We start from the raw sequence: 55683 nt of genomic DNA on the forward strand, positions 1-55683 counted from the left end.
GGACCGAGCCGGTCCGGGTGCTCAGCAGCAGGGGCGCTTGCCGTGGTTCGCGCCGTGCTTCCTGCGCTGCTTCTTCCTGCGACGCCGTTTGGACGACATGGCCACTCCTCTCGGTGCGGTGTCCCCGTTCCACGCTGGCACAGCAGCACGGGCCCGGCACCTGCGCGCCCGGTTGCGGGGCTCCCACGGCGGGGTTTGAGTGGTGGGACGCCGCGCGCATCGTCGCAAGCGCCGCGGGCGTCGAGGAGGAGACCATGGCCGGTGAGGCGGAGCCGATCAGCGCGAAGGCGCGCGAGGCGATCGAGCGGGATCTGGTCCAGCTGCGCGCGGAGCGGGCCGCCGTCGCCGGGACCCTGCACGACACCGACTCCACCGGAGACCGGGCCGACCAGGCCGACGAGCTCCAGCGAGCGGAGGAGCTGTCCCGGCTCGACGACCGCATCGAGGCGCTGACGCTGCGGCTGAAGCAGGCCACCATCGCCGGTCCGCCCGACGCCGACGTGGTGGGCGTCGGCAGCACGGTCTCCGTGCGGTTCGCCGACGGCACGGTCGAGCGGGTCGAGATCGGGGAGGTCGCCGAGGAGCTGGACCGGACGCTGGTCACGGCCGACAGCCCGCTCGGCCGCGCCCTGCTCGGACGCCGGGCGGGCGACGTCGTGGAGTACGACACCCCGCAGGGCCCGGCCGAGGCGACCGTCGTCTCCCTCGGTTGAACCGAACGGTCGCACAACTGAACACCGGGCGTCCTCTAGACTGCGCAGCAAAGTTGATCGACTGTCAACGCGAGGGGTGGGCGACGGATGTCCGAGGTGGACCGGGGGGCGGGCGGCAGAGCCGACGCGGGCGACGGCGACGGGAGCACCGGCGGCCACGGGGGCTTCGACCCGAACGTGCCGAGCACCGCGCGCATCTACGACTACCTCATCGGGGGCAAGGACAACTTCGCCGCCGACCGTGCCGCGGCCGAGCACCTGCTGACCGCCCAGCCGACCGCGCGGACCATCGCACAGGCCAACCGGCGCTTCCTGGTGCGGGCCGTGGGGCTGCTGGCCCAGAGCGGCATCCGCCAGTACATCGACATCGGCGCGGGCATCCCCACCAGCCCGAACGTCCACGAGATCGTGCGTGAGCACCAGCCGGACGCCCGCATCGTCTACGTCGACAACGACCCGGTCGTGCTCGCCCACACCCGCGCCCTGCGTGCCGAGACGGGCGTGTCCGCGCTCGACGCCGACCTGCGCCGGCCACAGGAGATCCTGGACCGCGTGGAGGCGGCCGGGACGATCGACTTCTCGCAGCCCGTCGGCCTGCTGCTCATCTCGGTGATGCACTTCGTGCGCCGTGAGGAGGACCCGGCCGCGATGATCCGCGCCTACACCGAGCGCCTGGCTCCGGGCAGCCACCTCGCCCTGTCGATCGCCAGTGCCGGCCGGCTCTCCCAGGACGAGATCGAGAAGGCCGAGGCGATCTACGCCCACGCCTCCTCCCCGCTGGTGCTGCACTCGCCCGCCGCGGTCGCGGACTGGCTCGCGCCCTACACCCTGCTGGAGCCCGGTCTGGTCTCCTACTACAAGTGGCGTGCGGACGAGAACGAGCCCGACGACACCGGCGCCCCGATCGCCGCAGTCGCGCGGATCGGCTGACGCAGCCCCGACGCAGACGTGCGGGCCGGCCCCGAAGGGCCGGCCCGCACGGTCGTTCACGGGAGGGGATCAGCGCACGTCGTAGCGGTCCAGGTCCATGACCTTGGCCCAGGCGGCGACGAAGTCCGCGACGAACTTCTCCTTGGCGTCGTCACCCGCGTAGACCTCGGCGACCGCCCGCAGCTCCGAGTTGGAGCCGAAGACCAGGTCGGCGCGGGTGCCGGTCCACTTGACCTGGCCGGAGGCGTCGCGGCCCTCGAAGGTGCCGGCATCGGCCGCGACCGGGGCCCAGGTGGTGTCCAGGTCCAGCAGGTTGACGAAGAAGTCGTTCGTCAGGGTGCCCGGGCGGTCGGTCAGGACGCCCAGGGACGACTGGCCCTGGTTCGCACCCAGCACGCGCAGGCCGCCGACGAGGACGGTCAGCTCCGGGGCGGACAGGTTCAGCAGGTTGGCCTTGTCCAGGAGCAGGTACTCGGCCGGGAGGCGGTTGGCCTTGCCCAGGTAGTTGCGGAAGCCGTCGGCGGTCGGCTCCAGGGCGGCGAAGGACTCGACGTCCGTCTGCTCCTGGGTGGCGTCGCCGCGGCCCGGCGTGAACGGCACCTCGACCGTCACCCCTGCGTCCTTCGCGGCCTGCTCGACGCCCACGCCGCCGGCGAGGACGATCACGTCGGCGAGGGAGACCTGCTTGCCGCCCGACAGCTCGGCGTTGACCGCCTGCTGGACGCCCTCGAGGGTGCGCAGCACCTGGGCGAGCTGGTCCGGGTCGTTGACCTCCCAGCCGGCCTGCGGCTGCAGGCGCAGGCGGGCGCCGTTGGCGCCGCCGCGCTTGTCGCTGCCGCGGAAGGAGGCCGCGGAGGCCCACGCCGTCGACACCAGCTGCGCGACGGACAGGCCCGCCCCGGCGATCTTCACCTTGAGCTTGGTGACGTCGGCGGGGTCGAGGTGCGAGCGGGTGTCCGCGGAGACCGGGTCCTGCCAGAGCAGCTCCTCGGCCGGGACCTCGGGGCCGAGGTAGCGGGCGATCGGGCCCATGTCGCGGTGGGTCAGCTTGAACCAGGCGCGGGCGAAGGCGTCCGCGAACGCGGCCGGGTCGGCCAGGAAGCGCCGGGAGATCGGCTCGTAGGCCGGGTCGAAACGCAGCGACAGGTCGGTCGTCAGCATGACCGGCTGGTGCGACTTCGAGGCGTCGTGCGCGTCCGGCACGGTGCCCGCGCCCGCGTTGTCCTTCGGCCGCCACTGGTTGGCGCCCGCGGGGCTCTGGAAGAGCTCCCACTCGTAGCCGAAGAGGATCTCGAAGAAGCTGTTGTCCCACGTGGTGGGGGTGTTGGTCCAGGTGCCCTCGAGGCCGGAGGTGATGGTGTCGCCGCCCTTGCCGGTGCCGTAGGCGGACTTCCAGCCGAGGCCCTGCTGCTCCAGCGGGGCGCCCTCGGGGTCGGCGCCGACGTTGTCCGCCGGGCCCGCGCCGTGGGTCTTGCCGAAGGTGTGGCCACCGGCGATGAGGGCGACGGTCTCCTCGTCGTTCATCGCCATGCGGCGGAAGGTCTCCCGGATGTCGCGCGCGGCCGCGATCGGGTCCGGGTTGCCGTTGGGGCCCTCGGGGTTGACGTAGATCAGGCCCATCTGGACCGCACCCAGGGGCTCCTCGAGCTCACGGTCGCCGGTGTAGCGCTCGTCGCCCAGCCAGGTGGTCTCCGGGCCCCAGTACACGTCCTCGTCCGGCTCCCACACGTCCGCGCGGCCACCGGCGAAGCCGAAGGTGTCGAAGCCCATCTCCTCCAGCGCGACGTTCCCGGCGAGGATCATCAGGTCCGCCCAGGACAGGGACTTGCCGTACTTCTTCTTCACCGGCCACAGCAGACGACGGGCCTTGTCCAGGTTGCCGTTGTCCGGCCAGGAGTTGAGAGGGGCGAAGCGCTGCTGTCCCGCGCCCGCGCCGCCGCGGCCGTCGCTGATGCGGTAGGTGCCCGCGGAGTGCCAGGCCATGCGGATCATGAACGGCCCGTAGTTGCCGAAGTCCGCCGGCCACCAGTCCTTGGAGTCCGTCAGCACCTCGGCGACGTCCTGCTTGACGGCCGCCAGGTCCAGCGCCGAGAACGCGGCCGCGTAGTCGAAGTCCTCACCCAGCGGGTTCGCCACGGCCGGGTTCTTGGCCAGGATCTTCAGGTTCAGCTGCTGCGGCCACCACTGACGGTTTCCGCCGCCCTGCGTCGGGTGGGGCGCGCGCCCGTGCGCGACCGGGCAGCCGCCCGCGCCCCCCGCATTCGCGTCGACGTTGGCGTCAAGGTTCTCAGACATGGCCATCCTTGCGGGGCTAGGGGAGGGTTTCCGGCACCGGATTTCGACCCTACCTTAGACAGTGTCTAAGTCAACAGATGCACTAATCTCGAACTCCGTCCGATCTGCCTGGTACTCTCGCAAGCATGAGCGACCTGCTGGCACGACTCAGAGCGCGCCGTTGGCGGCTCACGGCGCAGCGGCGCGTCGTCGCGCAGGTGCTGGACGGCGACCACGTCCACTTCACCGCCGACGAGATCCACGCCCGCGCGGCCGCGCTGCTCCCCGAGATCAGCCGGGCCACGGTCTACAACACGCTGGGCGAGCTCGTCGCCATCGGCGAGGTGCTCGAGGTGAGCACGGACGGCCGGGCCAAGCGCTACGACCCCAACGCCCACCACGCCCACCAGCACCTGGTCTGCGACTCCTGCGGCACGATCCGCGACGTCCACCCTTCCGTCGACCCGCTGGCGGGCCTGCCGGCGGCCGAGCGCTACGGGTTCACGGTCTCGCGCGTCGCCGTCACCTACCGGGGCCTCTGCCCCGACTGCGCGGCCCGGTCCGCAGCTGATCCCGCCGCCGATTCCGCGCCCGCACGCGCGAAAGCCTGACCCGACCGGCGCGGTACGCGGGTCGGATCAGGCTTCCGGAGTCAGGGCAGCAAGCGTCAGGGCAGCAGGCGCTCGACGGCGGCGGCGCCTTGCTCCTCCAGGGCCCTGCGGGCCTTCTCGATCAGTGCCGGGGTGGGTTCGCGACCGCTGGCGCGGACCAGGTCCTCCGGGTCGACCGGGTGTTCCGCTCCGGTGTGGAGCAACCGGTCCGGCGTGGGTCGCTCGTCGTCGCCCTCGGGCTGGGACATCTGGAACCTCCTGCCCTGTATGAACAGATTTGCTCTTTCCCAGCACTGTAGACCCCCGGCATCCCGCCCGCACCGTGCATCCGCCCCGCGTTCCACCACGGCGGCCTACGCTGGAGCCATGTGCCGATCGATCAAGACGCTCCGGGCTCCGGTCACCCCCGACCCGCAGGAGGCCGACATCCACGCGGCCGCACTCCAGTACGTGCGCAAGGTCTCCGGATTCCGCGCACCCGCGGCCCACAACCGCGAGGCGTTCGACGCCGCGGTGGCGGCCGTCACCGACGCGACGCGCGAGCTGCTGGAGTCCCTCGTCGTCCGGGGCGCGCACACGCATGCGCACCCCCATGGGGACGAGCACGTCCCGGAGACGGTCTCCGCCTGACGCGTTCGCCGGCCTCCCAGGCGGCCTCGGTGTCGGGTCAGTGCGGGATCTCGTCGATCAACTCCCGCGCGCCCTGGCGCAGCAGCGCCAGCGCGGTGGCCATGCCGAGCTCCTCGGGGGAGAGCGCCCCCGCCCACTCGTGCGCCTCCAGGACGCGCTTGCCGTCGGGGGTGAAGACGCGGGCCCGCAACGACAGCCGCCCGTCCTCCTCGGCCCGCGCGTAGCCGGCGATGGGGGAGTTGCAGTGTCCCTGGAGCGCGTGCAGCATCATCCGCTCCGCGGCGGCCTCGCGCCACGTCGGCGCGTGGTTGAGCGCGGCGACCGCGTCGACCGTCGCGCCGTCGTCGGCGCGGCACTGCAGCGCCAGAATGCCCGCGCCGATCGGCGGGCACATCCCGTCCGGCTCCAGGACCTCGGTGATCCGCTCCGCCTGCCCGATCCGCTCCAGGCCGGAGACGGCCAGCAGCAGCGCGTCGTACTCGCCCGCGTCGAGCTTGGCGAGCCGCGAGTTGGCGTTGCCGCGGATCGGCACGCACTCCAGCTCCGGGTATGCGGCGGCGAGTTGGGCGATCCGCCGGACCGAGCTGGTACCGATCCGGGCGCCTGCGGGCAGCTGGTCGAGCCGCAGACCGCGCGGCTGCACGACGGCGTCACGGATGTCGTCACGCGGCAGGTAGGCGGCGACGGCCGTGCCCTCGGGCAGCGGCCGGTCGCCGGGCATGTCCTTCAGGCAGTGCACGGCCAGGTCCGCCTCGCCGGCGAGCAGCGCGGCGTCCACCTCCTTGGTGAACGCCCCCTTGCCGCCGAGCGCGGACAGCGCGCCGAGCCACCGGTCCCCGGACGTGGTGACGGGCACGACCTCGGTCACGAGCCGCGGATGCCGCTCGGCCAGCAGTGATCGCACCCGCTCCACCTGCGCGAGAGCCATGGGGGAGGAGCGCGTCACGATCCGGATCAACTGGGGCATGGCACGAGACGATACTCCGTCAGATCCAGTGCTCCGGACACTCCCAGCTCAACCACGCCGAAGGGCGTCGGGCACGCCCGCGCAGCGGACGATGCGACTATCCTCGGTCCGCCAAGCCGGTCGCATGGTTCCCGGCGTCCCAGGTGACCTGGAGGATCTCGGTGACCGCGGCGCGGTCGATCGGGCCGAAGACGTGCGGGAAGAGCGTGTCGGCGGCGACGCCAGGGGGCGGGGCGGGGGCGGCGGCCTCGAAGACGCACGTGGCAGTGAGGCGGGACTCGTCGACGACGAGAGCCAGCAGCGGCCTCGGGGCGTCGCGGTAGAAGGCGTCGGCGACGGCGAGGGTCGTCGCGACGTCGGGGGAGCAGTGGACGAAGCCCTCGTCCGCGAGGGAGGCCGGGGCATAGGCGCTGCCGGGCGCGGCGTCCCAGTCGGCGAGGGGAACGACGTGGTAGATCATGGCCCCATTCCAGCACGAGCGATGCGCGGCGCGTCCTACGACCCGAGGGGCCGGCCGCCGACGCCCGCGCCGCTGTTCTCCTGCCACCAGCACTCGAAGGACCGCTGGTCCAGCGACGCCCAGTCGGGCGTGCGCAGCACCTGGGCGCGGCCCAGACTCCGGCCGAGTTCGAGGATCGCGCGCCCGACCGGCGCGCGCTCCGCGTCGTACGCGGCGAGGGCTGCAGGGAGGGAGTCCGCCTCGAGGAGTGCGCGGCCCAGGACGGTCGCGTCCTGGAGCGCCTTGAGCGCGCCGCTGCCGGTGTGCGGACGCGCGATCGCGGCGGCGTCGCCGAGCAGCACCAGCCGGCCCTGCGCGAAGCGGGGCGCGACCGCGTCGTGGATCGGCTGCAGGAGCCGGGACTCCGCGGGCGTGGCGTGCACGACGTCGCGCCAGTAACCGGGGAAGAACCGCTCCACCAGTGCGTGCTGATAGTCGGTCAGTTCGCTGGTCAGCTCGGCGGAGGGATTCGTCCGGGGATCGGCCAACTCCCCGGCGAGGTGCGCGGGCGGGGTGGCGTAGAAGACCCAGTTGACCTGGGCGCCTCCGTCGCCTCCCGGGGCGCCGGGGATGCGGTAGGCGATCATGTGGCCGCCGGGGAAGGCCACGGTGGTGGCCGCGTCCTCGGGGAAGGCCCCAGCGGGGCGGGGGAGTTGCTCCACGGGGAGAGTGCCGCGCCAGGCGAGGTAGCCGCCCCAGGCGGGCGCGGACACGGAGGAGCCCGCCGCGAGCATCGCCGCGCGGACCGTGGAGCGGTGGCCGTCCGCGCCGACGACCAGGTCGAACCGCTCCTCGGCGCCGTCGGCCAGGAGGACCACGGCTCCGTCCGGACCGTCCGTGACGGAGCGGACGACGGTGCCGCCGCGGTAGTCGACCTCGTCCGGCAGCCGCCCGCGCAGCTCCCGCCAGAGCGAGCCCCAACCGTAGGAGCGGAAGGGGAACGGCATCGACGCGATCTCGCGCCCCTCCCGGCGCGCGCCGTCCCGGACCACCCACGGACGTCGGGCGAGCGGCACCCACGGCATCCGCGCATCGAGATAGCCGGCGGCCTCGAGTTCGGCATAGCGCTCGTTCTGGATCGCCAGGCCCACGCCGCGGTCCTGGAGCCGCCCGGAGGCGCGTTCCAGCACGACGACCTCGCCCGCACCGGCCCGTCGCAGCGCACGCGCCGCCGCGCAGCCCGCGATGCTCCCGCCGACGACCGCCACCCGTTCCCCGTGCACGCGCCCCCCTAGAGGTCCACCGGATGTCCACCCGTGCCCGTTCGTCCACGCCGAGTATGGCGTGCCCGGGCCGCTCGCGCGGTGGATTGCCCGCCGGGACGAGACGGTCCCGACCTCACTAGACTTGGGCAGACACCGCTCCGGCTCCCGTCCGGACCGGGGCGGCGGCAGGCGCGAGCACGAAGCGCGCGGCATGCGCGCGGAGAGGAGAGCCGCGATGGCCGCTCGTCAGTCCAAGAAGCTGCGCCGGAGCGCGGAGGACCTGCTGCGCAGGACCGGCATGACCGGCACGTCGGCCGACACCATGGCGGGGATGCCCCAGCCCATGCCCGGCATGGGCGGACGCACCGACGCCGGTCCCACGGCAACGGCCTTCGCCCACCACGCCGCGGGCGACCGCCGCGCCCAGTGGTCCGGCTCCCGCATGGCCGCCGCACACGACATCGTCCCCGGGCACCGGCACCGTGGCGCGGAGCAGCACTCGGCCCTGAGCGGGAGGTGAGACTCACGACGGCGCCGGCCCCGCGGGCGGCGGTCACGTTCCGTGACTGTTCGAGATGCGATCGTGGACCGGCGCTGTCAGGGTGAAGCCGTGCGCCGACAGTTCCAGCCCGGACCCCGGGCACGGCGCCTCACCCCCTTCGGGAGAGAACATCATGACGAAGGTCAAGAACCAGCCGCGTAAGCAGAAGCAGTCGGCGGCGCGCACCCCGAGCCGCGCGCAGGCGCACGACAAGGCGATGCTCGCGGACATGAAGGCCGGTCAGCAGATGCCGGTCACGGAGCCGATGGACGCCTCCGGCGACATGCCGATGCGCCACCCGCGCAAGAAGGAGAAGCGTTTCGGCCACAACTGATCTGTGGCGGCTCCGGGTTGACCCGGGGGCCGCGTGACCTGCCTGCCGGCCCGGCCGCGTGCACCGCGGCCGGGCCGGTGCGGTGCGGCGCACGGTTGGTGGTCGCGGGTTCCGGACAGAGCCCCCGTCGTTGTCGGTGGCGTGTGATGGGATGAGCGCATGACCAAGGTTGACGTCGAACTCGTCGAGAAGGCCCGTCACTTCCACTCGCTCCACCAGCCCGGTCGCCCGCTGGTGCTGCCCAACGCGTGGGACGTCGCGTCCGCGCGCATCGTCGAGGCGGCGGGCGCGGCGGCGGTCGCCACGACCAGCGCCGGCCTCGCCTGGTCGCTCGGCGCCCCCGACGGCGGCCTGCTCACCCGCGAGACCGGCGTCGCGGCGGCCGCGCGCATCGTCGCAGCCGTCTCCGTCCCGGTGACGGCCGACATCGAGCGCGGCTACGCCGAGGACCTCCCGGGCCTCGCCGAGACGATCAGGGCGATCGTCGAGGCCGGCGTGGTCGGTGTCAACATCGAGGACTCGCTCCGTCCCGTCGAGGAGAGCGCCGCGCGCATCGCCGCCGCGCGGGAGGCGGCGGAGGCGCTGGGCATGCCGCTGTTCATCAACGCCCGCATCGACACCCACCGCCTCCCGGCCGAGGAGCGCGACCGCCACCACGAGGAGACGGTCCTCCGCGCGGCGGCCTACGCGGCGGCGGGCGCGAGCGGCGTCTTCGTCTTCGGGGCGCTCAGTGCGGAGGCGGTGGCCGCACTGGCCAAGGAGATCGCGCTGCCGCTGAACGTCACCGTCGCGGCGGACACCCTCCCGGTCCCCGCCCTCGCGGCGGCGGGCGCCGCCCGCATCAGCGCCGGCGCGTCGATCGCGGAGGCGGCGTACGCGCTGACCGACAGGGCGGCGCGGGAGATCCTCTCCCAGGGCACGGCGACCGCGACGAAGGCGGACCTGGGCTGGGTCGAGCTGAACGGGCTGTTGACGTGACCACCTGAGGTTGCGCTGATCCCTCAGGGGCGGTGGCTTGGCCGATATGCGGCTCCGCCGCGTGAGCGCGACAATCCCCGCCCGGTCTTCGGCCGGGAGGTGGGTCCATGCCGGTGGTTGTTCGCGTTTACGCCCGGGGTGCCGCACATCAGCAGGGCCCCCGTCCCTGGATGGGTGCAACTCGTCCGGTTGCACATGTGAGCCCCGCAGTTCCGGGGTTGAATGGGAGCCGTCAGGCCGACTCGGGGGTGAGGAGGCTGTACTTCCATGTCGATGTCCACCTTCGGTTCCTTCGGTGGCCAAGACCCGTTCTCCGATCTGCTCAACCGCTTCTTCGGAATGTCCCCCGCCTCCTCGCCGCCCGCGGTGCAGCGCGTGCCCATCGGCAAGCTGCTCACCGAGTCCGCGCGGGAGTTGATCGGGCGGGCGCAGCAGAAGGCCGCCGAGGACGGCAGTGAGGATCTGGACACCGAGCACCTGCTGTGGGCGGCATGCCTGGTCGATCCCGCGCGCTCGCTGCTCGCCCAGGCGGGCGTCGACCCGGACGCGCTCGCGCAGGCGATCGACAAGGTGCTGCCGGGGGTCGCGGGGACGCCGTCCGCCGAACCGAGCCTGACGCCGGCCGCCAAGCGCGTGCTGATCGCCGCGCACGCGCGCTCGCAGGCCGGCGGCGGCTCCTACATCGGGCCCGAGCACATCCTGGCCGCGCTGCTGGACGACCCGGACTCCGGCGCGGGGCGCCTCCTCGGCAGCACGGGCGGCGTCGACGTCGAGCGGCTGCGCGGGGATTCGGACCGGGCCGCCGCCGGTGAGCGCGCGCCGGCGAAGCCGTCGAGCGACACCCCCACGCTCGACGAGTACGGCCGCGACCTCACCGAGGAGGCGAAGGCCGGCAAGCTCGACCCGGTGGTCGGGCGCGCCGAGGAGATCGAGCAGACCATCGAGATCCTCTCGCGCCGGTCGAAGAACAACCCGGTGCTCATCGGCGAGCCCGGTGTCGGCAAGACCGCGATCGTCGAGGGGCTGGCGCAGCGCATCGTCGCCGACGAGGTGCCGGAGACGCTGCGCGGCAAGCGCGTCGTCGCGCTCGACCTGGCCGGCATGGTGGCCGGGGCCAAGTACCGGGGCGAGTTCGAGGAACGCCTCAAGAACGTCATCAACGAGGTCCAGGAGTCCACCGACTCCCTCGTCCTCTTCATCGACGAGCTGCACACCGTCGTCGGCGCGGGCGCCGGCGGCGAAGGCGCGATGGACGCGGGCAACATGCTCAAGCCCGCGCTCTCGCGCGGCGAACTGCACGTCATCGGCGCGACCACGATCGACGAGTACCGCAAGTACATCGAGAAGGACGCCGCCCTGGAGCGGCGCTTCCAGCCGGTGCTGATCCCCGAGCCGAGCGTCGAGGAGACGGTGCAGATCCTGCTGGGCCTGCGCGACGCCTACGAGGCGCACCACCAGGTGCGGTTCACCGACGAGGCGCTGCGCGCCGCCGCCGAGCTGTCCGACCGCTACATCTCCGACCGGTTCCTGCCCGACAAGGCGATCGACCTGATGGACCAGGCGGGCGCGCGAGTGCGGCTCAAGTCGCTGAGCCGCTCGACGGAGGCCGGCGACCGCGAGGACCGGATCGCCAAGCTCAGGCGCGAGAAGGACCAGGCCATCGCCGCTGAGGACTTCGAGGCCGCGAAGCGGCTGAAGGAGCAGCTCGCCGAGGCCGAGGGCGAGTTGGCGGGCATCGCCGAGCGCCGCGAGGGCGTGATGGCGGTGACGGTCGACGACATCGCCGAGGTGGTCTCGCGCCGCACCGGCATCCCCGTCACCCAGCTCACCCAGGACGAGAAGGCCAAACTGCTGGCGCTGGAGCAGGAGCTGCACGCGCGCGTCGTCGGCCAGGACGAGGCGGTCGTCGCGATCTCCGAGGCGGTGCGGCGCAACCGGGCGGGCATGGGCGACCCGAACCGTCCCGTCGGTTCGTTCCTTTTCCTCGGACCGACCGGCGTCGGCAAGACGGAGCTGGCCAAGGCGCTCGCCGAGCTGCTCTTCGGCGACGAGGACCGGCTGGTCCGCTTCGACATGAGCGAGTTCCAGGAGAAGCACACGGTCTCCCGCCTGATCGGCGCGCCTCCCGGATACGTGGGCTACGAGGAGGCAGGGCAGCTGACCGAGAAGGTCCGCCGCAAGCCCTACAGCGTGCTGCTCTTCGACGAGGTCGAGAAGGCCCACCCGGACGTCTTCAACGCGCTGCTCCAGGTGCTCGACGACGGCCGGCTGACGGACGCCCAAGGGCGCACGGTCGACTTCCGGCACACCGTCGTCATCCTCACCAGCAACATCGGCGCGCACCGGATCCTCGCGCACCACGGCGACACCGACAGCATCCGCGAGCAGCTGATGGCGGATCTGCAGGGGCACTTCCCGCCCGAGTTCCTCAACCGCATCGACGACACGATCATCTTCCATGCCCTCACCAAGGACGAGCTGAACAACATCGTGGACCTGCTGCTGCGGGGCAGCGAGCGCCGGGTGCAGTCGCAGGGCCTGCAGTTGGAGGTCACCCAGGCCGCTCGCGACCTGCTCGTCGCCCACGGCCACCAGCCGGAGTTCGGTGCGCGCCCGCTGCGCCGCACCATCCAGAGCGAGCTGGACAACCGCATCGCCTCGCTGCTGCTCGGCGGCGAGGCGTCCCCGGGCGACACGATCGTCGCGGACGTCCAGGGCGACGCCCTGGTCTGCAAGGTCAGGAAGCCCGACCCGGCCGACGCGGCAACCGGCGCGGCGACCGACACCGCGGCGCAGGCCGCTCCCGAGACCGCCGGGAAGCCCGAGGAGTCCGCGCAGGGGTGAGCCTGCCGGACCGGGTGACCGAGCCCCGCGAGGAGGCGCCGAAGGCGCGGGACCTCGCGGGGCTCGACGCTGCCGTGAGCCGGTGCTACGCCTGCCCGCGCCTGGTCGCGTGGCGCGAGGAGGTGGGCCGGGTGCGGCGTCGGTCCTTCGCCGACCACGACTACTGGGCCCGGCCGGTGCCGGGCTTCGGACCGGCCGACGCCTCGCTGTTGCTGGTGGGCCTGGCTCCGGCCGCGCACGGCGGCAACCGCACCGGCCGGATGTTCACCGGCGACCGGTCGGGCGACGTCCTGGTGGCCGCCCTGCACGATCTCGGCCTCGCCTCCCAGCCCACCTCCGTCAGCCGCGACGACGGTCTGCGCCTGCACGGCGTGCGGTTCACCGCTCCGGTGCACTGCGCCCCGCCCGACAACCGGCCGACGACGCACGAACGCGACACCTGCCGCCCGTGGCTGATGCGCGAACTGGCGCTGCTGCGGCCGACGGTGCGCGCGATCGTCGCGCTCGGCGCCTTCGGCTGGCAGGCCGTGCTGCCGGTGCTGGCCGCGTCCGGCTGGGTCGTCCCGCGGCCGCGCCCGGTGTTCGGCCACGGCGCGCGCGTGGTGCTTCCACCTGTCGAACCCGCGGGGAGCGGACGGACGTTGACGCTGTTCGGCTGCTACCACGTCAGCCAGCAGAACACCTTCACCGGGCGGCTCACCCCGGCCATGCTGCGCGAAGTCCTCGCCGAGGCCTGGGAGTCGGCGGGCGGCGGGCCGACCGGTCGCGACCAGGCCTGACACCCCGCGGCCGTGGGGGCGGGCCGCCCGCATCAGGCTCGTCCCGATACCCTCGACCGGTGGCGCACGCGGGGGCTGTGCGCACGGAAGGGGAGAAATCACCGATGTCGTTCAACCCAACCGGTCCGGTCGGCGGTCCCGTCCCGGGGCCGGGCCCCGGTCCGATGCCCGGCGCGATGCCCGGTTCCCTGCCGGGGCCTCAGCAGCCGCGCAGCGGAGCCGGCCAGGCCGGTGGCGGAAACGCCATGGTCGCCGTGGTCGGCGCGGCGGCGATGCTGCTGATGGAGGCCGTGCTCCTGCTGTTCACGCTGCTCGCGGCGAAGAGCCCTTCGAGCCCCGGGGACGTGGTGCTCAACCTGTTCGGCCTCGGTGACCACTGGATCGACGCGCCGACCCAGTTCACGGCCGGTGACGTCGCCATCTGCGCGGTGCTGTGCGCGGGGATCCTCGGCTCGCTGGGCGGTCGTACCTGGGGGCGGGCGGCGATCGCGGCGACCATGGGGCTGGTCGGCTACCCGCTGGCGACCTCGCTGCTCTCGGAGCTGCGGACCGCCGACGAGCGTGCGGCCTTCACCCTGGGGCACAACCTCACGTTCAACCTCGTCATGATCGTCGAGCTGCTGATCGCCGTCGGCACGCTGCTGGCCGTACTCGTGACCTCGCGCGGTCGCGCGCACACGGGCCCGGACCCGGTGCCCGTCGGTCCGATGGCGGGTCAGGCGCCCATGCCTGCACCGGGGCAGCAGCCCTACCCGCAGCAGGCCGGACCGGCTCATCCCTACCCGCAGCCCGCGCCCGGCTACGCCCCGCAGCCGGGTCAGGCCCAGCCGGGCTACCCCGCGCAGCCGATGCCGCAGCAGCAGGGCCAGCAGCAGGGCCAGCAGCAGGGCCGGCCGCAGCCGGGCCCCGTGCCGCAGCCCGCAGCGGGTTACGCGCCGCAGCCGGTTCCGCCGCAGGCGGGGCCCATCCAGCATCCGACGCCGACCCAGGAGGCCATGGCCTACCGCCCGACGCAGTACGGGCCGCCTCCCGGCACGCCGCAGGCCGGCCCGCAGGGCAACCCGCCCGCATCGCCGAGCGCCTGACGCAGTATCACCTGTGGGGTCGGACCGAACGGTCCGGCCCCACACGGCTATCCGGACGCGTTCGGAGTCCGGTAGGCCGTCGGCGGGCGGCCGAGCAGCCGACCGAAGGCGGCCGTGTAGGCGGCCGGGTTGTCGTAGCCGAGCAGTGCCGCGACACGGGTCACGGGCATCCCGGCGGCGAGGTGGTGCAGCGAGTGCAGGATGCAGGCCCGCTGCCGCCACTGCGAGAAGCTGAGGCCGATGCCGCGTCGGAAGAGGCGGGCGAGCGTGCGCTCGCTGACGTTGAGCTCCGCGCACCAGCGCGCCGGAGCGTCGTGGACGTGGGGCAGCTCCAGGAACGCCTCGCACAGGCGGCGCACCGCGGATCGGACGGAAGCGGCAGGTCCAGCGGCAGCGGCGTGAGGCTCCTCAGCTCGTGCAGGAGCAGGGCGGCGACGGCCGCGTCCCGGCTGTGTTCGGGATAGCGCGGCTCCATCTCGACCGCCGCCAGGATCAGCGCGCGCAGCAGCGGCGAGACGTCGACCACCTGGCAGCGCGCGGGGAATCAGGGCACAGCGGCAGGCTCGATCTAGAGGCTCCGGGTGCTGCGCCTGCTCTTCGCGGCCTACCTGCTGGCGACGCTCGCGGACACGCTGCTGCGCAAGGGCTTCGTGTCCGTCGCCGAGCCGGAGCGGCCGAGACCGCTGGGCCGGGGCACGGTCACCTTCGGCGGCGCGGGCATCGGTCTGGTCGCGGCCGGACTGGGCGTCGGCGGGAGCGTGATGACCGTCCCACTGCTGCGACGCCGCGGCCTGCCCATGGCCGAGGCCACCGCCATGGCGAACCCCCTCAGCCTCCCCGTCGCCGCGGCCGCCGGTCTGGTCTACGCCCTCGCGCCCACCGGCCCCGCCGCCGGAGCGACTGGAGCCCTGAGCGCCGGGCTGGGCCGACTCGGCTATGTCGACCTCGGCGCGGCAGCCGCGTTGCTGCTCGGCTCGGTGCCGACCATCGCGCTGCTCCGGCGCGTCACCGGCCGCGTGCCGGACCGGATCCACTCCGCCGCCTATATCGCCCTGCTGGTGATCGTGCTGATCGTGATGCTGGCGTTGGACTTCTGACACGGCGGCGGGCCGGGCGGCGACCGGCCGGCCGCTCACCCCTTGACGGCGACGCCCGCCAGGAAACCGCGGGTGGCACGGAGCTCGCCGACCGACGCGTCCGCGCCCCAGGCCGCGCACGGGACCAGGCCGGGCGGGAGCAGCTGCAGACCGCTGAAGAACGCCTCGATGTCCTGCGCGCCGCGCGGGGCGAGCCGGTCCACCGTCTCCCGGTAGAGCGCGGTGACCTCGACAGCCCGCTCGCGGTCGTCGTCGTCGACCCACCGCGAGTCGTGGCAGACGTGGCTGACGATCAGCCGGCTGCCCGGTGCCAGCGGTTCCAGCAGACGGCGCACGGCGGCGTGCGGCTCGTCCGCGTCCTCGAGGAAGTGCAGCACCGCGCCGAGCACCAGGGCCACCGGCTCGCCGGAGTCCGCCAGTTCGGCGACCGGCGGGGCGGCGAGGATCGCGTCCGGGTCGCGCAGGTCCGCCTGGAGGACCGCGGTGGCCGCCACGCCGGGGTGCGCGGCCAGCGCGCGGGCGTGGGTGACCACCAGCGGATCGCGGTCGACATAGACGACGCGCGCGTCCGGCCGGACGTCGAGAGCGATCTCGTGCGTGTTGCCGGGCGCCGGTATGCCGGTGCCGACGTCGAGGAACCGGGAGATCCCGGCCTCGGCCGCGCCGCGCACGGCGCGACGGAGGAACGCCCGGTTGAGGCGCATCGCGTCCCGGCTCTCCGGGACCAGGCGCTGCAAGGTGTGCGCGGCCTCGCGGTCGACGGCGAAGTGGTCCTTCCCGCCGATCAGGTAGTTGTAGATCCGCGCCGGATGCGGTCTGTCCAATTCCAGCGCGGCGGATGGCGCGCGCGTCCCGTCGTCACCCGGCCAGGCTGCCTGTCGTCCCATCTCCGAGCCCCCGTTCCCCGTCACCGTGGCGCCGTGCGCGTACGGTGCATCCCCGAACCACCCTACGCGCCTCGCATGCGGATGCGTCGACGAACCGTTCACTTGTCTATCGACGCAGCGTCACCGGTATGCCGTTCCCTCGCGGGACGGAGTGGCTCAGCAGCGGAGGCGTCGACGACGTGGCTCTCGGGGCGAGGGCTGGGCCTGGCTCGGCGGCCACGCGGTGCTCTTCCTCGCCGGCGCGTGGCTCGTCCTGGCGCGCAAGTGCCGCCGCGCGCACCGGTGGCACGCACCGGCCGTGCTGCGCACTACACGCGGTCTGACCTCAGCAGATGGTCCGCCAGCTCGCGGGGGCGGCTGAGCGCGGCCAGGTGGCCGCCGGGGATCTCCTCGACGTCCAGGCCGAGGCGCTCGCGCACCACGCGGCGCTGGAACTCCAGTGGGAAGAACCGGTCGTCGCGCCCCTGCAGGAAGCGGGTCGGAACGTCCGGCCAGCTCGCCAGCGGCCACGGCTGACCGAACAGCGCGGCGGGCGGCGCGGAGGCGCCGACGGAGAGCGCCTCCTCCGTCACCTCCGGCGGGACGTCGTGAAAGAAGTCGGCGCGCACGTCGAACGCGGGGACCGGGCCGCGGCCGGTGGCGGCCGCGTGGTCCGAGCGGGCCTTGGCCTGGCCGGTGTTCTCCCACCACTGCCCGGCGGTCTCCCCGGGCACCGGGACCATCGCGTTGAGCAGCACCAGCTCGGCGACCGGCACGGGCAGTCGCTCGCAGACCAGGGGAGCGGAGAAGCCCGCGAGGGACTGGGCGACCAGAACCAGCGGCTCGGGGCTGCGACCGGAGTTCCCCGCTGCCGCTGCCGCTGCCGCGACCGCGGCGACGACGGCGTCGGCGATCTCGTCCAGACCGGCCGCGTCCTCGCTGGGCAGATCCATGGTGATCGCCTCGTGGCCGCGCGCCCTAAGCTCGGGCACCAGCCGGTGCCAGAACCAGGCGCGGCCGTCCGCGCCGGGAACGAGCGTGAACGTCGCCATCGTCCTCTCCTCCGGTCGACCCTTTCCTGCGCCAGACGCTACCCGCCGCCACCGACAGCGCCCGGCTCATCGCCCGACGACCCGCCGGAGCCAGCGCAGCCGGGCCTCGCGCGCGTCCTGACTGAGCGTCGCCTGCGGGGCGACCGTGTCGAAGCCGTGGAACGCGCCGGGCCACACGTGCAGTTCCGCGTCGCCGCCCGCGCGCCAGAGCGCGTCGGCGTAGGCGACGACCTCGTCCCGGAAGGTCTCGGCCGACCCGACCTCGAGATAGGCCGGCGGCAGCCCGCACAGGTCCGTCGCGCGGGCCGCGGCGACGTACGGCGACACGTCGGCCGCGCCGTGACGGTCCCCGAGCAGCGCTCCCCAGGCGGTCGCGTTCGAGACGCGGTCCCAGGGGTCGGCGCCGGCCATCTGGTGGGCGGAGAAACTGTCGTTGCGGTCGTCCAGCATCGGGCTCAGCAGCAGCTGACCGATCGTCGGCGGGCCGCCTCGGTCGCGGGTCAGCAACGCCAGCGCGGCGGCGAGCCCGCCGCCCGCGCTCTTGCCGCCGAGGACGAACCTGTCCGGGTCGAGTCCCAGCCCGTCCGCGCGCTCGGCCGCCCAGAGCAGCCCGGCGAGGCAGTCCGCCACGGGTTCCAGGTACCGGGCCCGCGGCGCGAGCCGGTACTCGACGGAGACCACGGCGAGCCCGAGCGGGAGCGCCCACTCCCGCAGCACGCGCGGCAGCACGGACCAGGCGTTGCCGGAGACCATCCCGCCGCCGTGCAGGTAGTAGAGCAGCGGCAGCGGCCCGGTGAGTCCGGCCGGACGGGCGCTGACGAGCGTCACCTGCGCCCCCTCCCCGCTGCCGGGCACGCGCAGCTCCTCGACGTCGAACCGGCCGTCCGCCCGCAGCTCCCGCACGGTCGGCCGGGGCCGCGACGCGGCGTCCCGCGCTTGCCAGTCCGCCAGCCCCTCGGGGGTGAGCGGCTCCGTCGCCCCCGCATCCAGGGCCGCCAGCACGGCCCCCAACTCCGGATCGAAGGGCGGAACAGCACCGAAACCCACGACATGACCCCCGTTCGGCCAAGGGACGCCCGGCGGGCATCCCGCCAGCCCAGCCTGCCATCCCGCACACAGGCCGGAGCGGCGGCCCCGTCGAGCCAAGCCGGAAGGCGCAAGGGGCGGTTGCCGCGGCAGCGCCCCGGCCTTTCGCGACTGCGTCTCCGTCCCGCCACCATGGGCTCACCGAGCGCGCCCACCGTCCCCTCCGGCCCAGGTGAGGGTCCCGCTCAGCCCGACGGCATGGTGCGGTCGCCGCGGGGCAGCAGAAAGGCCGCGCCGAGGCCGACCAGGCCGAAGAGGGCGAGCGTAGCCATCGCCGCCGCGTAGCCGTTCTTGGTGAGCTCGGAGACCAGGATCGTGCCCGCGATGGCCGTGCCGAGCGAGGAGCCGAGGTTGGAGACGCTGCGGGAGAGTCCGGAGATCTCGCCCTGCTGGCTGTCGGGGAAGCTGGACTGCACGACGTTCACCGAGGGCGTCAGCATCGCCCCGAGCCCGAGCCCGATCAGCAGCAGGCCCGGCGTGAACGACCAGACGTCGTTGAAGGCCCGGACCAGGGTGAGCAGCAGCACGATGCCCGCGACCGTGACCACGAACCCGGTGACGATCAGCGTGCGTTGGGCGTAGCGCTTGGCCAGGCGCTCGGCGGAGAGCGAGGAGACCAGCAGGCCGAGGGTGGCGGCCGTGAACACGCCGCCGGTGGCGATGGCGCTGTAGCCGCGGACCACCTGGAGGTAGGCGCCGACGGTGAAGGAGACGCCCATCAGCACCAGCCACTGGATGTTCTGCGTGACCATCCCGAGGTTGGAGACGCGGTTGCGGAACAGGGCCATCGACAGCAGGGGCTCGCGGCCGGACCGCTCGCAGCTGCTGATCCAGCGGAAGAACCCGGCCAGCACCAGGACGCCGGACAGCAGCAGGCCGAGCATCAGCCAGGTGTTGTTGTCGGCGGCGAGGATGCCGGTCACCACCAGCACCAGCCCCAGCGCGGACAGCACCGCGCCGACGGTGTCGAACGCCTGGGACGGGTCGGCGGGCAGCGGGTCCTTCAGCTTGCGGGTCAGGAACACGATCACCACGATCACCAGGACCTGGAAGCCGAAGTTGGCCCGCCAGCTGATCGCCGTCGTGAGCAGGCCGCCGATGAGCGGACCCGCGGCCGCGCCGATGCCGCCGAGCGCCATGATCGCGCCGAACGCCCTGGCGCGGTTGGTGGTTCCGGTGAACAGCAGCGTGGTCAGGATGTAGACCGGGGGGATCAGCAGCGCCGTTCCGACGCCCTCCAGGATCGAGTTGCCCAAAATCAGCACGCCGAGCCCGGGAGCCAGCGCGCTGAGCAGGGCGCCGACCCCGTACGTGGTCAGACCGACCATCAGGCAGCGCTTGCGGCCGTAGCGGTTGGTGAGCTTCCCGCCCGGGATCATCAGCGCCGCCATCACCAGCAGGAAGAGCGTGATGGCCACCTGGACGCCCTGCGCGGTCGTGTGCAGGTCCTTGCTGATGTCGTTGATCATCACGTTCATGCTGGATCCGGCGAAGCTGCAGATGAACTGCGCCAGGGCGAGCGGGACCAGCACGCGTCGTCCGGCCGCCGTCGGCAGGGTCAGGGTGTCGGTCATCGTCGCTCACGTCCCTGTCCTGGATCCTGGAACTGTCGGCGTTGCCACCGTAGGAACGGCGGTCCCCGCGCGGATCACCCCGCGTGGGTGAGTGCGGGCGCGCGGCGGCCCGGTCGAGGGCCCGTCGACCTGCGCGGGGTGAAGAATCGTGAGGTGAGGGCGTCGATGGAACAGGGCGGGGACCGCGAACGCACGGACTACACCGGCGCGGTCTACGGCTCGCTGCTGGCCGCGTCCGTGATCGCCGCGTCCGACGTGAGCGCGCACCACGCGCGCCTCTCGATCATCGTGCTGCTGCTCGTCACTGGAGTCGTGTTCTGGCTGGCCCACGTCTACGCCCATGTGGCGGGCGAGCGCGAGGCCGGGAAGCCGGTCAGCTGGCAGCGGGCCCGCAGGATCGGGCGGCACGAGTGGTCCATCGTCGAGGCCGCGGTCCTGCCGGCGCTGGCCGTGCTGGTCAGCCCGTGGCTCGGGTCCGCCGACGAAGCCTGGCTGGCCCTCGGCGTCGCGATCACGCAACAGGTCGTCTGGGCGACGCTCGGTGCGCGGCGCGCCGGGGCGTCGAGGCCGCAGATGGCCGTCGAGGCGGCGGTCAACCTCTCGCTGGGGCTGCTGATCGTGGTCGCCAAGGTCGCCGTCGGCCACTGAACGGACCGTCGGGTCCGGGGCGCCCAGGGGGGTGCCCCGACCCGACCGTGTCGACCCGACCGTGTCGCCCTCAGGCGGCCAGGACGTGCTCCTTGGCGCTCTGGTACTCGGCCTCGGTGAGGTCGCCGTGCTGTCGCAGCTCCGCGAGCTGGGCCAGTTCCTCCGCCTGGCTCCTGGGCTTCGCGTCCGGGCTGGTCGTGGCTGCCTCCTTGACGTAGGCACGGAAGTCCTTCTCGGCCTGCTCGGAACGCGCCATCTCGCGCTCGCCCATGCCCTTGCCGCGTGCGATGAGGTAGACGAAGACCCCCAGGAACGGCAGGACCAGTACGAAGACCGACCAACCGGCCTTGCCCCAGCCGCTCACGGAGTCATCCCGGAACAGGTCGGCGAAGACCCGGAACAGCAGGAAGAACCACATGACCCACAGAAAGACCCACATGGTGGTGAAGAAGACATTGAGCAGCGGGTAGTTCATCGCCCTCTCCTCGCTCGACGACGTTGCTGCCTCCACTTCCGCACGGCGCGCCCTCGCACGCACCACCCGTTCCGGGTGAATCCCCGCTCGGCCAGCGCCTTCGGACGGTCGGTGTCACCATGGTCGGGGAGCAGACGGGCCGTGTTCCCCTCGCTCCGACTGGGGCCGTTGGTCCCTGACGTGGAGCCCATGAGGCCCTTCGAGGGTGGTGCGCGCGAAACGACACTCATGGTGAAGCGGTCGCGGACGTTCTGTCCGCCCTGAGCCTGGCGGTGAGCACCATGCCCCGTCCCTTCAGCACGCCGAGCAGCGACCCGATCATGGTCGCCCGGTTCGCCGTCCCGGTGCTGCCCCCGACCTACGTGCGCCGCCCCGCGCTGGTGCGGCGGCTGGCGGAGGGCGTGCAGGGCCCGTTGGTGCTGGTCACCGGCCCGGCCGGGGCGGGCAAGACGCTGCTGGTCGCCGACTGGTTCCGCAACGGGCGCGGCGGCGGCGCGGGCCGTGCGGCCTGGCTGACCCTGGAGCGGCCCGACGACGAGCCGGGCCTGTTCTGGGCCTACGTCCTGCAGGCGCTGCAGCACCACGGCGTGGCACTGCCCCCCGACATCACCGCCCCGGCCGACGCCGGGGAGGCCGACGAGGCGCTGCTGGGCCGGCTGGCCGCGCACCTCCAGGCTCGGGAACCCTCCGACCGGCCGGTGGTGCTGGTGCTGGACGAGTTCGAGCGGATCGGGTCACCGGAGATCGCCGCCGGGCTGCACGAGCTGCTCCGGCACGCGGGCGCCGGCCTCAGGCTCGTCCTGGTCAGTCGCAGCGAACCGCTGCTGCCGCTGCACCGCTACCGCGTCTCGGGCGAGTTGACGTCCCTGCGGGCCGCCGATCTCGCCTTCTCTGCGGACGACTCGGCCGCGCTGTTCGGGGCGCACGGGCTGACCGTCCCCGAGGAGTCGGTGCGCGCCCTCACCACCCGGATGGGCGGTTGGGCCGCGGGCCTGCGGCTGGCGGCACTCGCCGCCCAGGAGGCGCCGGACGCCGAGGCGTGCCTGCGCGACTTCGAGGCCGGGCAGAGCACCATCGCCGACTTCCTCACCAACGAGGTCTTCGCGACACAGTCCCCGGAGACCCAGGACCTGCTGCTGCGCACCTGCATCCTGGACCAGGTCCACCCCGACCTGGCGGACGCGCTCACCGGACGCCGCGACGGCGCCCGGATCCTGGCCGACCTGCACCGCGCCAACGCCTTCGTCACCCCGGTGGGCCACTCCTGGTACCGGCACCATCCGCTCTTCGCGGAGATCGTGCGGATCCGTCTGCACGTCTGGCAGCCCGGCCTGGAACGCGAGCTCCACGCACGCGCGGCCCGCTGGCTCGGCGAGCAGGGGCAGACCGTTTCCGCGCTCGCCCACGCCGCCGAGGCCGAGGACTGGGAGTTCGCCGCCACGCTGCTCATCCGCACGCTCGCGATCGGGCGGCTGCTGGAGGGCCGCGACGCCGAGCGCCTGTTCCAGTTGTTCGCCGCCATGCCCCGGGAGACCCCGGGACCCGCCCCGGCGCTGGTGCGGGCGGCCCTCGCCCTGGCCCGGCAGGACGCCGACCAGGCGGCCGTGCACCTGCGGGGCGCCGACGAGGCGCTGCAGCACCTCGATGATCAACAGGCCACGCCGCCCCAGGGCTCAGCCGCGCAGACCACCGCGCTGCGCCTGACCGCCGCGTGCCTGCGGGTGCTCGCGGCCAGGCTGCACGGCTCGGCCGCGTCCGCGGAGGCCGCCGCCGACGAGGCGGCCGAGCTGCGCGCGCAGCTGCCCCAGGAGCTGGTGGACGAACACCCGGAGCTGTCCGCCCATCTGATGGGCGACCTCGGTGCGGTCCTGCTGCGGGACGGCCGCTTCGCCGAGGCCCGGCGGGCGCTGGTCGCCGCCGCCGAGGCGCCCGACGCCCCGGGGACGGCGCAGCTGCGGCACGAGTCCCTCAGCTGGCTCGGCCTCATCGACGTCCTCGACGGCCGCCTGGCCCGGGCCGAGGCGCGGGCACGGGCCGCCGTGACCGAGGCGGAACGCTCCGGACTGCGCCGCGGCACCGGCACCCGCGCCGGACAGCTCGTCCTGGCGGAGGTGGCCATCGACCGCGGCGAACTCGAAGCGGCGGACGCCGAACTGCGCCGCGCGGACGCCGTGTCGGGCGACCGCGCCGACCCGGTGGTCACCCAGGAGCTGTCCGTCGCCCGCTCCCGGCTGATGCTCGCCAAGGGGGAGCCGGACGCGGCGCTGCACGCCCTGCAGGAAGGGGAGAAGGCCGTCCCCGAGGGGGCGGGGGCGCCCTGGCTGGCGGACAGGGTCGCGGCCACCGCCTCGACCGCCCTGCTCGCGGCGGGCCGCCCCGACGCGGCGATCGACGCCCTCTGCGACGCGGACCCGCGGGCCCCGGAGCCGGCGGTCGCCTCGGCGCGCGCCCGGCTCGCCTGCGGTCAGCCGGAGACGGCCTTGCGCGACCTCGGAGACCTCGGGCCGCGCCACGGCGGCGGCTCGGTGGTCGACGTGCAGGCCCTGCTCACCCGCGCCCAGGCGGCCGACGCCCTCGGCGACCCGGCCGGAGCGCGGCGGCTGGTGCGACGGGCCCTGGCCGCGGCCGACGCCGAACGGCTCTGGCTGCCGTTCCGCCTCGCGTCCCCCTGGCTGCGCCGGGTGCTGCGCGGTGACCGGGCGCTCACCAGCGCGTACGCCTGGCTGCCGTCCGACCTGTGCCCGGCCCCGTCCCCGCCCGGTTCCGGAGCCGCCGCAGCCGGGCTCCCGGTGGTGGTCGAGCCGCTGACGGAACGGGAACACCAGGTGCTGGAACGGGCCGCGGAGCTGATGTCCACCGAGGAGATCGCGGCCGACCTGCACCTGTCCGTCAACACCGTGAAGACGCACCTGAAGAGCATCAACCGCAAGCTCGGGGCCGGGCGCCGGGGCGAGGCGGTCCGGCGTGCGCGCCTCCTGAAGCTCCTGTGAGACCGAGGCTCCGGTCAGGAGCGTGGTCAGTCGGGCAGGCGGCGCATCTCGGTGACCCGCAGGCCGAAGGCCTGGAAGCGGTTGAGCAGGCCGTAGAGGTGCGCGTCGTCCGTGATCTGGCCGAACAGGATGGTCTGGTTCGGTACGAAGACTCCTTCCAGCTCCGGAAAAGCCTCGTGCAGGGTGGTCTCCACCATCAGCCCCTCGACGCGGATCTCGTAGCGCATGTGACTCCTCCCGGCCGTGGATCCGAGGAGTTCCGGCAGCCCCGGCTTCGGGGAACCCGCCATCTCTCCACCGTGCTGCCGACTCCTCCGCACCGGGTCACCCACGAGGGGTGATCCCCCGGCCCGTCGCCAGGGGGTTACGTCGACAACGGGTGCTGGACGAGGAGCCGGTGCCGCGCGGGCCGCACATCCCGCCGCACATCTGGAGGAGGAGACGTGACCACAGAATTCAACGAGATGGGACCGATCGACTACCTGATCGTCGAGTTCCCGGGCAGCCGGATGACCGGTGAGGGGCTGCCGCTCCTGGTCGACCTGGTGGACCGGGGCATCATCCGGATCCTCGACCTGGCGTTCATCCGCAAGGAGAGCGACGGCACGCTGACGGGGCTTCAGATCGCCGACTTCGACAGCGACGGCGAACTCGACCTCGCCGTGTTCGAGGGGGTCTCCTCCGGCCTGCTGGGCGCGGACGACCTGGAGGAGGCCACCTCGATCCTTTCGCCCGGCGACTCCGCCGGAATCCTGGTCTACGAGAACCTCTGGGCCGCGCCCTTCGCCGCAGCGCTGCGCCGGGGCGGCGCCCACCTCGTCGCCGGAGGGCGGATCCCGGTGCAGGAGATCCTCGCGACGCTCGACGAACTGGATGCCGCCACGGCGTGATCCGCCGCCCGTCCACCGACTCCGAAGGGAGCACACCATGCCTGGACTGATCCGGGGCGTCGCCCGCACGGCCGCCATCGCAGGCACGGCCACGGCCGTCTCCAACCGCGTCTCGCGCCGGCAGGCCGGCCGCTGGGCCGAGCAGGAGCAGCGCGAGTACGAGGCCTCGGCGCAGGCCAACTACCCGCCGCCCCAGGCCGCGCCCGCCGCGCCCGCCGCCTCCGGCGGCGACATGGACAGCAAGCTCGCCCAGCTGCAGCAACTGGGCGCGCTCAAGGAGCAGGGGGTGCTGACCGACGCCGAGTTCGCCGCCCAGAAGGCCCGCATCCTCGGATAGCAACCCGCGTCCAGGAGGCGCCCGCAGAGTGACGGACGGGCCCGGCGGCACGGGCTTGCGTCGCCGGCCCGGCCCGGGCGTCAGCCTTCGGGCTGCTGGAGCGGGCCGAGCCGGCGGCGTCGCGGCGTGACGGGCATGGCGGCGCTCTCCCGGAGCCCCGGGCCGACCTCCGGGTCGGCGGCGGCCCGTTCGTACCAGCGTCCGTAGCGGGCGGCGAGCAGAGCCGCCGAGGCGCCGTGCAGCAGCACGCTCAGCCCGACGGTGACCGCGACCACCTGGCTGATCAGCCCCACGCCCTGGATCGGCTCCTCGGCGACGAGCAGGCCGAAGACGACCGAGGCGAGCCCGCGCGGGCCGAACCAGCCGACATACGCCACCGTCGGCCGCTTCAGGTGGCTCCCGACCAGGGAGAGCGCGACGGGGACCATCCTGATCACGGTGAGGCTCAGCAGGGCGTAGCCGACCACGGACCAGCTGAGGTGCTGCAGGGCGGGACCGAGCAGCACCGCGCCGAAGAACAGCAGGCTGAGCATGGCCAGCAGGCCGCCGAGGTCCTCGGCCAGCTCGGTCGTGTCGGCCGGCTCGACGGCCGGCCTCCCCCTGTCGCGAAAGACGCCGGAGAAGGCGAAACCCGCCACCCAGGCCGCGATGAAGCCGCTGCCGTGGGTGACGGCGGCCAGCGTGTACGCCCCGACGGCCGCGGCGAGAACGAAGATCTCACGCCAGTCCCGGGCGACCCAGCCGTGGTCGAAGGACGCCTTGAGGAGTCGCCCGCCGACCCCGCCGACGGCGAGTCCGAGAGCGGGGCTGAGCAGCAGGGCGCTCCAGATCGTCTCGGCCATGCCTTCGTGGGCGTAGGAGGTGCCGGGGATGGCCGCCAGGAAGACCACGAAGAAGGGCAGCACCAGGCCGTCGTTCAGTCCGCTCTCCACGTTGAGCGTCTGACGGACCAGGCTCGGCACCCGCGGATCGGAGATGGCGCTCTTGCCGAGGGCCGCATCGGTGGGCGCGAGGACCGCTCCCACCAGCGCGCACTCCCAGAGCGTCAGTCCAGGGAAGAGCGGCCGGGCCAGGAGCCAGCCTGCCCCGATGGTGAGGGCGAGTCCCACCGTCAGCAGCCGTCCGGCCAGGGTTCCCTCGCTGCGCAGCTCCGCCGGACGCACCGTCGAGGCGTCGACGAACAGCACCAGGGTCAGGGCGGCCTCCGCCAGGGTGCGCAGTGGTCCGCTGTCGTGCGTAAGGCTCACCAGGCCGAGGCCGACCGGCCCCATCGCGATGCCGAAGGCGACGAACACCAGCGCGTCGGACACCGGGGTTCCGGCCAGTCTGCGTGAGACGAGCGCGTAGCCGGCGGCGACACCCGCGACAGCAGCCCCCGTCCAGCCGGCGTCCGTCATGGAGCCAACTCTGCGCCACACCGGCTGGGCCCTCCGGCATCGACACGTGGGCCTTCCGGGTGGTGGGCCCGATCCGACCGCTGCAGGCGCCGCTGCACCCGACCGGGCCAGTCCCTGTCGCCGACCCGCCGGGGGGCCCCTTTCCTGGGATGAGGACGACCCTGACGGCCAGGACGGAGCAGCACATGGCGCCACCGGACGACGGGTCCGAGCCGGGGTCCGAACCCGGGTCCGAGCCGGAGCCGCGGCCTACCGGGTCCGGCGAACTGGAGGAGTTGCGACAGCGGATCGCCCAGTTGGAATCCCGCGCCGCGCCCGTCCAACGGGAACACCACCGGATGCGGGCCACCGGATCGGCGGTGCTGATCGTGCTGGCGGCGATCCTCTCACTGCTGGCCGTGGTGTCGGTGTGGGCGCGCGACCAGGTGACCGACACCAACCGCTTCGTCGCGACGATGGCGCCGCTGGCGAGCGACCCGCACGTGCAGAGCGCGCTGACCACCCGGGTGACCAACGTGGTGGTGCAGCAGATCGACGTGCCCGCGCTGGTGAGCCAGCTCTCCTCGGCCGCCTCGCAGAAGGGCGTCCCGCCGAAGGCGGCGAACCTGATCGGCTCGCTCAGCGGCCCGATCGGCAGCGGCATCACCAGTCTGGTCGGCACGGTCGTGAACAAGGTCGTCACCAGTCCGGCCTTCGCCACGCTGTGGACCAACGCGCTGCGTGCCGCCCACTCCTCCATGGTCAAGGCGCTGACGGGCGAGGGCGGTGGGACGGTCTCGCTTCAGAACAACCAGGTCACCATCGATCTGGGGCCGATCATCGAGCAGGTCAAGACGCAGTTGGAGAACGCGGGACTCGGTCTGGTGGCGAAGCTCCCAGCGATCCATCCGACGTTCACCGTCTACTCGTCGAAGTCGATCGGGAAGCTCAAGTCCTACCTGCGGCTGCTGGACATCGCCGGCAACTGGATGCCGGTGATCGCGGTTCTCGTCGCGGCGGCGGGCGTCTACCTGGCCCGGGACCGCAGACGGGCGCTGATCGGGGCGACGGTGGCGATCGCGGTGGCCATGCTGGTGCTGGGCGTCGCGCTCGCGGTCTTCCGCGGCTACTTCCTCGACCAGCTCCCGCCCGGCGTCAACTCCGGAGCGGCGGGTGCGGTCTTCGACGCGTTGGTGCACTTCCTGCGGGTCACCGTGCGGGCGGTCGGGGTGCTCGCGGTGCTGGTCGCTCTCGGCGCGTTCTTCATCGGCCCCTCGCGCGCCGCCACCTTCGTCCGGGCGGCGTCCAGCACCGGGCTCAGCGGCGTCCGGCAGGCGGCGGAGCAGGTGGGCTTCCGGGCCGGACCGGTCGAGCGGTTCGTGCGCCGCTTCAAGCACTGGATCGGGGTGGCGATCCTGCTGATCGCCGCGCTCGTCTTCGTCTTCTGGGACCACCCCACCGGGATGGTCGTGTTCTGGTTCGCGTTCGTCGTCCTCATCGCCTTCGGCATCCGCGAGTTCCTTGCCCCCGGCCCGGGTCTCGCCGAACTGCGGCAGAACACGGCGGCCGGGCCCGGCGGCGAGGGATCACCCGTCCGGCCGCCCCCGGCCGCGTCCTGACCGGCCGTTCGCGACGGGCGTCCTAGATTCGACACGAGGCAAGCGGCCAGCGAAGGGCACCGCGTACTCGGCGACGGCCGGCGCGGCCCCCGTCAGGTCGTGCTCCCACCCTGCTTGAGATCGCCGGGCTCGACGCGGCCGGAACTGCCACCCGGCACCCCGCGCTGAAGGGCCGTTCGCTGATGCCGGTGCTGCACAGCGGATCGGTGCGCGAGGCGGCCCTGAACGCCGTGGAGTCGATCACGACGCTGGACGCCTCCTTCTGGTTCGAGTTCGCCGACCCCGAGGCGCCTGGACGGGTGGCCCCGGCGACCTGCGGCCCGACTGGGAGAAGCGCGGCTTCCTGCGCGGCTGCAGCGACGAGCGCTACACCTTCGGCCGTTACTTCTCCCCGCTGCGCCCGAACCGTCCGGCCGACACCGAGGCGCTGCTGGCCGACAACGACGTCGTCCTCTACGACCGCGAGCAGGACCCCGCCGAGATGCGGAACCTGGCCGCCGACCCGGCCCACCGCGAACTGGTCGAGCGCTACCGGGCGCTGCTGGAGGGCCTCATCGACGCCGAGATCGGCAGCGACACCCGGGCCTGGGTCACCGAGCGTCCCCGCCTGCTCGGATGGCCCACCTGGCACGGCGACCGCCCCGAGGCGCTCGCCTCGGGCGGCGGGGGACCCCGCTGAGCCGTCAGGAGTGCCCCGCCGGGGCAGCCTTGTCGCCTTCGGCAGCCCAACCGCGAAGATCGGGTGTCCGACCGGGCCTGCCCCGGCCCCGGCCGCATCGCGCATCGTCGGGCGGCCGTGGGGCCGCCCGGCCGGGAGGCCGCCTCAGCCGGTCCAGCTCCAGTCGGCGACCTCGGGCAGGTCCGCGCCGTGGGCGCGGATCCAGTCCGCGTGCCGGATCCGGGCGTCGGCCATCCGCTGACGCAGCGACGCGGCGCGGACCGCGAGGCCGGGGACGCGGTCGATGACGTCCATGACCAGGCGGTAGCGGTCGAGGTCGTTGCGGACCACCATGTCGAACGGCGTGGTGGTGGTGCCGGACTCCTTGTACCCGCGCACGTGCAGCTGCGGGTGGACGGCACGGCGGTAGGCGAGGCGGTGGATCAGCCACGGGTAGCCGTGGTAACCGAAGATCACCGGCCGGTTCCGGGTGAAGACCGCGTCGAACTCGGCGTCCGACAGCCCGTGCGGGTGGTCCTCGGCCGGCATCAGCCGGGCCAGGTCGACGACGTTGACGACCCGCACGGCCAGCTCCGGCAGTTCGTGCCGCAGCAACTGCGCTGCTGCCAGCACCTCCTGCGTCGGGACGTCGCCCGCGCAGGCCAGCACCACGTCCGGCTCGCGGTCGCCGCGCTCGGTGCCCGCCCAGTCCCAGATGCCGAGCCCGCGGGCGCAGTGGACGCGGGCCTGTTCCAGGCTCAGCCAGTCGAAGCACGGTTGCTTGCCCGCCACCACCACGTTGACGTAGTTGCGGCTGCGCAGCACGTGCTCGGCCACGCTCAGCAGTGTGTTGGCGTCCGGCGGGAAGTAGATCCGCACCGCTTCGGGGCTCTTGTTGAGCACGTGGTCGACGAAGCCCGGGTCCTGGTGCGAGAAACCGTTGTGGTCCTGCCGCCACACGTGCGAGGTGAGCAGGTAGTTGAGCGACGCGATGGGAGCCCGCCAGGGGATGGTCCGGGTGGTCCGCAGCCACTTGATGTGCTGGTTGACCATCGAGTCGACGATGTGGACGAACGCCTCGTAGCAGGAGAACAGGCCATGACGTCCCGTCAGCAGGTAGCCCTCCAGCCAGCCCTGGCACAGGTGCTCGGAGAGGACCTCCATCACCCGGCCGTCGTGGGCCAGGTGTTCGTCCACCGGCAGCACCTGCGCCTGCCACGCCTTTCCGGTGGCCGCGTAGACGGCCTGCAGCCGGTTGGAGGCGGTCTCGTCCGGGCCGACCAGGCGGAAGTCGCGGCGCGCGGCGGTGTCCGCCATCACCTGGGCGAGGTAGTCGCCCAGCACCCGGGTCGGCTCGTGCAGGCTCGCGCCGGGCTTGTCGACGGGCACAGCGAACCGCTCCAGCTCCCGCAGCGGCAGCTCACGCAGCAGCAGGCCGCCGTTCGCGCGCGGGTTCGAGCCCAGCCGCCGTGCGCCGGAGGGGATCTGGCCGAGCACCGAGGGGACGGGCCGACCGTCCCCGTCGAACAGCTCCTCGGGCCGGTAGGAGCGCAGCCACGCCTCCAACTGCCGCAGGTGCTCGGGGTTCTCGCGCACCTCGGCCAACGGCACCTGGTGCGCCCGCCAGGTCCCCTCGACCTGGAGCCCGTCCACCCGGGCCGGGCCGGTCCAGCCCTTCGGCGTGCGCAGCACGATCATCGGCCAGCGGGGCCGCTCCCTCGAGCCCTCGGCGCGGGCGGCGTGCTGCGCGGCGCCGATGGCGTCCAGGGCGCTGTCGAGGGCCGCCGCGAAGGCGCGGTGGACCACGGCCGGCTCGTCGCCGCTCACGTGGATCGGCGTGTAGCCGTAGCCGCGCAGCAGCTGATCCAGCTCCGACTCGGGGAGGCGGGCGAGGACGGTGGGGTTGGCGATCTTGTAGCCGTTCAGGTGCAGGATCGGCAGCACCGCGCCGTCGTGCACCGGGTCGAGGAACTTGTCGCCGTGCCACGAGGCGGCGAGCGGCCCGGTCTCCGCCTCCCCGTCGCCGATGACGCAGGTGACGACCAGGTCCGGGTTGTCGAAGGCGGCGCCGTAGGCGTGGGCCAGCGCGTAGCCGAGCTCACCGCCCTCGTGGATCGAGCCCGGCGTCTCCGGTGCCACGTGCGACGGGACGCCGCCGGGGAAGGAGAACTGCTTGAACAGGCGCGCCATCCCGGCCTCGTCGCGGGTGATGCCCGGGTAGTGGTCGGTGTAGCTGCCGTCCAGCCAGGAGCAGGCGAGCACGGCGGGGCCGCCGTGGCCCGGACCCCAGACACAGAGCGCGTCCAGGTCCCGGTCGCGGATCGCGCGGTTGAGGTGGGTGTGCACCAGGTTGAGCCCGGGAGAGGTGCCCCAGTGGCCGAGCAGCCTGGGCTTGATGTGCTCGGGGCGCAGCGGCTCCCGCAACAGCGGGTTGTCCATCAGGTAGATCTGTCCGACGGCGAGGTAGTTGGCGGCGCGCCAGTGCGCGTCCAGTTCGGCGAGTTCCGCGTCGGTCAGCGGTGCGCTCATGGTCGGCTCCCCCTCCGGGAGTGCAGGCGACGGCCTCTTCGTCTTCACCGTCCAGCCTGGCGGGCGGCCGCGCCGCCCGGACAGGGCCGACCGGCCCACTGTCCCGAACCGGCGGGGCCGGTCGGCCCGCTCGCAGGCGCTCGCCGGGCGGGGGCGGTGTCGCCGCCCCAGACTGGAAGAATGACCACGAACAAAGAGGCCGCCGAGCGTCGGATCGGCGGGGTGCGCGTCACCACCGGCAGGATCGTCCTCGCGGTCGTGACGGTCCTGGCGGTGTGGTTCATCCTCATCAACCGGCAGTCGGTGAAGATCCACCTGTGGGGCCTCACCACCGTGAACGCCCCCATGTGGGCGGTCCTGCTGATCATGCTGCTCGCGGGCTGCGTCATCGGGGTGCTCGGCCACATGCGGAGGCAGTACCGCAAGCGACGCTGATCGGACGAGTCCGCCCGGTGGCCGCGCGGGGCGGCGGACCCGAGCCTGGGTAGGGTGAGCGGGTCGGTGATCACCCGTATGCCTGGAGCGCCCATGCCTCACGCCCTGCCCGGCTCCCCGCCCGTCGACGAGCTCCTCCCGGTCGGGGTGATCGGCCTCGGGGACATCGCGCAGAAGGCCTATCTGCCGGTGCTCGGGGCCATGCCGGGCCTTGACCTCCGGCTGATGACGCGGGACCGGGCGAAGGTCGAGCGCCTCGGGGACGCCTACCGGGTGGCGAAGGGGGCCCGTTTCACCGAACTCGGCGAGCTGATCGACAGTGGCATCCGGGCCGCCTTCGTGCACGCCGCCACCGATCAGCACGTGCCCATCGTCGAGCGGCTGCTCTCCGCCGACGTCGACGTGTACGTCGACAAGCCCCTCGACCACACCCTGGGCGGGGCCCGCCGGCTCGTCGAGCTGGCCGAGCGCCGCGGTCGCTCGCTGATGGTCGGCTTCAACCGCCGCCACGCCCCCGGTTACGTCGAGGCCGCCGCGCGGCCCCGGGACCTGGTCCTGCTGCAGAAGAACCGCCGGTCGCTGCCGGAGGCGGTGCGGAGCATGGTCTTCGACGACTTCGTCCACGTCGTCGACACCCTGCGCTACCTGCTTCCCGGCGAGGCGACCCACCGCGCGGTGCGCTGGCGCTGCACCGAGGGCCCGGACGGGCGGCCGCTGCTGCGCCACCTCGTGCTGGAGCTCTCCGGCGACGGCTTCACCGCCCTGGGGATCATGAACCGTGACAGCGGCACCACCGAGGAGGTCCTGGAGGTCTCCGGCCGGGGCGCGAAGCTGGAGGTCCGCAACCTCGCCGAGGTGGTCTGCTACCCCGACGGCGATCCGGTCGTCCGCCGCCGCCCCGACTGGGTCCCGGTCGCCCGGCAGCGCGGAATCGAGCAGGTCGTCCTCGCCTTTCTCGACGCCGTCCGCTGCGGAAAGCTCCTCGACGCCCGCGACGCGCTGGCGACGCACGAGCTGTGCGAGTGGATCGTGGGCCAGATCGAGTGACTTCGTCCCGGAATGGGCGATTCCATAAGTGGGTGAAGATTTCCGCTCCGGGCCTCCCGTGGTGCGGTCGGGGCGGCAGGGTGTGAAAAGCTCTCCGGTTATGGCGAGAGATCAACTGCTGCACGCGCGCCACGGTGGGGTGGACGCCCGACAGGCTCTGAGCAAGGTCCCCGAAGTCACCGTGTTCTTCTGGGTTGTCAAGGTGCTCACCACCGGCATGGGCGAGACCACCTCCGACTTCCTGGTGAAGACCTTCAACCCCTTCCTGGTCGTGCCCGCGGCCGGCGTCGTGCTGGCGGTCTCGCTCGCCGTCCAGCTGTTCGCCAAGCGGTACAACGCCGCGGTCTACTGGTTCGCGGTCGTCATGGTCAGCGTCTTCGGCACCATGGCCGCCGACGTGCTGCACGTGCAGCTCGGCATCCCCTACATCGTCTCCACGGGCTTCTTCGCCGTCGTCCTCGCCGCGATCCTCGGCCTCTGGTACGCCACGGAAAAGACGCTCTCGATCCACAGCATCACCACCCGCCGACGCGAGCTCTTCTACTGGGCGACGGTGCTCACCACCTTCGCGCTCGGCACGGCGACCGGCGACATGACCGCGAGCACGCTGAAGCTCGGCTACTTCTCCTCCGGCGTGCTGTTCGCCGTGCTCATCGCGATCCCGACCGTCGGCCACTGGAAGCTCGGCCTGAACGCGATCTTCGCGTTCTGGTTCGCGTACATCGTCACCCGTCCGCTGGGCGCGTCGTTCGCCGACTGGATGGGCGTCTCGCACAGCCGCGGCGGACTGGACTGGGGCACCGGTCCGGTCAGTCTCGTGCTCGCCGCGGTGATCGCCGTCCTCGTCGGGTACCTGGCCGTCAGCCGCAAGGACGTCGCCTGACCGGCCGAGCGCCGCAACGAAGGTGTGCCGCCCGCAACCGCGGGTGGCGCACCTTCCGTCTTTTCGCCGTCCTTTGACTCCGGTGCGATCATGAGGGGTGGCGAACCGCGTCCGGGCGAATGATCCCCCATCGCTTCTGCACTAGCCTGAGCCGCCCGTGCCCTGACACCCCGTACAGAAGAGGCAGATCGACGAGTGGAAGCGCTGCGGTTCCAGATCCTCGGCCCGGTGCGCGGCCAGTGCGGAGGACGGGAGCTCGGGCTCGGCAGTCCGCAGCAGCAGGCGATGCTGGCCGCGCTGCTGCTCGGGCCGGGGCGGACGGCGGGAGCCGAGGAGCTCGTCGAGGCGCTGTGGGGCGAGCGGCCGCCCACCCGCGGCAGAGCGGTGCTGCGCACCTACGCCTGGCGGCTGCGGCAGGCGCTCGCCGCGGCGGGGGTGTCCGGGGACGAGGTCCTGGTCTCCGTCGCGGGCGGCTACCGGCTCGCGCTCGCCGAGGGCGCGGTCGACGCGGACGCGGCCGACGCCTTCGCGCGCGCCGCGGAGCGGGCGCAGGCGGCGGACCAGGGCGAGGAGGCACGTGATCTGCTGCGTCAGGCACTTGACCTGTGGCACGGCGAACCCCTCGCCGCCGTGCCGGGACCGTTCGCCGAGCGGCACCGCCAGCGCTTCGCCGAGCTGCGGCTCAGCCTGCTGGAACGCCGGATCGGGCTGGACGTCCACCTCGGCCGCCCGGACCGCTGCATCCCCGAGCTGCGCACCCTGACCGCCGAGCACCCGCTGCGCGAGAGCCTCTACGGCCTGCTCATGCGCGCGTTCGCCGGAGCCGGCCGACGGGGCGACGCGCTCGACGTCTACCGCACGGCCCGCCGCCGTCTCGTCGACGAACTCGGCGTCGAGCCGGGCGCGGAACTGGCGGCGGTGCACGCCGCCGTACTCGCCGGCGGCTCGACGCCGCCCCCGGGCCGCACCTCGTCGGCCGGACGGGATACGCACCAGGGTCGCAGTCCCCGGGGCGTCAACGGCCACGGCGCAGCCCGAGAGGCCGGGGCCGAGCACGATCGCGGTGTCGGCCGTCCATCCGGCGTCGGTGCCGAGGCCGGTCGGTGGGCTGCTGAGGGGCCGGAGGCCGCAGCCGCGCCCGGCCACCCTGGCCGCACCTTCGACGACGACGCCTCACGCCGAGCTGCCGGGGGTGCCGAAGGCGCCGGTGCCGGTCGGTGGGCTGCTGAGGGGCCGGAGGCTGGAGCCGCGCCCGGCCACCCTGGCCGTACCTTCGACGACGACGCCTCACGCGGCGCTGCCGGGGGTGCCGAAGGCGCCGGTGCCGGTCGGTGGGCTGCTGAGGGGCCGGAGGCCGCAGCCGCGCCCGGCCACCCTGGCCGTACCTTCGACGACGACGCCTCACGCGGCGCTGCCGCGGGCGCCGAAGGTGCCGGTGCCGGTCGTTGGGCCGGTGGCGGCTCGGAGGCTGGGGCCGACTCCGGTCGCGCTGTTGGCCGCGCTGCCGAAGGTGCCGGTGTCGGTCGTTGGGCTGGTGGGGCCTCGGAGGTCGGCGTCGAGTCCGGTCGCGTCGGCGGGCGTGGCGTGGGCGGTGCGTTCGGCGCTGATGTCGGTGCCGGGGCAGGTCGTCGGGCCGGTGAGGGGCCGGAGACAGGGGCCGAGCACGGGCGCCCTGGCGGTTCCTTCGGCCATGATGTTGCCGGCCGCAGCGCCGGCGGCCCGGACGGTCCCGAGCCCGGCACCGGACGGGCCCGCGACGGCTCCGCCCGGGCGAGCCGGCCGGACGCGCGGGCCGCGGACGCGAGACCGGTCTACGCGCCTGCCCAACTGCCGCCCCGTGAGCCCGACTTCGTCGGGCGGGAGGAGCTCGTCGCGCGGCTGCGCGGGGCGCTCGCGCGGCCGCCGCAGGCCGCGCCCGCCGTGCTGGCGCTCGCGGGGATGGGCGGTGTCGGCAAGACCGCGCTCGCGCTGCACGTCGCGCACCGGGCCCGTCCCGCCTTCCCCGGCGGCCAGTTGTACGTCGACCTGCGCGGCGACACGGCCACCCCTGGCGAGCCCGAGGGCGTGCTCGGGGAGTTCCTCGCCGCGCTGGGCGTTCCGCCGGACCGGCTGCCCGAGGGGACGGCGGCGAGGTCCGCGTTGTTCCGCTCGGTCGCAGACGGGCGGCGACTGCTGATCGTCCTGGACAACGCGGCCGACGCCGACCAGGTGCGCCCCTTGCTGCCGGGCACGGACAGCTGCGCGACGCTGGTCACCAGCCGCAAGCGCCTCGTCGGGCTGCCGGCGACGCTCCAGCTCGACCTCGCCGTCTTCGCGCCGCAGGAGGCCCGGGAGCTGCTCGCCCTCGTGGTCGGCGCGGAGCGCGTCGCGGCGGAGGCGGACGCGGCCGAGGAGCTGTTGCGCGCCACCGGCTGGCTGCCGCTCGCCGTGCGCATCGTGGCGGCGCGGCTCGCGGCCCGGCCGGGTTGGACCCTGCGGGCGATGGGCGACCGGCTCACCGACGAGCGCCGCCGCATCGACGAACTGCGGATCGGCGAACTGGCCGTGGCCGCCGCGTTCGAGCTCGGCTACCGGCAGCTCGGCGGCGACCAGGCCGAGGTGTTCCGGCTGCTCGGCGCGGTCGACGCGACCGAGCTCGGCCTGCGTTCGGCGGCGGCGCTGTTGGGGCGGGACGAGCCGGAGGCCGAACGGCTGCTGGAGTCCCTGGTCGACGTCGCGCTGCTGGAGTCGCCCGCCGACGGTCGCTACCGCCATCACGACCTGCTGCGGGACTTCGCCCGCCACGTCTCGGCCCGGACCGCGCCCGGCGAGGAGGCAGCGGCGCGTGCCAGGCTGCTGGACTTCCTGCTCGCGGCGGCCTGCGGGGCGTTCGAGCAGGCCGTGCCGGGAGACCCGATCCGCGGCGTGCTCGCCCCCGATCCCCAGCCGTCGCAGCAGCCGTCGTCGCCGCACGTCCGGATCGCCTTCGCCGACCGCGACGAGGCCCAGGAGTGGGCGGTGGCCGAGGCGCCCGGCGCGGTGGAACTGGCGGCCAGGATCGCCCAGGAGGCCCTCGGGGAAGGCGTTTCCGCGCAGGTCCACCGTGCGATGCTGCCGAAGGCGGTGAACCTTCTCGTCGCGCTCTCCCCGTTTGGGCAGGGCGCGTCGCGGGCCCGGCTGGCCCGCACCCTGGAGGCGACGGCGCGAGCCGGCGCGGCGCAGCAGGATCCGCGCAGCGAGGGCCGGTCGTGCTTCCTGGCCGGCAACATCGCCCTCGGCGCGGGCCGCTACGAGCTGGCGGAGCAGCGCACACTGCGCGCGGTGGAGCTCTGCCGGGCCGCCGACGACCCGGCGATCCTGCGGCAGGCGCTCAACGACCTGGGCGTCGTCGCGCACGCCACCGGCCGCTACGCCGAGGCCGTCGAGCGCTTCACCGAGGCGGTGGCGCTCGCGCGGATCCTCGGCCACCGCAGCGGCGAGACCGCGTCCGCGCTCAACGCCGCGGCGGCCCAGATCCGCATCGGACAGTCGGCCGCCGTGATGACGCGGTGCCAGGACCTGCTCGGGCGGCTGCAGCAGGAAGGGGACCGGTCCGGCGCGGCGCACACCCAGTTCGTCCTCGGGCTGGCCCTCCAGGCCGACGGACGCGCCCTCGACGCCGCCGAACGCTTCGAGGCGGCCGCCACGGAGTGGACCGCCCTCGGCGCTGCCGGCCGTGCCGCTCACGCACGCCTGCAGCTCGCGCGGACACTGCTCGAAGCCGGAGCCGTGGACCGGGCCGCGGACCAGGCGCAGGCGGCGCTGGCCGAGTTCGACCGGCTCGGCAGCACCGTCGAGCAGGCGCGGGCGCGCTCGCTGCTGGAGCACGCCCGCGCGGTCAGCGTGGACGCGGTGTCCGCCGAGAGCGGTCCGACGGCCTGTCAGAAGAGCTGACAGCCCGGGTTGCCGGTCGTGACGATGCTGTTCCAGTCCGTCGCGCCCGAGCACGAACCGGCCGCCGCCAGCGCACGGTCCCCGCCTGCGTGCCGCTCCGCCGTCCCCGCCCCGGCGCCGAGCACGGCGAGCAGGACGATCGCGCTGACGCCCAGGCACGCGGGCACGCGCGCGGGCAGAGCAGAACGGGTCGGGAGAAGGCGGGCCATCGGTGCTCCTTCGGGAATGTTCGTGCGACGAGCGAGAACGGAGCTTAGCCAGGCGGCGTCTACGCCCGATATACGCGCAGCTGCGGACCGCGGTGGGGGCGTAGACGCACGCGTAGATCGCCTGTTGACCCCGACCGGTCAGGGTGGTGGTCGTCCCTGCAGGAACCGCAACGCCGCGAGGGGAGGTGGAGTGATGAAGCTGCTGTTCGCCGTGCGCAACACCGTCTGCGCCAACAAGAGCCTGAAGGCCGCTGCCTGGTACCTCTGGTACTGATCCGGCCTCCCCGCCACCGCCTTCGCGCGGTGGAGGCGCCACGGACCGGGCCCGCCCCCCGAAGAGCCCCGCGGCTCCTGGGTGCGGGCCCGTCCCCACTTCTCGGCGAGACCCACCGGAGAACCCCTATGTCCCGCTCCGCCACCGCCGCCCCGGCCCGGACCACCGTGCTCGCCCCCCGGCTCGACGCGCTGCTCCGCGACCACCTGGGCGAGGACCTGTTCCGGCTGGAACCCGACCTGATCGGGATCGCCGGAGCCGAACTCACCGACCGCCTGCTCGGTCTGCGCCGGGCCACCGAGACGGAACGGCCCACCTTCAAGCCCCTGCACGGCCGTTCCATCTCCCGGAGCGAGGCGTCCTCGGTCATGCAGACCATCGGCCGCGACGTGCGCGCCGCTCTCGCCGAGCCGCTCCCGGCGGACGTGGACCTCGCCGGCCCCTGGCCACTGACGGGACATCAACTGCTGGCCGGCCTGGTGCTCGGCGGGGACCCCTTCCGGCTGCGCATGCTGATGAGCCGCAACCTGGAGCTGACGCCCAAGCTGACCTGGACCGTGATCGCCGCCGGTGCGGCGCTTCCGCGCCGTCGCGGCAGGTCCGTCACCGGGATCGCCGGGCTGTGGGAGCGGGCGGAGACCTACGAGGACCGCCGCTACGCCATGGGCATGTACCGGCGCGCCGCGGCGCCCGTCTGCTTCACCGTCTCCACGCTGGTCGCCAACGCCCTGTGGCTCGGCGCGCCGTTCGACGAGGACGTGCCGAGCCGGAACATCCTCCACGAGGCGATGCGCCTGCTGCCGCCCTCGTGGAACATGCTGCGCCACCGCTGCCCCGAGTACCCGGAGTTGGACCCGCGCATCGGCCGGGACGACGACGTCCTGGTGCTGCCGCTGCTCTCGCACCGCGACCCGGCCCTGTGGGACGACCCGGACGCCTTCCGCCCCGAACGCTGGGACGCGCTCGACCCCGACCAGACCCCCGGCTACCTGCCCTTCGGTCACTCCTCGGAGCGGTGCTGGGGCCGGCACATCGTCATGCCCCTCGCGGAACTGCTGCTGGACCGGCTGCGCGAGGGCGGCTGGGAGGTCGACCCGGACCAGCAGCGGGCCAAGGTGCCGCTGCTGGGCCTGCTCGGCGTCGAGGAGGTCCGGGTCAGGCGGGTGCGGCGGGCGCTCTGAGCCCTGGCGGTTCACCCCCGGTGCGGCCGAGGTGATGACGCAAGTGTGACGTCCGCGTCCATCGACGTGCCGCACGCGAACCGCTCCTCCAGAATGGCAGGGCGCAGCGTGCGGACGGCCCGCGGATCCGGCGGCCCGCCCGCGCCCTTGGGAACGAAGAGGCAGGAGTGGCTCATGGCAGCGGCAGTCGACCCGGAGCGGTCGGAGTGGGACGTCATCGTGCTCGGGGGCGCGGCGGCCGGTGAGAACGCCGCCCAGTACGCGGCCCAGTTCTCCGGCCTGGAGTCGGTCCTGGTCGAGGCCGAACTGGTGGGCGGCGAGTGCTCGTACTGGGCGTGCATGCCCAGCAAGGGCCTGCTGCGGCCGGTCGAGGTGCTGAACACCGCCCGGCATCTGCCCGGCGTCACCTCCCTCGTGGGCGAGAACGGGATCGACGTCGACGCGGTGCTGGACCGCAGGGACGCCATCGTCAACAACCTCTCCGACGACAGCCAGGTGCGGTGGGCGGTCGACACCGGGATCGACGTCGTGCGCGGCTACGGACGGCTCACCGGCGAGCGCACCGTGGCGGTGACGAAGCCGGACGGCTCGCTCCGGACGATCACCGCCCGGCACGCCGTCGTCGTCGACACCGGGTCGAGGGCGTCCGTCCCGGACATCCCCGGCCTGCGTGCGGCCCGGCCGTGGATCTCCCGCGACGTCACGCACCTGCGCGAGATCCCGCGACGGGTGGCCGTGCTGGGCGGCGGAGTGGTGGCCTGCGAGGCGGCCACCTGGCTGTGCGGGCTGGGCGTCGAGGAGCTGACGCTCGTTCACCGCGGCTCCGCCCTGCTGGCGAAGCAGGAGCCGTTCGCAGGTGAGCTGGTGGCCGCGGAGCTGGAGAAGAGCGGGGCGAACCTGCTGCTGGGCCGCAGCGTCACCGCCGTCCGGCGCGACGAGGTGGCGGCCGAGGCCGGAGTCGGGATCGCTCACGGCGGCCCGGCGACGCTGACGCTCGACGACGGCTCGGAACTGACGGTCGACGAGATCGTCGTCGCGCTCGGCCGGGTGCCCGCCTCCGACGACATCGGCCTCCCCTCGGTCGGCCTGCCGAACGGCGGCTACCTCGACGTCGACGACCAGCAGCAGGTCAAGGGCGTTCCCGGGCAGTGGCTCTACGCCATCGGCGACGTCTGCGGCCGCGCGCTGCTCACGCACATGGGCAAGTACCAGGCCCGCATCGCCGGTGAGGTCATCGCCTCCCGCGCGAACGGCGGCGGCGCGCCCGGCGGCTTCGCCGCCGAGTTGAGCACGGCGCAGGGCCACCGCGCCGTGCCGCAGGTGACGTTCACCGACCCCGAGGTCGCCTCCGTCGGTCTGACCGAACAGGCCGCCCGCGAGGCCGGGATCGACGTCGAGACGGTCGAGTACGACATGGCCGCGCTCGCCGGCACCTACCTGCTCCGCGAGGAGTACACCGGCCGGGCGAAGCTGGTGGTCGACCGCGCCACGGACACCCTCGTCGGCGCGACCTTCGCCGGCAGCGGCGTCGCCGACCTGCTGCACTCGGCGACCGTCGCCATGGTCGGCCGGGTCCCGGTCTCCGCCCTGTGGCACGCCGTCCCCAGCTACCCGACCCCGAGCGAGATCTGGCTCCGCCTTCTCGAAACCCTCAACCGCAACCGCCGCCTGGGCTCCGACGCCTGAAAGGCTGCGCCGACCGGGCAGCGACCGCGTGGCCCGACCGGACGGCGAGGGCGTGCCCCGCGCGTGCGCTCCCGCCCTCCGCCGGGCGGCGCCCCCCGGCGGGAGGCCGGCGACGGGGGCGAGCCGGGTCGCTCGTGGCGCGGGCCACGGCGCAGGGGCAGGATGGTGATCACCAGTCCGTCACCGGTTTCCGCCCGGGCCGCGCCGCGGTCGTCGAAGGAGATGAGCCATGCCCTCGCCGTTGGACGCCCTGGGGCTCGACCTCCCGGTTCAGGCCGCACCGATGGCCGGGGGCCCGACGACGGTCGCGCTGGTCGCGGCGGCCGCGCGGGCCGGAAGCCTGGGGTTTCTCGCGGGTGGCTACAAGACGCCGTCCGCGCTCGCCGAGGAGATCACGGCGGTACGCGCCGAGGGCCTGCCCTTCGGCGTCAACCTGTTCGCGCCCAATCCCGTCCCCGTCGACCGCGAGGCGTTCGCGCGTTATGCCCGCTCCCTCGCCGACGACGCCCGCGCGGTCGGGCTCGACCCGGCGACGCTCGGCGCGACCGTCGTCGAGGACGACGACCACTGGGCGGCGAAGATCGCCCTGCTCCTGGACGCGCCCGTGCCCGTCGTCAGCTTCACCTTCGGCGTGCCCGAGGCCCGCGTCGTCGCCGCGTTGCGGGCCGCAGGGACCGTGGTGGTGCAGACCGTGACCTCGGCGGCGGAGGCGCGGACCGCCGCCGGGGCAGGCGTCGACATGCTGGCCGTGCAGGCGTCCGCCGCGGGCGGGCACTCCGGGACGCTGACCCCGCAGCAGATCCCGGACCCGGTCCCGCATCCCGAGCTGCTCGGCCGGGTGCGCGGCGTGGTGTCGCTGCCGCTGATCGCCGCGGGCGGTGTCGCGACGCCGGACGCGGTGACCGAGGCGCTGGACGCCGGCGCGGTGGCCGTCGCCGTCGGCACGGTCCTGCTGCGCTCGGACGAGGCGGGCACCTCCGTTCCCTACCGCGCGGCCCTCGCCGATCCGGCGCGTCAGGAGACCGTGGTGACCCGTGCGTTCACCGGCCGCCCCGCCCGCGCCCTGCGCAACGCCTTCACCGACCGCCACACCGCCGACGCCCCAGGCGGCTACCCGGCCCTGCACCACCTGACCAGCCCCCTACGCCGCGCAGCCGCCGCGGCGGGCGACCCGGAACACATCAACCTCTGGGCCGGCACGGGCCACACCCACGCGACGAACGAGCCTGCGGCCCAGATCCTCACCCACCTCGCCGGAGGGCGATGACCTCCACCCGGCCCGTTCCGCAACGCCCCTACGGCCTGGGGCCCGGCGACCTCGTGGCCTCGCGGCCTGGGGGCCTGGGGGCCTGGGGGCCTCTCGGCCTGGGGGCCCGGTGGCCTGGTGGCCCGGCCGGTTCCACGGCCTTGCTGCCCTGGGGCCCATGCCCTCTTAGCCCGGCTCCGGGCCCCGCGGCCCGGCCCGGCTCCCGGCCCGGCCCCGCGGCCCGGCCCCGGGGCGCGGCCCGGCGACCTACCGATTCAGCAGCCGAGCGGGCACGTTTCAGCAGGTCTGACCGCATTCACCCCAGAGTGTCGCGCTACCGTCCACCGCCCGGCTGCTGGCACAATCGGGCGGTCTGTCGGAGAAGATCAGCCGACCGGTGCGCGGGGGCGTGACCGGTCATGGGGGAGACATGCCTCGGCCTCGCCGTACCCTTCGTCCTACCCTGCGCCGCGCGTGCGTCGTCGCGCTCGTCGGGGTCTCCGCGCTCAGCCTCGGCGTCGGCACGGCCACGGCCGCCGGCGTGACCGCGGGCGACCAGCGGATCGTGCACAACCTCGGACTGCGCTTCCACGCGCTGCCCAGCTCGCAGGCCTCGGGTGAGGTGCTGGACGCGGCGAGCGGCCGGGTCGTCTGGTCCTCGGGGGCCGCGGCGCAGCTGATGCCCGCGTCCACGACCAAGATCGCCACGGCGATCGCCGCGCTCACCGCGCTCGGCCCAAGCCACACCGAGCGCACCCGCGCCGTACTCCTGGGGCACGCGCTCTACCTCGTCGGCGGCGCCGACCAGGACCTGACCGGCGACGACGTCAACGCCCTGGCCGACGCCACTGCACTGGCGCTGAAGGCCCGCCACGTCTCCTCGGTGACGCTCTACGTCGACGACTCGCTGTTCCCGCACGCGCAGCCGACCTCCCCGGGCTGGCAGCCGGGCTACATTCCCGGCGAGGTGTCCTCGATCAGCGCCCTCCAGGTCTTCGGCCACGAGGACGTGGACAGCGCCCTGTACGCGGGCAACGTGTTCCGCGCCCGGCTCGGGACTCACGCCATCGCCGTGCAGAAGACCACGCTGACCCGCGCCAAGGCGCCGGGCACCGCGGTCCAACTCGCCTCGCACACCTCGGAGCCGCTGGCCTCCGAGATCGAGCGGATGCTGAAGGACAGCGTCAACGACAACGCCGAGGGCTTCGCGCGGCTGACCGCGCTGGCCGTCGGCCAGCCCGCCGACTGGCAGGGCGCCACCAAGGCCGTGCTCAGCGAGGTGTCCCGCTACCACGTGCCGCTCACCGGCGTGCACCTCTACGACGGCAGCGGGCTCTCCCGCGACGACCGGATGACGGCCCAGGCGCTGGCGTCGATGGCCGCGCTGACCATCGATCCGCGCTACCAGTCGGTGCTGCGCCCGGTGATGGTCGGCTTCCCGATCGCGGGCGTCGACGGCACGCTCGGCCCCGGCTGGGGCCGGTACACCACCGCCCCGACCAACTGCGCCAAGGGCCGTATCGACGCCAAGACGGGCACCCTGACCGGCGCGATCGCTCTGGCCGGCCTGACCGTCAACAAGCAGGACGGCCGCTGGAAGGCCTTCGCCTTCCTGGAGCAGGGCGGCTTCAACACCACCTCGGCCCGCGACCTGATCGACCGTTGGGCGACGACGGTCGAGGGCTGCTGGTAGGCAGGCGGATCTCAGCACACCGGAAGCCGCCGCCCCGTCGTGCTCGGGGCGGCGGCTTCCGTTCCGTGCGGCCAAGCCCGACTCAGGGCTGCACAGCGAGCGCGAACACGTGGATCGCAGGGGCGTCGGGGAGCGTGACGTAGCGGACGGTCTTGCCCGGTGTCAGGGCGACGGTGTTGGTGAACACGCCGTAGCTGATGCCGTAGTTGGCCGGACCGGTGGGCGTGTCGCGGTGGTCCGTGGTGAACGCCGTCTTCGCGCCGTAGGCGTCGGTCGGGGCGCAGCACCAGTTGGGGAAGCCGAGTTGGCCGGTGCTGGTGGTGCCGTCGGTGTAGGTGACGGTGACCGTGCCGGAGACGAAGCCGGCCTCCGCGCCGAGGAAGCCGAGCGCGCTGCCCTGACCACCGAAGGTGATCTCCTGGCCGCTCGCGGCGACGTTGTCGGCGGTGCCGGGCGCGGCGGAGGGCCAGGTGAAGCTGAGGCCGTTCGCGTTGATCGCGGCGCCGGGCGTGGCACCGGCCTTGGCGAGCGCCTCGGTCGAGTAGCTGTCGCCGCCGCCGTCGAAGTTGCCCGGTGTCGTGTCGGTCTCCGAGGTAGCGCCGACGTTGTCGAACGCGGAAGCCAGCGTCGGGTACGGGACGACCTGGACGATCGTCTGCTCACCGCGCACGGTGTCCGTCCGGCCCGCGCCGACCGCCCGGTAGCTCGCGGTCGCGGTGATCGGCGTGACGGTCGTACCGGGCGCGCCCTGCGGGCCGCTCACCTTCACGGTGGTGCTCGCCGACCCGCCGGGCGCGATGCGAGGCATGCGCACGGTGGCCGGAGACACGGTCCACCCCGCGGGTGCGCCGACGCGCACCTGCGCGCCGCTCAGGGCGACCGCGCCGTGGTCGGCCAGGGTGATCCGGTACGTCCCCGGTTGCGCGGCGGTGCTGACGTCGTGCCAGGTGATCGCGGTGGCGGGCGCCAGGCCGCGGGCCGCGCCGGTGTGGACGCGGTACAGCACGGTGGCGTGCGGCGGCACGTCGGCGGAGATCACCCCGGTGGTCTCGGTGACCTGCTTGGACACCAGATCCGTCAGGGAGTAGCCCGAGGCGGCGCGCAGTCCGGCCTTGGCCGCGGTGGTGGTGATCGTCTGCGCGCTGTCGGAGGAGTTGAACAGCGCGACCGCGCGGTCCCCGTTCGCCAGCGGCTTGCTCAGCACGTCGTAGCCGGCGCCGTGCTGGACGATCCGGCCCTGGACGCCGAGGCGGTCCTGGTCGACGGCGATGACGTCCTTGTTGCCGAGCACGGCCAGCGCGGTGGGGGAGAGGTGGGTGAGGTCGGTACTGGAGATCAGTGGCGCGGCCATCATCGACCACAGCGAGACCTGGCTCTGGATCTCGTCACGGCTGAGCCCGGCGTCACCGGCGAGCAGGAAGTCGGGGTCGTTCCACCGGCCGGGCTTCTGCAGCGCGCCGAGGCCGACGTTGTAGCTGTAGTTGTAGTCGATCGACGCCCACTTGTCGGGGCCGGTGTCCTGGCCGAGGGCGATGTCGGCGCCCTCGCGCCAGAGGTTGCCGAGCTGGGAGGACCAGCCGATGACGGAGTCCCAGTTCGACTCGCCCTGGAAGTAGGCGGGCGCGGAGATCGAGAAGACGATCCTGCGGTGGGTGTTCAGCAGCGCCTGGCTCATCGCCGTGTAGGTGTCGCGGTAGCTCTGCTCGTCGGTCTCGCCGGGCTTGGTGGGGACGTTGCAGCCGTCGAGCTTGACGTAGTCGACGCCCCAGGAGGCGAAGAGGTCGGCGTCCTGCTGCCAGTGGCCGAGCGAGCCCGGGTAGCCGCCGCAGGTGTCCGTCCCGGCGTCCTCGTAGATCCCGAACTTGAGCCCGAGCTTGTGCAGTTGAGCCCCGACGTAGGCCATGCCGTCCGGGAACAGCTTCGGGTCGGCGACCAGGTCGCCCGCCGCGTCGCGCTGCTTGGCCATCCAGCAGTCGTCGATGGTGACGGTGTCGTACCCCTTCTTCGCCAGCCCGGTACTGACCAGGGCGTGGGCGTTGCCGAGGATGGTCTTCTCGTCGATGCCGCACTGGTAGTACGACCAGTCGTTCCACCCCATGGGCGGGGTGGGTGCGAAGTTCGGGTACGGGGCCGTGGTGCCGGCGGCTCCGGCCGCCGAGGCGGGTGGTGCGAGGAGCAGGCCGGCGGAGGCCGCGGCCAGTGTCGTGCAGCAGGCGACGGTGGCGCGCAGCCATCGGGGCAGGGGAGATGTCACGCTTCGACCTCACGCTGTTTCGGGGCCAGGGCATGGTGGCTGACGTGTCCTCAGCAGCCGCACTCTTTCTACGGGACGCTGCGCATTTTTGACAAGACCTGTGATTAATCAAGCAGGTCCGCGCACATGCCATGCCAAGCCCTGCGCGTGAGGGTGCGCTCAACCCGCCAGGCGGTCCGCCAGGAGCAGCGCGCCGATCGCGATCATCGCGACGCCCGAGCATCGCGTCACCGCCCGCGCGACGGCGGGCCGGGCCCGCAACACCCGGCGCGCCGCGGTGCCGACGCCGGCGTAGACCGCCGCGCAGTTGGCCGTGTGCACCAGGCCCAGCAGCGCGATCTGGGCCGCGAAGGGCCAGGATGCGCCACGCGTGGCGAACTGCGGCAGCAGCGCCACGAACAGCAGCAGCGCCTTGGGATTGAGGCCGCTGATCCCGGCGCCCTTGGCCATCCGGCGTCCCCACGACGCCCCCGGCCCGGCGGAGTCAACGGGGTCGGCGGGGTCGGCCGCCTGCGGCGCCGACGGCCGGGTCAGCGTGGTGACGCCGAGTCGGACCAGGTAGACGGCGCCGACGGCCGTCAGCACCGTCAGTACCAGTGGCGAGCCGGCCACCACCGCGGCCAGGCCCGCGGCGACGACCGCGGTCAGCGCGACGTAACCCGCCAGCAGGCCGCCGACGGCGGGCAGGACCGTCCGGTCGCGCAGACCCGCGGCGATCGCGTAGGCCCAGTCCGCGCCCGGCACCAGCACGAGCAGGAACGACACCGCCCAGAACGCGCCGACGCTGCCGATCTCCATGGTCTTCCCCTTGCCTCTCGCTCTCCGCTGGGAAGACTAGGACGATTCGGACAGAAGGTGCTGCCAAGATTTCCACGGCATGCCGGGCGCAGTGGAAGAATCTTCCCCATGGACGACGTGGACCGGAAAATCCTTGCCGAGCTCCAGCAGGACGGCCGGCTGACCCTCACCGAGCTGGCCGAACGCGTCCGCCTGAGCGTCTCCCCCTGCCACCGTCGGCTGCGGGCCCTGGAGCGCTCCGGCGCGATCGCCGGCTACCACGCCCGGCTCGACGCGGCCGCCCTCGGGCTGACCTTCGAGGCGCTGGTCTTCGTGACGATGCGTTACGAGGACCGCGAGACCGTCGCCGCGTTCGAGCAGTCGGTCGGCGACATCCCCCAGGTACTCCAGGCGCAGCGCCTGTTCGGCGACCCGGACTACCTGCTGCGCGTCGTCACCCGCGACCTCGCCGCCTACCGGCAGCTCTACGACGAGCGGCTGGCCACCCTGCCCGGCGTGCAGCGCCTGAGCTCCACGCTGGTGATGAAGAGCGTCGTCGAGGCGCGCCCCCTGCCGCTGTAGTCCTCGATCGGCGGATCGCCACGGTCGGCGGCCCGGACCGCGCTCACCGGTGCGTCGACCCGGTGAGGTGGGCGAAGACCACGACGTTGCCGAGGTACTCCTGCCGGCTCCTGTCGAATCCCGCGCCGCAGGTGATCAGGCGCAGTTCCGCGTCGACGGTCTGGCCGTAGACCTGCTGCGTCGGGAAGCTGCTGGCGGCGTAGGCCTGGACGGCGTCGATGGTGAAGACGGCGGTGGTGTGGTCCGCGCGGTCCACGTCGATCGTCCACCCCTTCTTCAGCGCGCCGAGGTTGTAGAAGACGGCGGGGCCCTGAGCGTTGTCGACGTGCCCGGCGATCACGGCCGTCCCGGCGGAGCCCGGGGTGATGCCGGCCTGGTACCAGCCGGCGAGGTTGCGGTCGGCCTCCGGGGGAGCGGCGAGGTGGCCGTCGGCCTGCAGCGAGAGCCCGGTCAGTGGCGCGTTGACGCCGATGACGGGGATCCGCACCCGGGTCGGCGTCGCCGGCGGCAGCGGCGTGACGGTCGGGGAGGGCTTGGCGCTCGCGGCGCCGGACGGGGCGGGGGCGAGGCCCTGGGCGGCCGACGGCTGCGGCGGCGGGGCGTAGCGCTGCCAGCCGTTGACGATCAGCGCGGCGCCGAGCGCGGCGACCGCGAACAGCGCGATCACGAGGGCGCTGCGGCGCCGGCTCGCGGGGTGGGTTTCCACGGTGCTCACGCGGGACTCCGGTGTTCCGGTACGGCTACGGCGGGTGCTGTGCCGCGGCACTCTGTGCGGCGTCGGGTTTCGTCACGGTCCCGGCCCCGGGTGCGCGAGGGGAGCTGTGCGCACGCGGGGCCGTCGGGAAGGCGAGAGGATCAGGCGCGGCCGGAGGCGCGGCGGCGCCTGAGCAGCAGCACGCCGCCGGCGCCGGCCAGCGCGACGAGGGCGGAGCCCCCGGCGAGGTCCGCGGTGTTCGCGCCGGTGCTGGTGGAGCCGACACCGGTGCTCATGGTGCCGCTCGGGGCGACCGGGCAGAGGCGCGCGGCGCGCGCGGCGGCCGCGTCGGCGACCTCCTTCAGGTCCTCCAGGTGGGCCCACTCGGCCTTGCCCGGGTGCCCACCGTGCCTGATCTGCTTCTTGAGGTCCGCCAATGCCTTCTGGAAGGCGTCCTCGGCCCGGTCCGCCCTGACGACCGCCCGGTGGCAGGCGTCGTGGCTCCACGCGGTGGCGGCGTGGGCCGGGGTGGCGAACAGCAGACCGGCCGCGACGACCGCAGACCCGGCAAGGGTGGAGATGGTGCGCATGATCGACCTTTCGTCACGGGGAGGCGGAGGACTCCGCCGACGTCCCTGTCTGAAAGTCATGAGAAATGCCTTAATGTCGCCCTGCACCTCGGGGACCCGGCCTGACGGGTTGTCGTCTTACGGTGTGTCAATGCGCGATCTGGCAGGTCAGAGGCGGTATAAGCGGGTGTCGCGGGAAGCTTTGAGATCCGCTCCGTCGGAGTAACCCGAAGGCACGGTCCGGCGACCGCTTAGGATCAACATCCGACTCCCGTGGCGGGAGCCGTGACGTGCGGACGTGCAGGAGGACGGGTGCCACGCGAGAGCGGTGACGCGAGCTTTCTGCGTCGGCTCAACCAGGTCGCGGTGCTGCGTGCCCTGCACGCGACAGAGAGCGCCACGCTCGCCGAACTCGCCCGCGCGACACGGGTCTCCCGCGCCACCGCCGAGGCGATCATGGAGACGCTGCTCCGCGAGGGCCAGGTCGAGGAGTTCGCCCCCAGCGCCACCGAGGGGCTGCGCGGTCGTCCCGCCCGGCGCTTCGCGTTCCGCGGCGCGGTCGGCCATGTGGCCGGCGTGGGCATCGGCGCTGCGCGGCTGACCGTCATGGTCGCGGACCTGCGCGGGCGGATCGTCGCCCGCGAGCAGGTCAGCGTGCCGACCGACCTCTCGTCCGCCGGTCGCCTGGACGCGATCGGCACGCTCGTCGAGCAGGCCTGCGCGGCGGCGGGGATCGCCGTCGCGGCGCTGACCGCCGTCGGCGTGGGCACCACCGGCGTGATCGACGGTGAGGGCCGGGTGGTCAAGAGCGTCGTGCTGGCCGACTGGACGGGTGTCCCGCTCCAGGCGGAGCTGGCCCGCCGGCTCGCGGTGCCGGTCCTGGTGGAGAACGACATGCGGCTGGCGGTGCTCGCCGAGCACTGGCGCGGCGCGGCCCGCGGCCGCACGGACGTGATGTACCTGCACACCGGCAGCCGCATCGGTCTCGGCCTGCTGCTCGGCGGCGCACCCTACCGTGGCTCCCATGCGGCGGCGGGCGAGCTCGGCGGACACCCCAACAGCAGGTGGCGCACCTTCCAGCACGTCATGGACTACGCGATGGCCGTCGACCCGGGGGAGCTGCGCGCCCCCTCCCAGGCGGCCCTGTTCGCGCTGGACCGCGCCCGGGAGGGGGACGCCGGGGCTGCGCGGGTCGTGGAGTCCTTCGCGCGCTCCCTGGCCGAGGCGCTGGTCACCCTGGTGACCCCGCTCGATCCCGAACTCCTGGTCGTCGGGGGCAGCCTGGCGCAGGCGGGAGAGCAGCTCACCGAGCCGATCCGCGTCTATCTGGGGGAGGTCTGCCTCTATCCGCCGGAGGTGGTGGTCTCCGAGCTGGGCGCGGACGCTGTCTGCCTGGGCGCGGTGCGTCACGCGCTGAACGAGGCCGAGCGGCTGCTCTTCGCCTCAGCCTGAGCTATTTCATCAACAAGTCTCATATGTACTTGGCGGTAGGACACGAGCTGATCACGCATTGGTTACGTTCAGGCCTCGTGTGCGCACCCTTGCTCAATTAACGCTAGTTCTCCGCATAAATGCTCGGCTAAGGTCCCGACACACCCTCCCCCCACCGATCGATGGGACCGTCGATGACCAGAAAGCTGTCGGCCCTGCTCTGCGCCGCCGCGCTCGTCGCCGCCGCCTCGGCCTGCTCGTCCGCCTCCTCCGCCGCCGGGGGCGGCGACGCCACCGGCCCGGTCACGCTGACCTACGGCATCTGGGACCCGAACCAGAAGCCCGCCATGCAGCAGATCGTCAGCGCCTTCGAGAAGCTGCACCCGAACATCACGGTGAACATCGAGCTGACCCCGAACGCCGACTACTGGCAGAAGCTGCAGACCGAGGCCGCCTCCGGCACCGCCCCCGACGTGTTCTGGATGAGCACCACCCGGATCGGCCTCTACGCCGGCCAGGGCCAGCTGCTGCCGCTCACCGGCCGCAGCGGCTTCGACAACAGCCCGTTCCCCGCCTCGCTCAACAGCATCTACACCGTGGGCGGTAAGCAGTACGGGATGCCGAAGGACTACGACACCATCGGCCTCTGGTACAACAAGAAGCTCTTCGACGCCGCCGGGGTCGCGTACCCCACCGCCGCCTGGACCTGGCAGGACGTCATCGACGCGTCCAAGAAGCTGACCGACCCCGCCAAGGGCACCTGGGGCATCGCCTCCCCGGACTGGACCCAGGAGAACCTCTACAACGACATCTACCAGGCCGGCGGCTGGGTCGTCTCACCCGACAAGAAGTCCTCCGGCTTCACCGACGCCAAGACCCTCGCCGGGATCCAGTACGCGCTCGACTTCATCACCAAGTACAAGACCTCGCCGACGGCTCAGCAGATGACGGACACCGACCCGTCCCAGCTCTTCGCCTCCGGCAAGGTCGCCATGTTCACCGACGGCGACTGGGACGCGCTCACCTACAAGAACGCCCCCGGACTCCAGGCCGACGTCGCCCCGCTGCCGGCCGGCCCGCAGGGCCGGGCCACCGTCATCAACGGCCTGGCCAACGTCATCTACGCCCGCACCCCGCACGCCGCCGCGGCCTGGGAGTTCGTCCGGTTCCTCGGCGGGCAGCAGGCCAACGCGATCCAGGCGGCCAGCGGCGCGGTCATCCCCGCGTACCACGGGCTCGGCGACGCCTGGGTCAAGGCCATGCCGCAGTTCCACCTGCAGACCTTCGTCGACCAGCTGGACCACGCGGTGCCCTACCCCGTCTCCGCCAACACCGGCCCCTGGGCCACCGCCGACCAGACCATCCTGGACCAGATCTGGGCGGGCAAGCTCAGCCTGAGCGCCGGCGCCCAGCAGCTGAAGTCCACCACGGACGCCGACCTGGCGAAGGGCTGACCATGGCGGTCACCAGAACACCCCTCACCGGGAACTCCTCGTCCGCCGCAACCGCTGCGGCCTCCGACGCCCTTGGCGGAGCGTCGAAGGCCGGCTCGGGAGAGCGGCCGAGCCTGGCCCGCCGGGTCGTCGCACGCCACGGGCACCCGCGCGAGTGGGTCTGGGGCTACCTCATGGTCGCCCCGCTGGCCCTCGGGCTCGCCGGCTTCTACCTGTGGCCCATCGTCCAGTCCGTGTACTACAGCTTCACCTCCTGGGGCGCCTTCGGTGGCCAGCAGTGGGCGGGCCTCGCCAACTACCGCGCCTTCCTGAGCGATCCGCAGCTGCCCAAGGCGGCCTGGAACACCGTCCTGTACTCGCTGCTGCTGCTCGCCTCGATCCCGGCCTCGATCGTCTTCGCGGCCCTGCTCAACCAGGTGCGCGGCCGCTCCGTCGGCCTGTACCGGACCCTGTACTTCATCCCCGTGGTCAGCATGCCCGCCGCCGTGGCGATGGTCTGGCGCTGGCTCTACAACGGCGACTACGGCCTGATCAACTACCTGCTGTCACTGGTCGGGATCCACGGCCCGCACTGGGTCTCCGACGGGCGCTTCGCCGTCTACGCGATGGCCTTGGTCGGGATCTGGGCCGTCGTCGGCTACAACATGATCATCTTTGCGGCCGGCCTCAAGGGGATCCCCCGCCACTACTACGAGGCCGCCGAACTCGACGGCGCGGGCCGCGTCCGGCAGTTCTTCTCGATCACACTGCCGCTGCTCAGCCCGAGCATCTTCTTCGTCTCCGTGATCACCGTCATCAGCGGCCTGCAGATGTTCGACTACGTGCTGCTGATGCTCGGCCGGTCCAACCCGGCCCTCGCCGACAGCAAGACCATCGCCTACCTGTTCTACGAGTACGTCTTCCTCGACAACGAGCAGGGCATGGGCTGCGCCATCGCGGTCGTGCTGACCGTGGTGCTGCTCCTGCTGACGGCCGTTCAGTTCCGGCTCCAGAAGCGGTGGGTCCACTATGCGTAGTCAACGACTCTGGCCCGTGCACGTGGTGCTCGCCGTCGGCGCCGCCGCGATGGTCGCCCCGTTCCTGTGGCAGCTGCTCACCTCGCTGCAGACGCTCGGCGAGGCGACCCACGTCCCACCGACCTTCCTGCCAGGCTGGCGCTGGTCCAACTACGGGGAGGTGTTCACGAGCATGCCGTTCCTGCGGCAGTTCCTGAACACCGTCGTCATCACCGTGGTCCGCGTCGCCGCGCAGCTGCTGTTCTGCTCGATGGCCGCCTACGCCTTCGCCCGGCTGCGCTTCCCGGGGCGCGACGTGCTGTTCCTGCTGCTGCTCTCGGTGCTGATGGTGCCCAGCCAGGTCTACCTGCTGCCGCAGTACCAGATCCTGATGCACCTCGGCCTGCTGAACACCCTCACCGGCATCGTGCTGCCCGGCCTGTTCAGCGCCTTCGGCACCTTCATGCTGCGGCAGTTCTTCCTCTCCCTCCCGGTGGACGTGGAGGAGGCCGCCCGGCTCGACGGCGCCGGCCCCGTGCGGATCTTCTGGTCCGTGATGCTGCCGCTCGCCAAGCCCGGCCTGATCTCGCTCGGCGTGCTGACCGTGCTGTGGTCCTGGAACGACCTGCTGTGGCCGCTGGTCGTCACCAGCGACGCCGGCCAGATGCCGCTCTCGGTCGGCCTCGCCACGCTCCAGGGCGAGCACGTCACCGACTACCCCGTGCTGATGGCCGGTTCGCTGCTGGCGAGCCTGCCGATGATCGCCATGTTCCTCGTCTCACAGCGCCGGATCACCGAGGGCATCGCCTTCACCGGTTCCAAGTGAGCTGTGACCGAACATCTCTGAAAGGACCTCAGTGACCGTGCAAGACGTGCGCCTCGGCGTCATCGGTCTCGGCCTGCGCCTGTCGCTCGCCCTCGCCGCCCACCGACCCGGCCGGGGCAGCGTGGTGGCGGCCGTGTGCGACAACGACCCCGAGGCGCTGCGGCGCGGCCTCGACCGCCTCGACTGGATCAAGCCCGAGGACGCCGTCGCCGACCACCGGCAGCTGCTCGACCGCGCCGACCTGGACGCGATCCTCGTGGTCACCCCCGACGACACCCACGAGGCCGTCGCCGTCGACTGCCTGCGCGCCGGCAAGGCGGTCTACCTCGAAAAGCCCATGCACATCACCGTCGAGGGCTGCGACGCCATCCTGCGCACCGCGTACGAGACCGGCACCCGCCTCTACGTCGGCCACAACATGCGGCACATGGGCGTGGTGCGCCGGATGCGCGAGATCATCGCCCGTGGCGACATCGGCGAGCCGAAGACCGTCTGGGTGCGCCACTTCGTCTCCTACGGCGGGGACTTCTACTTCAAGGACTGGCACGCCGAACGCAGCCGCACCACCGGCCTGCTGCTGCAGAAGGCCGCCCACGACCTCGACGTGATCCACTGGCTGGCCGGCGGCTACACCGAACGCGTCAACGCCTTCGGCTCGCTGATGCTCCACGGCGACCTCCCGCGCCGGGCCCCCGGCACCCCGCGTCCGGAGAACTGGCTCAAGGAGTACGAGTGGCCGCCCACGGCCCGCACCGGCCTCAACCACCGGGTCGACGTCGAGGACGTCTCGGTGATGAACATGCGGTTGGACAACGGCGTCCTCGCCGCCTACCAGCAGTGCCACTTCAGCCCCGACTACGTCCGCAACTACACCGTCATCGGGACGGAGGGACGCCTGGAGAACTTCGGCGACGAGGCGGGCGCCGAGGTCCGCGTCTGGAACACCGGCCCCTCCCGGTACCGGGCGGACGGCGACATCAGCTACCGCGTCCCGGACGTGGAGGGCACCCACGGGGGCAGCGACACCGCCATCCTCGCCGAGTTCGCCCGCTTCGTCCGCGAGGGCGGCCCGACGGACACCTCCCCGCTCGCCGCCCGCATGAGCGTCGCCGCCGGCTACATGGCGACGATGTCGCTGCGCGACGGCGGGCGCCCGTACGACATCCCGCCGCTGGACCCGGAGGTCACCGCGTACTTCGAGAACGCCCAGCAGCGGTAGCGGGAGAAGCGGCGGCGAGCGGTGGCGGGAGGCCGGGCGCGGTCGTGCACGGCCGGTACCGTGGACCCACGTCGACGAGGGGAGCGAACCGGGATGCCGCAGACGGAGCCCGCGGGGCCGGCCGAGCCGATGCAGGCGCGGCACGCCCTGCTGGCCGTGCACGCCCACCCGGACGACGAGTCGCTGTGGACGGGCGGCCTCCTCGCCCGCAGCACGGACGCGGGCCGCCCCACCGCCGTCGTCACCTGCACGAACGGGGAGCTCGCCGACGGCGGCTCCTTCGCCGCGCCCGGCACCCGCACCAAGGAGTGGACCCGGGCCCTGCGCGTCCTCGGCGTCACCTCCTCGGCGATGCTGCCCTACCGTGACTCAGGCCGGCGCGGCCAGGGCCCGGGCTCCCTCTGCGCGGCTCCGTTCGACGGGGTCGTCGCCGAACTCGTCGAGCAGATCCGGATTCTGCGCCCGACCGCCGTCGTCACCTACGACGCGGCGGGCGTCTCCGGCCACCTCGACCACATCCGCGTCCACCGCGCCACGCTCGCGGCCGTCGAGGCCGCGGCGGTCCCGTTCCTGCTGCCCTCGCAGAGCCCGGCCTGGGCCGTCGAATCGGTCTGGCTCGTCACCGCACCGTCCTCCCTCGTCGGCCGCGCCGCCGCGATCGGCCTGGCCCCGGCGGACGCCCCCTCCACCCCGGACGACCGCATCGCCGTCTCCCTGGACGTCCGCCCG

General features: G+C 73.2%; 53 protein-coding genes (1 of these 53 cut by a window edge). 33 read left to right on the forward strand and 20 right to left on the reverse strand.

Going from position 1 to position 55683, the window contains the following annotated elements:
• Window positions 1–21 precede the first annotated feature (21 nt).
• Window positions 22–99 carry a hypothetical protein gene (locus TR49_RS47140; protein ID WP_500799094.1) on the reverse strand — a complete coding sequence of 26 codons (78 nt, stop codon included), beginning with the start codon at window positions 97–99 and terminating at the stop codon, window positions 22–24.
• A gap of 155 nt (window positions 100–254) precedes the next feature.
• Between TR49_RS47140 and TR49_RS22110 the strand changes: the two genes are divergently transcribed.
• Window positions 255–713 carry a GreA/GreB family elongation factor gene (locus TR49_RS22110; protein WP_042384122.1) on the forward strand — a complete coding sequence of 153 codons (459 nt, stop codon included), beginning with the start codon at window positions 255–257 and terminating at the stop codon, window positions 711–713.
• An 87-nt stretch (window positions 714–800) separates the two neighbouring features.
• Window positions 801–1643: an SAM-dependent methyltransferase gene (locus TR49_RS22115; protein WP_084725227.1), complete on the forward strand. Its 843-nt coding sequence runs from the start codon at window positions 801–803 to the stop codon at window positions 1641–1643.
• A 69-nt stretch (window positions 1644–1712) separates the two neighbouring features.
• Here TR49_RS22115 and katG read toward each other — a convergent pair whose 3' ends face one another.
• On the reverse strand, window positions 1713–3938 hold the full coding sequence (katG, locus tag TR49_RS22120) for a catalase/peroxidase HPI (RefSeq protein ID WP_042384125.1): 2226 nt from the start codon (window positions 3936–3938) through the stop codon (window positions 1713–1715).
• A 125-nt stretch (window positions 3939–4063) separates the two neighbouring features.
• Between katG and TR49_RS22125 the strand changes: the two genes are divergently transcribed.
• Window positions 4064–4528 carry a Fur family transcriptional regulator gene (locus tag TR49_RS22125; RefSeq protein ID WP_042384129.1) on the forward strand — a complete coding sequence of 155 codons (465 nt, stop codon included), beginning with the start codon at window positions 4064–4066 and terminating at the stop codon, window positions 4526–4528.
• Window positions 4529–4584: 56 nt separating this feature from the next.
• Here TR49_RS22125 and TR49_RS22130 read toward each other — a convergent pair whose 3' ends face one another.
• Window positions 4585–4776, reverse strand: coding sequence for a hypothetical protein (locus TR49_RS22130; RefSeq protein ID WP_042367319.1), 192 nt, complete (start codon window positions 4774–4776; stop codon window positions 4585–4587).
• Window positions 4777–4894: 118 nt separating this feature from the next.
• Here TR49_RS22130 and TR49_RS22135 point away from each other — a divergent pair, with 118 nt between their 5' ends.
• Window positions 4895–5158 (forward strand): DUF2277 domain-containing protein, encoded by a 264-nt coding sequence (locus tag TR49_RS22135; protein WP_042384132.1) that lies wholly within the window; start codon window positions 4895–4897, stop codon window positions 5156–5158.
• Window positions 5159–5195: 37 nt separating this feature from the next.
• Here the strand turns inward: TR49_RS22135 and hemC are convergent, their stop codons facing one another.
• The 3 genes from hemC to TR49_RS22150 form a co-directional block, all read right to left on the reverse strand.
• Window positions 5196–6125: a hydroxymethylbilane synthase gene (hemC, locus tag TR49_RS22140; protein WP_042384134.1), complete on the reverse strand. Its 930-nt coding sequence runs from the start codon at window positions 6123–6125 to the stop codon at window positions 5196–5198.
• A gap of 97 nt (window positions 6126–6222) precedes the next feature.
• Entirely contained in the window at window positions 6223–6585 is a 363-nt protein-coding gene (locus tag TR49_RS22145) for a DUF952 domain-containing protein (protein WP_042384136.1), read from the reverse strand.
• A 35-nt stretch (window positions 6586–6620) separates the two neighbouring features.
• On the reverse strand, window positions 6621–7847 hold the full coding sequence (locus tag TR49_RS22150) for an FAD-dependent monooxygenase (protein ID WP_042384138.1): 1227 nt from the start codon (window positions 7845–7847) through the stop codon (window positions 6621–6623).
• 217 nt (window positions 7848–8064) lie between these two features.
• Here TR49_RS22150 and TR49_RS22155 point away from each other — a divergent pair, with 217 nt between their 5' ends.
• From TR49_RS22155 to TR49_RS22180, 6 genes are all read left to right on the forward strand, one after another.
• Entirely contained in the window at window positions 8065–8349 is a 285-nt protein-coding gene (locus TR49_RS22155) for a hypothetical protein (protein WP_042384140.1), read from the forward strand.
• A 154-nt stretch (window positions 8350–8503) separates the two neighbouring features.
• On the forward strand, window positions 8504–8704 hold the full coding sequence (locus TR49_RS22160; protein ID WP_042384143.1) for a hypothetical protein: 201 nt from the start codon (window positions 8504–8506) through the stop codon (window positions 8702–8704).
• A 159-nt stretch (window positions 8705–8863) separates the two neighbouring features.
• Window positions 8864–9682 (forward strand): isocitrate lyase/phosphoenolpyruvate mutase family protein, encoded by an 819-nt coding sequence (locus TR49_RS22165; RefSeq protein WP_042384146.1) that lies wholly within the window; start codon window positions 8864–8866, stop codon window positions 9680–9682.
• 267 nt (window positions 9683–9949) lie between these two features.
• Window positions 9950–12526, forward strand: a complete 2577-nt coding sequence (locus TR49_RS22170; RefSeq protein ID WP_042384149.1) for an ATP-dependent Clp protease ATP-binding subunit — start codon at window positions 9950–9952, stop codon at window positions 12524–12526.
• Between the two features lie 2 nt (window positions 12527–12528).
• Window positions 12529–13305, forward strand: a complete 777-nt coding sequence (locus tag TR49_RS22175; RefSeq protein WP_304941189.1) for a uracil-DNA glycosylase — start codon at window positions 12529–12531, stop codon at window positions 13303–13305.
• A 104-nt stretch (window positions 13306–13409) separates the two neighbouring features.
• Complete coding sequence (locus tag TR49_RS22180) at window positions 13410–14390, forward strand: hypothetical protein (RefSeq protein ID WP_042384153.1); 981 nt, start codon at window positions 13410–13412, stop codon at window positions 14388–14390.
• A 47-nt stretch (window positions 14391–14437) separates the two neighbouring features.
• On the opposite strand, the gene TR49_RS45765 is transcribed toward TR49_RS22180, so the two are convergent.
• Window positions 14438–14749, reverse strand: a complete 312-nt coding sequence (locus TR49_RS45765; RefSeq protein ID WP_052434531.1) for a helix-turn-helix domain-containing protein — start codon at window positions 14747–14749, stop codon at window positions 14438–14440.
• A 222-nt stretch (window positions 14750–14971) separates the two neighbouring features.
• Between TR49_RS45765 and TR49_RS22190 the strand changes: the two genes are divergently transcribed.
• Window positions 14972–15487, forward strand: coding sequence for a TSUP family transporter (locus TR49_RS22190; protein WP_084725229.1), 516 nt, complete (start codon window positions 14972–14974; stop codon window positions 15485–15487).
• 35 nt (window positions 15488–15522) lie between these two features.
• On the opposite strand, the gene TR49_RS22195 is transcribed toward TR49_RS22190, so the two are convergent.
• From TR49_RS22195 to TR49_RS22210, 4 genes are all read right to left on the reverse strand, one after another.
• Entirely contained in the window at window positions 15523–16374 is an 852-nt protein-coding gene (locus TR49_RS22195; RefSeq protein ID WP_042384160.1) for an SAM-dependent methyltransferase, read from the reverse strand.
• Window positions 16375–16682: 308 nt separating this feature from the next.
• Window positions 16683–17405: an alpha/beta fold hydrolase gene (locus TR49_RS22200; protein ID WP_042384163.1), complete on the reverse strand. Its 723-nt coding sequence runs from the start codon at window positions 17403–17405 to the stop codon at window positions 16683–16685.
• Between the two features lie 66 nt (window positions 17406–17471).
• Complete coding sequence (locus tag TR49_RS22205; RefSeq protein WP_042384165.1) at window positions 17472–18452, reverse strand: alpha/beta hydrolase; 981 nt, start codon at window positions 18450–18452, stop codon at window positions 17472–17474.
• A gap of 224 nt (window positions 18453–18676) precedes the next feature.
• Window positions 18677–20065, reverse strand: coding sequence for an MFS transporter (locus tag TR49_RS22210; protein ID WP_042384168.1), 1389 nt, complete (start codon window positions 20063–20065; stop codon window positions 18677–18679).
• A gap of 165 nt (window positions 20066–20230) precedes the next feature.
• Here TR49_RS22210 and TR49_RS22215 point away from each other — a divergent pair, with 165 nt between their 5' ends.
• On the forward strand, window positions 20231–20713 hold the full coding sequence (locus TR49_RS22215; protein ID WP_042384175.1) for a hypothetical protein: 483 nt from the start codon (window positions 20231–20233) through the stop codon (window positions 20711–20713).
• Between the two features lie 70 nt (window positions 20714–20783).
• Here TR49_RS22215 and TR49_RS22220 read toward each other — a convergent pair whose 3' ends face one another.
• Window positions 20784–21188: an SHOCT domain-containing protein gene (locus TR49_RS22220; protein ID WP_042384178.1), complete on the reverse strand. Its 405-nt coding sequence runs from the start codon at window positions 21186–21188 to the stop codon at window positions 20784–20786.
• Between the two features lie 281 nt (window positions 21189–21469).
• Between TR49_RS22220 and TR49_RS22225 the strand changes: the two genes are divergently transcribed.
• Window positions 21470–24178 carry a winged helix-turn-helix domain-containing protein gene (locus TR49_RS22225; RefSeq protein WP_042384297.1) on the forward strand — a complete coding sequence of 903 codons (2709 nt, stop codon included), beginning with the start codon at window positions 21470–21472 and terminating at the stop codon, window positions 24176–24178.
• Between the two features lie 26 nt (window positions 24179–24204).
• Here the strand turns inward: TR49_RS22225 and TR49_RS22230 are convergent, their stop codons facing one another.
• Window positions 24205–24405 (reverse strand): DUF8691 family protein, encoded by a 201-nt coding sequence (locus tag TR49_RS22230; RefSeq protein ID WP_042384179.1) that lies wholly within the window; start codon window positions 24403–24405, stop codon window positions 24205–24207.
• A 237-nt stretch (window positions 24406–24642) separates the two neighbouring features.
• Here TR49_RS22230 and TR49_RS22235 point away from each other — a divergent pair, with 237 nt between their 5' ends.
• On the forward strand, window positions 24643–25068 hold the full coding sequence (locus tag TR49_RS22235) for a DUF6325 family protein (protein ID WP_042384300.1): 426 nt from the start codon (window positions 24643–24645) through the stop codon (window positions 25066–25068).
• 37 nt (window positions 25069–25105) lie between these two features.
• Window positions 25106–25405, forward strand: coding sequence for an SHOCT domain-containing protein (locus TR49_RS22240; RefSeq protein WP_042384180.1), 300 nt, complete (start codon window positions 25106–25108; stop codon window positions 25403–25405).
• 80 nt (window positions 25406–25485) lie between these two features.
• Here the strand turns inward: TR49_RS22240 and TR49_RS22245 are convergent, their stop codons facing one another.
• Window positions 25486–26802, reverse strand: coding sequence for a cation:proton antiporter (locus TR49_RS22245; protein ID WP_042384181.1), 1317 nt, complete (start codon window positions 26800–26802; stop codon window positions 25486–25488).
• 185 nt (window positions 26803–26987) lie between these two features.
• On the opposite strand from TR49_RS22245, the gene TR49_RS22250 reads away from it, so the two are divergent.
• Together TR49_RS22250 and TR49_RS22255 are read left to right on the forward strand one after the other, a co-directional pair.
• Window positions 26988–28400: a hypothetical protein gene (locus tag TR49_RS22250; protein WP_063770149.1), complete on the forward strand. Its 1413-nt coding sequence runs from the start codon at window positions 26988–26990 to the stop codon at window positions 28398–28400.
• 481 nt (window positions 28401–28881) lie between these two features.
• Window positions 28882–29079, forward strand: a complete 198-nt coding sequence (locus tag TR49_RS22255; RefSeq protein WP_042384182.1) for a hypothetical protein — start codon at window positions 28882–28884, stop codon at window positions 29077–29079.
• A gap of 144 nt (window positions 29080–29223) precedes the next feature.
• Here TR49_RS22255 and TR49_RS22260 read toward each other — a convergent pair whose 3' ends face one another.
• The gene (locus tag TR49_RS22260) at window positions 29224–31587 is read right to left on the reverse strand and encodes a phosphoketolase family protein (protein ID WP_042384183.1); all 2364 of its coding nucleotides are present in this window, start codon (window positions 31585–31587) and stop codon (window positions 29224–29226) included.
• A 180-nt stretch (window positions 31588–31767) separates the two neighbouring features.
• Here TR49_RS22260 and TR49_RS22265 point away from each other — a divergent pair, with 180 nt between their 5' ends.
• The 4 genes from TR49_RS22265 (at window position 31768) to TR49_RS40265 (ending at window position 37864) form a co-directional block, all read left to right on the forward strand.
• Window positions 31768–32022 (forward strand): LapA family protein, encoded by a 255-nt coding sequence (locus TR49_RS22265; protein WP_042384184.1) that lies wholly within the window; start codon window positions 31768–31770, stop codon window positions 32020–32022.
• Window positions 32023–32115: 93 nt separating this feature from the next.
• Entirely contained in the window at window positions 32116–33069 is a 954-nt protein-coding gene (locus TR49_RS22270; protein ID WP_042384185.1) for a Gfo/Idh/MocA family protein, read from the forward strand.
• Window positions 33070–33169: 100 nt separating this feature from the next.
• Window positions 33170–33952, forward strand: coding sequence for a COG4705 family protein (locus TR49_RS22275; RefSeq protein ID WP_042384186.1), 783 nt, complete (start codon window positions 33170–33172; stop codon window positions 33950–33952).
• A 195-nt stretch (window positions 33953–34147) separates the two neighbouring features.
• Window positions 34148–37864 (forward strand): AfsR/SARP family transcriptional regulator, encoded by a 3717-nt coding sequence (locus tag TR49_RS40265; protein WP_052434533.1) that lies wholly within the window; start codon window positions 34148–34150, stop codon window positions 37862–37864.
• Here TR49_RS40265 and TR49_RS22295 read toward each other — a convergent pair.
• On the reverse strand, window positions 37852–38073 hold the full coding sequence (locus TR49_RS22295; RefSeq protein ID WP_042384190.1) for a hypothetical protein: 222 nt from the start codon (window positions 38071–38073) through the stop codon (window positions 37852–37854). The two genes, TR49_RS40265 and TR49_RS22295, sit on opposite strands and share 13 nt — an antisense overlap.
• A 193-nt stretch (window positions 38074–38266) precedes the next feature.
• On the opposite strand from TR49_RS22295, the gene TR49_RS46790 reads away from it, so the two are divergent.
• The 5 genes from TR49_RS46790 to dacB all read left to right on the forward strand — a co-directional run bounded on the left by TR49_RS46790 (window position 38267) and on the right by dacB (window position 44153).
• A complete protein-coding gene (locus TR49_RS46790; RefSeq protein ID WP_369405335.1) occupies window positions 38267–38347 on the forward strand; it encodes a tryptorubin family RiPP precursor in 81 nt (26 codons plus the stop codon).
• Window positions 38348–38475: 128 nt separating this feature from the next.
• Window positions 38476–39528 (forward strand): cytochrome P450, encoded by a 1053-nt coding sequence (locus TR49_RS22300; RefSeq protein ID WP_042384193.1) that lies wholly within the window; start codon window positions 38476–38478, stop codon window positions 39526–39528.
• Window positions 39529–39702: 174 nt separating this feature from the next.
• Entirely contained in the window at window positions 39703–41214 is a 1512-nt protein-coding gene (locus tag TR49_RS22305; protein WP_042384196.1) for a dihydrolipoyl dehydrogenase family protein, read from the forward strand.
• Between the two features lie 229 nt (window positions 41215–41443).
• Window positions 41444–42481: an NAD(P)H-dependent flavin oxidoreductase gene (locus TR49_RS22310; protein WP_042384199.1), complete on the forward strand. Its 1038-nt coding sequence runs from the start codon at window positions 41444–41446 to the stop codon at window positions 42479–42481.
• Window positions 42482–42890: 409 nt separating this feature from the next.
• Window positions 42891–44153, forward strand: a complete 1263-nt coding sequence (dacB, locus tag TR49_RS22315; protein ID WP_042384201.1) for a D-alanyl-D-alanine carboxypeptidase/D-alanyl-D-alanine endopeptidase — start codon at window positions 42891–42893, stop codon at window positions 44151–44153.
• Window positions 44154–44235: 82 nt separating this feature from the next.
• On the opposite strand, the gene TR49_RS40855 is transcribed toward dacB, so the two are convergent.
• Window positions 44236–46407 carry a beta-sandwich domain-containing protein gene (locus tag TR49_RS40855; RefSeq protein WP_063770150.1) on the reverse strand — a complete coding sequence of 724 codons (2172 nt, stop codon included), beginning with the start codon at window positions 46405–46407 and terminating at the stop codon, window positions 44236–44238.
• A 159-nt stretch (window positions 46408–46566) separates the two neighbouring features.
• On the reverse strand, window positions 46567–47205 hold the full coding sequence (locus tag TR49_RS22325; protein WP_042384203.1) for a LysE family translocator: 639 nt from the start codon (window positions 47203–47205) through the stop codon (window positions 46567–46569).
• Window positions 47206–47313: 108 nt separating this feature from the next.
• Between TR49_RS22325 and TR49_RS22330 the strand changes: the two genes are divergently transcribed.
• Window positions 47314–47766, forward strand: coding sequence for an Lrp/AsnC family transcriptional regulator (locus TR49_RS22330; protein ID WP_042384206.1), 453 nt, complete (start codon window positions 47314–47316; stop codon window positions 47764–47766).
• A 43-nt stretch (window positions 47767–47809) separates the two neighbouring features.
• Here TR49_RS22330 and TR49_RS22335 read toward each other — a convergent pair whose 3' ends face one another.
• Both TR49_RS22335 and TR49_RS43015 read right to left on the reverse strand, forming a co-directional pair.
• Window positions 47810–48481: a class F sortase gene (locus TR49_RS22335; protein ID WP_439654120.1), complete on the reverse strand. Its 672-nt coding sequence runs from the start codon at window positions 48479–48481 to the stop codon at window positions 47810–47812.
• Between the two features lie 140 nt (window positions 48482–48621).
• The gene (locus TR49_RS43015) at window positions 48622–49050 is read right to left on the reverse strand and encodes a GVDTG sorting domain-containing protein (protein ID WP_042384208.1); all 429 of its coding nucleotides are present in this window, start codon (window positions 49048–49050) and stop codon (window positions 48622–48624) included.
• A 291-nt stretch (window positions 49051–49341) separates the two neighbouring features.
• Between TR49_RS43015 and TR49_RS22345 the strand changes: the two genes are divergently transcribed.
• The 6 genes from TR49_RS22345 to TR49_RS22370 all read left to right on the forward strand — a co-directional run.
• Entirely contained in the window at window positions 49342–50481 is a 1140-nt protein-coding gene (locus tag TR49_RS22345; protein WP_042384210.1) for an ROK family transcriptional regulator, read from the forward strand.
• A gap of 173 nt (window positions 50482–50654) precedes the next feature.
• Complete coding sequence (locus TR49_RS22350; RefSeq protein WP_042384213.1) at window positions 50655–51914, forward strand: ABC transporter substrate-binding protein; 1260 nt, start codon at window positions 50655–50657, stop codon at window positions 51912–51914.
• A gap of 2 nt (window positions 51915–51916) precedes the next feature.
• The gene (locus tag TR49_RS22355; RefSeq protein WP_084725235.1) at window positions 51917–52930 is read left to right on the forward strand and encodes a carbohydrate ABC transporter permease; all 1014 of its coding nucleotides are present in this window, start codon (window positions 51917–51919) and stop codon (window positions 52928–52930) included.
• The gene (locus TR49_RS22360) at window positions 52923–53735 is read left to right on the forward strand and encodes a carbohydrate ABC transporter permease (protein ID WP_042384215.1); all 813 of its coding nucleotides are present in this window, start codon (window positions 52923–52925) and stop codon (window positions 53733–53735) included. Before TR49_RS22355 ends, TR49_RS22360 begins: the two co-directional genes overlap by 8 nt.
• Before the next feature lie 37 nt (window positions 53736–53772).
• Complete coding sequence (locus tag TR49_RS22365; RefSeq protein WP_042384312.1) at window positions 53773–54954, forward strand: Gfo/Idh/MocA family protein; 1182 nt, start codon at window positions 53773–53775, stop codon at window positions 54952–54954.
• A gap of 93 nt (window positions 54955–55047) precedes the next feature.
• Window positions 55048–55683, forward strand: the 5' portion of a protein-coding gene (locus tag TR49_RS22370; RefSeq protein WP_052434535.1) for a PIG-L deacetylase family protein. It continues 171 nt past the right edge of the window; only the first 636 of its 807 coding nucleotides appear in the window; it begins with the start codon at window positions 55048–55050; its stop codon lies off the right edge, out of view.

This window comes from Streptacidiphilus melanogenes (genome assembly GCF_000787835.1).
Lineage (GTDB): Bacteria > Actinomycetota > Actinomycetes > Streptomycetales > Streptomycetaceae > Streptacidiphilus > Streptacidiphilus melanogenes.

Bases quoted from the DNA above. Each gene is read 5' to 3' on its own strand.
- TR49_RS47140 (WP_500799094.1), bottom strand. From the start codon at position 99: ATGTCGTCCAAACGGCGTCGCAGGAAGAAGCAGCGCAGGAAGCACGGC.
- TR49_RS22110 (WP_042384122.1), top strand. From the start codon at position 255: ATGGCCGGTGAGGCGGAGCCGATCAGCGCGAAGGCGCGCGAGGCGATC.
- TR49_RS22115 (WP_084725227.1), top strand. From the start codon at position 801: ATGTCCGAGGTGGACCGGGGGGCGGGCGGCAGAGCCGACGCGGGCGAC.
- katG (WP_042384125.1), bottom strand. From the start codon at position 3,938: ATGTCTGAGAACCTTGACGCCAACGTCGACGCGAATGCGGGGGGCGCG.
- TR49_RS22125 (WP_042384129.1), top strand. From the start codon at position 4,064: ATGAGCGACCTGCTGGCACGACTCAGAGCGCGCCGTTGGCGGCTCACG.
- TR49_RS22130 (WP_042367319.1), bottom strand. From the start codon at position 4,776: ATGTCCCAGCCCGAGGGCGACGACGAGCGACCCACGCCGGACCGGTTG.
- TR49_RS22135 (WP_042384132.1), top strand. From the start codon at position 4,895: ATGTGCCGATCGATCAAGACGCTCCGGGCTCCGGTCACCCCCGACCCG.
- hemC (WP_042384134.1), bottom strand. From the start codon at position 6,125: ATGCCCCAGTTGATCCGGATCGTGACGCGCTCCTCCCCCATGGCTCTC.
- TR49_RS22145 (WP_042384136.1), bottom strand. From the start codon at position 6,585: ATGATCTACCACGTCGTTCCCCTCGCCGACTGGGACGCCGCGCCCGGC.
- TR49_RS22155 (WP_042384140.1), top strand. From the start codon at position 8,065: ATGGCCGCTCGTCAGTCCAAGAAGCTGCGCCGGAGCGCGGAGGACCTG.
- TR49_RS22160 (WP_042384143.1), top strand. From the start codon at position 8,504: ATGACGAAGGTCAAGAACCAGCCGCGTAAGCAGAAGCAGTCGGCGGCG.
- TR49_RS22165 (WP_042384146.1), top strand. From the start codon at position 8,864: ATGACCAAGGTTGACGTCGAACTCGTCGAGAAGGCCCGTCACTTCCAC.
- TR49_RS22170 (WP_042384149.1), top strand. From the start codon at position 9,950: ATGTCGATGTCCACCTTCGGTTCCTTCGGTGGCCAAGACCCGTTCTCC.
- TR49_RS22180 (WP_042384153.1), top strand. From the start codon at position 13,410: ATGTCGTTCAACCCAACCGGTCCGGTCGGCGGTCCCGTCCCGGGGCCG.
- TR49_RS22195 (WP_042384160.1), bottom strand. From the start codon at position 16,374: ATGGGACGACAGGCAGCCTGGCCGGGTGACGACGGGACGCGCGCGCCA.
- TR49_RS22200 (WP_042384163.1), bottom strand. From the start codon at position 17,405: ATGGCGACGTTCACGCTCGTTCCCGGCGCGGACGGCCGCGCCTGGTTC.
- TR49_RS22210 (WP_042384168.1), bottom strand. From the start codon at position 20,065: ATGACCGACACCCTGACCCTGCCGACGGCGGCCGGACGACGCGTGCTG.
- TR49_RS22215 (WP_042384175.1), top strand. From the start codon at position 20,231: ATGGAACAGGGCGGGGACCGCGAACGCACGGACTACACCGGCGCGGTC.
- TR49_RS22220 (WP_042384178.1), bottom strand. From the start codon at position 21,188: ATGAACTACCCGCTGCTCAATGTCTTCTTCACCACCATGTGGGTCTTT.
- TR49_RS22225 (WP_042384297.1), top strand. From the start codon at position 21,470: ATGCCCCGTCCCTTCAGCACGCCGAGCAGCGACCCGATCATGGTCGCC.
- TR49_RS22230 (WP_042384179.1), bottom strand. From the start codon at position 24,405: ATGCGCTACGAGATCCGCGTCGAGGGGCTGATGGTGGAGACCACCCTG.
- TR49_RS22235 (WP_042384300.1), top strand. From the start codon at position 24,643: ATGGGACCGATCGACTACCTGATCGTCGAGTTCCCGGGCAGCCGGATG.
- TR49_RS22240 (WP_042384180.1), top strand. From the start codon at position 25,106: ATGCCTGGACTGATCCGGGGCGTCGCCCGCACGGCCGCCATCGCAGGC.
- TR49_RS22245 (WP_042384181.1), bottom strand. From the start codon at position 26,802: ATGACGGACGCCGGCTGGACGGGGGCTGCTGTCGCGGGTGTCGCCGCC.
- TR49_RS22250 (WP_063770149.1), top strand. From the start codon at position 26,988: ATGGCGCCACCGGACGACGGGTCCGAGCCGGGGTCCGAACCCGGGTCC.
- TR49_RS22255 (WP_042384182.1), top strand. From the start codon at position 28,882: ATGCGGAACCTGGCCGCCGACCCGGCCCACCGCGAACTGGTCGAGCGC.
- TR49_RS22260 (WP_042384183.1), bottom strand. From the start codon at position 31,587: ATGAGCGCACCGCTGACCGACGCGGAACTCGCCGAACTGGACGCGCAC.
- TR49_RS22265 (WP_042384184.1), top strand. From the start codon at position 31,768: ATGACCACGAACAAAGAGGCCGCCGAGCGTCGGATCGGCGGGGTGCGC.
- TR49_RS22270 (WP_042384185.1), top strand. From the start codon at position 32,116: ATGCCTCACGCCCTGCCCGGCTCCCCGCCCGTCGACGAGCTCCTCCCG.
- TR49_RS22275 (WP_042384186.1), top strand. From the start codon at position 33,170: ATGGCGAGAGATCAACTGCTGCACGCGCGCCACGGTGGGGTGGACGCC.
- TR49_RS22295 (WP_042384190.1), bottom strand. From the start codon at position 38,073: ATGGCCCGCCTTCTCCCGACCCGTTCTGCTCTGCCCGCGCGCGTGCCC.
- TR49_RS46790 (WP_369405335.1), top strand. From the start codon at position 38,267: ATGAAGCTGCTGTTCGCCGTGCGCAACACCGTCTGCGCCAACAAGAGC.
- TR49_RS22300 (WP_042384193.1), top strand. From the start codon at position 38,476: ATGTCCCGCTCCGCCACCGCCGCCCCGGCCCGGACCACCGTGCTCGCC.
- TR49_RS22305 (WP_042384196.1), top strand. From the start codon at position 39,703: ATGGCAGCGGCAGTCGACCCGGAGCGGTCGGAGTGGGACGTCATCGTG.
- TR49_RS22310 (WP_042384199.1), top strand. From the start codon at position 41,444: ATGCCCTCGCCGTTGGACGCCCTGGGGCTCGACCTCCCGGTTCAGGCC.
- dacB (WP_042384201.1), top strand. From the start codon at position 42,891: ATGCCTCGGCCTCGCCGTACCCTTCGTCCTACCCTGCGCCGCGCGTGC.
- TR49_RS22325 (WP_042384203.1), bottom strand. From the start codon at position 47,205: ATGGAGATCGGCAGCGTCGGCGCGTTCTGGGCGGTGTCGTTCCTGCTC.
- TR49_RS22330 (WP_042384206.1), top strand. From the start codon at position 47,314: ATGGACGACGTGGACCGGAAAATCCTTGCCGAGCTCCAGCAGGACGGC.
- TR49_RS43015 (WP_042384208.1), bottom strand. From the start codon at position 49,050: ATGCGCACCATCTCCACCCTTGCCGGGTCTGCGGTCGTCGCGGCCGGT.
- TR49_RS22350 (WP_042384213.1), top strand. From the start codon at position 50,655: ATGACCAGAAAGCTGTCGGCCCTGCTCTGCGCCGCCGCGCTCGTCGCC.
- TR49_RS22355 (WP_084725235.1), top strand. From the start codon at position 51,917: ATGGCGGTCACCAGAACACCCCTCACCGGGAACTCCTCGTCCGCCGCA.
- TR49_RS22360 (WP_042384215.1), top strand. From the start codon at position 52,923: ATGCGTAGTCAACGACTCTGGCCCGTGCACGTGGTGCTCGCCGTCGGC.